Here is a 55243-nt window from a genome sequence, read left to right as displayed (position 1 = left end):
TTTTGACACCCAGGGAGGACACCATGAAACGATTCTTTGCCATGCTTTGTGTCTCGCTGTCGCTCGGCGCAGTGTTGCCGGCGGCCGCTGCTTCACCGGAGGAAAAGGTCGATCCGATCGACAAGGCTGCGACCGAATGTCTGAACAGCCCGGCAGGGCAGACGACGGCAGGAATGGTCGATTGCTCGCATAAGGCGTTCCTCGCCTATGACAAGCAGCTGAACGAGGTTTACAAAAAAGTCCTGGCATCCGTCGATCCGGAATCAGCCAAGCAGATTCGCGATGCGCAGCGCAAATGGGTGGCGTGGCGCGAGGCCCAGATCAAGGCCGACAACGGCCCATGGCGCGCCGACCGGGGTTCCATTGCCAGCATGGATATCGAGGCGCTGAATGTGGATGCGGTGCGGGCGCGCATCAAGGAACTTCAATATTATGCGCAGTAGAGCCGGTTTCCGTCCACCCCTAGCGGGAGATCGTGTATCGCTGATTGCGGAATAAATACGTTTCCACCTTTCCAAACCGACATATCCATGTTACCAGCCCGTGCCAATTCACCGGAACATTACTGACTCGGCGCACCGCCATCGTGGTGCGCTTGTCGCATTTTAAGGAATTGGTTATGGCAAAAATTGTTGAATCCGCGACGGGCGCGCTGGCACTGACATTTGACGATGTCCTGCTTCAGCCGGGTCATTCCGAAGTCATGCCCGGCCAGACTGACATTCGCACCCGCATTGCTCCCGATATCGAACTGAACCTGCCGCTGCTCTCCGCAGCCATGGACACCGTTACCGAGTCGCGCCTTGCCATTGCCATGGCTCAGGCTGGCGGCATGGGCGTCATCCACCGCAATCTTACGCCGGAACTGCAGGCCGAAGAGGTCCGGCAGGTCAAGAAGTTCGAATCCGGCATGGTCGTCAACCCGGTCACCATCGGTCCGGACGCAACGCTTGCCGATGCGCAGGCATTGATGCGCGCCCATGGCATTTCCGGCATCCCGGTGGTTGAGAACGCCGGTGAGGGCAGCCGCAAGCCGGGCCGTCTCGTTGGCATTCTGACCAACCGCGACGTGCGTTTTGCGTCCGATCCCAGTCAGAAGATTTACGAACTGATGACGCGTGAAAACCTCATCACCGTGCGCGAAAACAATGTCCAGCACGAAGAAGCCAAGCGCCTTCTGCACCAGCACCGCATCGAGAAGCTGCTGGTGGTCGACAGCAAGGGGCACTGCGTCGGTCTGATCACCGTCAAGGATATGGAAAAGTCGCAGCTGAACCCGAATGCCGCCAAGGATGCGCAGGGCCGCCTGCGGGTTGCCGCTGCATCGAGCGTCGGCGAAGACGGTTTCGAGCGCGCCGAGCGGCTGATTGCTGCCGGTGTCGACGTTCTCGTCATCGACACGGCCCACGGTCATTCGCAGCGTGTTCTGGATGCGGTCACCCGCGCCAAGAAGATGTCCAACGCCGTGCGCATCATTGCCGGTAACGTTGCAACGGCTGCGGGCACGCAGGCGCTGATCGATGCCGGTGCCGATGCGGTCAAGGTCGGTATCGGACCGGGCTCCATCTGCACCACGCGTATCGTTGCCGGTGTTGGCGTGCCGCAGCTTTCCGCTATCATGTCGGCAGTGGAAGCCGCGCACAAGGCCGGTGTTCCGGTCATCGCCGATGGCGGCATCAAATATTCCGGCGATTTCGCCAAGGCGCTGGCCGCCGGTGCCGCTGCCGCCATGGCGGGTTCCGCCCTTGCCGGGACCGAGGAAAGCCCCGGCGAGGTCTATCTCTACCAGGGCCGTTCCTTCAAGGCCTATCGCGGCATGGGTTCGGTCGGCGCCATGGCCCGCGGTTCGGCGGATCGCTACTTCCAGGCGGAAGTCCGCGACGAGTTGAAGCTCGTGCCGGAAGGCATTGAAGGCCAGGTGGCCTATAAGGGGCCTGTGTCGGGGGTCCTGCACCAGCTCGCCGGCGGTCTTCGTGCGTCGATGGGCTATGTCGGTGCCAAGAACCTGGAAGAGTTCCGCGACAAGGCGACCTTTGTCCGCATCACCAATGCCGGCCTGCGGGAAAGTCACACCCACGATGTGACGATCACGCGCGAAAGCCCGAACTACCCAGGCGGCAACTGATCGGGACGCGGAGGCCATGTCTGACAACGCCCTCCGCGACCATTTTTCGGCCATGGCGCGCAACAGCGCCTGGTCGAAACGTCCATCATTGTTTTGTGTCCTTTGACAAGCTCAGGATGAGGGACGTAAAGGATAAACAAATGGGGTGGCGTTTCACGGAATGATCTTCCGCGCCCGCAGATCCCGGAAGACGTTCAGGAACATTTCTTCCGTATCGACATATTCATGGAAGCCGGCGCGGCGCAGTTTGCTGCCATCGGCGAAGAAATCATAATTCCAGCCGAATACCGCGTCGCCAAATCCCCATGATGAGACATCGCTGTAGGGGATAGCCGCTAGGGTGTGCTTCGCAACCATTTTATCCCAGAGCAGTTCCTTGTCGGCCATCACCACATTCAGTGACATGGGCAGGGGCGGGGCAACCTCCAGATCGAAAAACCGGGCAATTTTCGGCCACGTCTCGCTCCAGCGGAAGAGGTCGCCATTGTTGATGTTGTAGGCCTGATTTCCCGCCGCCGGGTGGGTGGCGATAAACACCGTCGCCCGTGCCAGCAGACCGGCATCGGTCATTTCAAGCAGGCTGTCATAGGCGCCGGGCTTTCCCGGAAAGCGCAGGGGAATGCCGAGTTCCCTGGACATCGAGGCATAGACGGCAATCACCGAGGCGAGGTTCATCGGGTTGCCGAGCGCATATCCGATAACCACGGACGGACGCAGCGCGGACCATGTCCAGCTCTTTCCCCTTTGGGCTGCTTCGAGAAAATCCTGCTGGTCGATGTTGAATTCCGGCGGCATGTGATTGGCATCGCTCTCGCGCGCCGGAGTCTTGAACGGGCCGAGATGCGCGCCGTAGACCTTGTATCCCTGCATGAGGCTGATGTGCCGGAGGCCGCGTGCGACGGGTTCGATGGCATTGACGACATTGACCAGCATGGCAAGGTTCGGCGGTACCAGCTCCGCCCACGTCGGACGGTCCTGATAGGCCGCGTAAAAAACATGAGTGACATCGGTGAGGTGTGCGAGTTTTGCCTTGGCATCGGCCGCATCGAGCAGATCAACGGCGATGTGGCTGACCCTGCCATCCGCAATCCCGCCGCGCCGCGACAGGCCGACAATTTCCCAGTCACCCAATTCCTTGAGATGTGCAATCAGATTTCCGCCGATGATGCCATTGGCACCCACAATCACGGCTTTTTTCATGTCCTCTATCATTTCAACAGCTCCATTTTGTTGGTGCTGCCAGCATCATCCATTTGTATGTGTTTGCGTAGGCGATTGATGATGATATCATTCATAAGAAAATATTTGAGGTGGCAGGTGGATCGTTTTGCGGCAATGAAGACCTTCATACGGGTGGCGGAGCTTGGCTCGCTGTCGGCGGCGGCACGGGAACTCGGGCTCACGCAACCGGCTGTCAGCCAGCAGATGGCCGCACTGGAGCGCCATCTCAACATGCGGCTGCTGCATCGTTCGACACGCCAGCTGGCCCTAACCGACAGCGGCGAGACCTACTACCAGCGGGCGCGGCATATCCTGCAGACCGTCGACGAGGCGGAAGAGGCCGTGACTGGCCTTGCCACGTCGGTTCAAGGCAACCTTCGCGTGCATGCGCCCGTCGGGTTCGGCCAGATGCATCTGACGCCGATGCTGATCGATTTTCAGTGCCGGCACCCGGATTTGACCGTTGAACTCATTCTGGATGACCGCTTTGCCGATCTGGTGGCCGAGGGCGTCGATGTTGCCATCCGTTTCGGTGCCTTGGCCTCGTCTGGCCTGGTGGCGCGGAAACTGGCGACGTTCGAGCGGATTCTTGTGGCCTCGCCTGAATACATCGCGCGCCATGGCAGCCCGCTGCTGCCGGAAGAACTGTCGGCGCACCGGCATGTCAGGTTTATCTGGTCGCCACTGGGTGAGGCGGTGCCGCTGATCGGGCCGGACGGGCCGATTGTCGTGCCGGTCAAATCGGGCTTTCTCGCCAACAACGCTTTTGTGCTCAATCAGGCATTGCGGGCGGGCGTGGGAATTGGCGGGGCGCAGGTGCCGCTGGTTCAGCCGTTTCTCGATGACGGCACGCTGGTCCGTGTGCTGCCCGCTTACCGCTACGCGTCCATGGATATCCACGTGGTCTATGCCTCGGCCAAGTTTCTGCCGCGCAAGGTAAGGGCATTTGTGGACCATCTGGCGGCTGCGCTGTCCGGAATTCCCGGGTTGAATTAACAGCTTGCGGAAAAAATGAACGTAGACGTAAGATGCGTCAACGTTGGAGGAACCCATGTCGCAGACCGCAATTTTCTGGCCGATGATCGCGCTGACCGCGCTGGTCTATATTGTCTACGGCCTTGTGTTCCTTCGCCGGATGGAAGCGGTCAAGAGCGGCCAGGCCTCGCCTCGCGATTTCAAGCTGCCGCTCAAGGAGCCGGAGACGAGCGCCACGGTGATCCGCAACCTGATCAATCTTTATGAGCTGCCGGTGCTGTTCTATGCGGTCTGCATCTCGCTCTATGTGGTCAACGGCGCATCGTTCCTCGCCGTCATCGTTGCCTGGTTGTTTGTGGCAGCGCGCGTCGCCCATACTGTCGTGCATGTGACGTCAAACCGTTTGAGGCTGCGCCAGCCGATTTTCACCATCGGGTTTGTTCTCAATGGCATTTTGTGGGTCATCCTCGCGTTGCATCTGGCGATACCCGCAACGGCTTAGGATCGGCGAAGGGATTGCCGGGAACGGTCAGGAACTAGGCCGCCAGATCGTCCAGCTCATCGGCTGAGATCAGCAATCGTCTGCCGCAATCGACAATCGTTGTGGCCAGGGCTTCGAAATCCTCGCGCCGTTCGCTTTGCCGGCGCCAGATCAGGCCGATCTCGCGCGAAGGTTCAGGATCGGCAAAGGCAAGGATGCGCACATTGTTGCGGCTGGCCTCCGTGCGCACGGCAATTTCCGGGATCAGTGTCAGGCCCATGCCGTGGCTGACCATCTGCAGCAGCGTCGCCATGCTGGTGGCGCCATAATTGACCAGCTGCCGCTGCTTGACGCTGGTGCACACCGCCAAAGCCTGATCGCGCAGACAGTGGCCTTCCTCAAGCAGCAGCAGCCGTTCCAGCGCCACGCTCTCCTGGGTCATCGGCGAGGTGAGAATGTCGATGTCATTGCTCGATGTGGCAATCAGGAACCGGTCGCGGAACAGCGGCTTGGCGGCAATGCCGTCGCTGTCGATCGGCAATGCCGCGATCAGCGCGTCGAGATCGCCAAGCCGCAAATCCTCGACCAGCTTCGACGTCACCGCCTCGCGCAACTCGATGGTCAGTTCCGGGTAGGCTGCGCGCAATTCCGGAATGAGAATGGGCAGGAGATAGGGCGCTATGGTTGGTATGATCCCCAGCCGCAGGCGGCCCTGCAAAATGCCACGCCGCTGCGATGCCAGTTCTTCCAGCGAGCGGATGCCGTTCAGAATGCCGCGAACCCGCGGCAGAAGCCGCTTGCCCATATCGGTCAGAACCACCGTGCGGCGTGTCCGCTCGAACAGGGGCGTTCCAAGCCGCTGCTCCATTTCCGCGATCTGCGCCGAAAGTGCCGGCTGCGAAATACGTGCGAGTTCTGCCGCCTTGCGGAAGTGCAGGGTGGTGGCAAGGATATCGAAATAGCGCATTTGGCGGACGGAAAACATGATAACCAAATCCTATCAATAATAATTCTAAATTCAATTGGAAACTATGATTGGAATAGTTCTATGGTTGCCCCGAGATCGCAGAGAGCCCGCGCGCCGTGCGATTCTGAAAATAGTGTCAGAAAACGAAATTCAAGGAGAAGCCAATGGCTGACCGTCCGACGTTGACAACTACTGCCGGTGCACCGGTATCAGACAATCAGAATTCGAGGACTGCGGGTGAACGTGGTCCGGTTCTCCTGGACGACTATCAGCTGCTCGAAAAGCTTGCCCACCAGAACCGTGAACGTATCCCTGAACGGGTTGTTCACGCCAAGGGCTGGGGCGCATTCGGCACGTTGAAGATCACCGGCGATATCTCCCGTTACACCAAGGCCAAGGCCTTGCAGCCGGGCACCGAAACACCGCTGCTGCTGCGGTTTTCCACGGTTGCCGGTGAACTTGGCGCCGCCGATGCCGAGCGCGACGTGCGCGGTTTTGCCCTTAAATTCTATACCAGCGAAGGCAACTGGGATCTGGTCGGCAACAATACGCCCGTGTTCTTCGTGCGCGATCCGCTGAAGTTCCCCGATTTCATTCACACGCAGAAGCGCCATCCGCGCACCAACCTGCGTTCAGCCACCGCCATGTGGGATTTCTGGTCGCTGTCGCCGGAAAGCCTGCACCAGGTCACCATCCTGATGTCGGATCGCGGCCTGCCGGTCGCGCCGATGTACATGAATGGCTACGGCTCGCACACCTATTCCTTCTGGAACGACAATGGCGAGCGCTTCTGGGTAAAATTCCACTTCAAGACCCAGCAGGGCCACAAGCATTATACCAATGCGGAAGCTGAATCGCTGATCGGCAAGTCGCGCGAAACCTACCAGGAAGAGCTGTTTGGCGGCATTGAACGCGGCGAATTCCCGAAATGGACCGTACAGGTTCAGATCATGAGCGAAAGCGACGCGGAAAAGACCTCCTACAATCCGTTCGATCTGACCAAGGTCTGGCCGCATGCTGAGTTCCCGCCGATCGAAATCGGTGTCATGGAACTCAACCGCAACGCCGACAACTATTTCGCCGAGATCGAACAGGCTGCCTTCTCGCCGTCGAACGTCGTTCCCGGCATCGGTCATTCGCCGGACAAGATGCTGCAGGCACGTGTGTTCTCCTATGCGGATGCGCATCGCTACCGCCTCGGCACCCATTATGAAGCACTGCCCGTCAACCAGCCGAAGTGCCCGGTCCATCACTACCACAAGGATGGCCAGATGAATTTCTTTGGCCAGAAGACCGGCAATGTCGATGCCTATTACGAGCCCAACAGCTTCTCGGGTGCCGTCGAGCAGCCATCGGCAAAAGAGCCGCCGCTGGCCCTTTCCGGCAATGCGGATCGCTACAACCACCGCATCGGCAACGATGACTACGTGCAGGTAACAGCACTGTTCAACCTGTTCGACGCTGGTCAGCGTGCGCGCCTGTTCTCCAACATCGCTGCGGCAATGGGCGGTGTTCCCGGTGCCATCATCGAGCGTCAGCTGTCGCACTTCAAGCTTGTTCATCCCGCGTATGAAGCCGGCGTGCGGGCTGCCCTCAAGGAAGCGCATGGCTATGAAGCCAACGCGATTTCCAACGAAGAAAAGCACGTCGCGGCCGAGTAATCGCTGCCTGAAACAACTTTGTTGTTCAATGTGAAAGCCGGAGCACGATGCTCCGGCTTTCTTTTATTGGCTTTGCCATGTATGCGAAGCCGGTAGACAAAAAGAAGGAATTCCCATGCGACTTGGCGGACGCCTGCAGGCGGCAATCGAAGTACTGGACGATATTGAGACCCGCAAACGCCCGGCTTCCGATGCGCTCAAGGATTGGGGACTGTCGCACCGCTTTGCCGGTGCCGGTGACCGCGCGGTCATCGGCAATATCGTCTATGACGCCTTGCGGCGCAAATTGTCGCTTGGCTGGCGGATGGACAGCAATGCGGCCCGTCATATTGCCTTCGGCGTGCTCCTGTCCGATGCCGAGCTGGTTATCGATGAAATCAATGCTGCGCTGGACGGTGACAAGTTTGCGCCTGCACCGCTCGAAGCCGATCGCATGGCCATCTGGCTGGAGCGTGACCTCGCTGCTGCACCCGATCATGTGCGCGCCGATACACCCGAATGGTGTGTACCGCATTTCCAGGCGATTTTTGGCGAGGCCTGGGTGGCTGAAGCTGCTGCCCTCAGCGACCGCCCTCCGGTCGACCTGCGCGTCAACACGCTGAAGGCTGATCGCGAAAAGGTACTGAAGGAACTGGTTCGCGCCGGAGCCAGCGCCGCCCCGCTGCTGGAAACCGCCGTCCGGGTGCCGCCGCTGCGCGCCATGGGCCGTCATCCGAACGTGCAGGCGGAACCGGCATTCCAGCGTGGGCTTTTCGAAGTGCAGGATCTCGGCTCGCAGATCGCCGCCAAACTCAGTGGCGCCAGGCCGGGCGAACAGGTGCTCGACTACTGCGCCGGAGCCGGCGGCAAGACGCTGGCGCTGGCGGCGCAGATGGGCAACAAGGGGCAGATTCACGCCTATGACGCGGAACGTGCCCGGCTTGCCCCCATTTTTGACCGGCTGAAACGGGCGGGGGTGCGCAATGCCCAGGCCCACGCCAATTCCAGCGAACTCACCCCGCTTGAAGGCCAGATGGATCTCGTGCTGGTTGATGCGCCTTGCACCGGTTCCGGCACCTGGCGGCGCAGGCCGGATGCGAAATGGCGCCTCAGCGAGCAGCAGCTGGAGCGGCGCGAGGTGGAACAGCGCGAGGTGCTTGACGCGGCCAAGGCCTATGTGAAGCCGGGCGGGCGGCTGGTCTATATCACCTGTTCGCTGTTTGCGCCGGAAAACGGTCAGCAGGTCGCCGCCTTCCTGCAGGCAAACCCTGATTATGCCGCGGCCGATACCCGCCCCATGTGGCAGGAAGCGGTCTCGGCAAGCGATGGTCTCGGACCCTTGTTCAAGGATGGCAATACGATCCTGTCGCCGTTGTCGACATCGACAGACGGCTTCTTCATTTCTGTTCTCAGACGCGAGAAATAGCGGTACAACCATCCGCGACATTGTCCGCAGGAAAGGTTCTACCATGTCCCGGTCCGTAGGGTTTCTCTTGTTTCTCGTGCTGACTGTCGGTGGCGGGCTTGCCATCGGCTATATCACGCTGCCGGGCGAGTGGTATGCCGGGCTGGTCAAGCCTTCGTTCAATCCGCCGAACTGGATTTTCCCGCCGGTCTGGACGATTCTGTATGTGCTGATCGCCGTCGCCGGCTGGCGGGTGTGGGATCGCGACTTGACCTCGGCCCAGCAGTTCTGGTGGGCGCAGCTCGTCCTGAATTTCCTCTGGTCGCCGGTGTTTTTCGGCTTTCAGCAGATGGGCGTGGGGCTGCTGGTGATCGTGCTGTTGCTGATCTCGATCATCGGCTTCATCCGTGTTACCTGGGAGCCCGAACGGCCAGCCGCGCTGATGTTCATTCCCTATCTCGTCTGGGTGGCGTTCGCCACGCTTCTCAACGTGTCGCTTTACCTGCTCAATCCGGTGTCCTGACATGAGCTTGCCCTATGATCTGGCCGCTATTGGCGGCAAACAGGTGCTGTTCGTCATGGCGGTGGATGCCGAATATGGTGCACATCTGCAGCGGCTGTTCCGGCCGCTGATGACCGGCGTCGGTCCGGTGGAGGCGGCGGTCAGCCTTGCCGCCAATCTCGCGGCGCTGGAACAGAGCGGCATTGTGCCGGACCTCATTGTATCGCTCGGATCAGCCGGCTCGCGCACGCTGGAGCAGACCGAAGTCTATCAGGCAACAAGCGTCTCCTATCGCGACATGGATGCCTCGCCGCTGGGCTTTCCCAGGGGGGCAACACCGTTTCTCGATCTGCCGGTCACCGTGCCTTTGCCGCTGCGCATCCCCGGCGTGAAGGAAGCGTCGCTTTCAACCGGTGCGAACATTGTCTCGGGCAGTGCTTATGACCGGATCGATGCGGAGATGGTGGAGATGGAAACCTTCGCCATATTGCGCGCCTGCCAGCGTTTTGGCCTGCCGTTGATCGGGCTGCGCGGCATTTCCGATGGTGCTGCCGAACTGCGCCACGTCGGTGACTGGACCGAATATCTGCATGTGATCGACGAAAAACTGGCGCAGGCCGTGGAGGCCATGGGCCGGGCGCTGGAGACCGGGGCGATCACGCTATAATTTTTTCGATTTTCTTATTGTATATTTTATTGATACTGAAAAGTGATATCATTATATGGGGCTCAACCGGAAGCACCAGGCGACGCTTGCCGCCATTTTTGCCGAACCCGTCCGGGCCGGTATTCATTGGCGGGATGTCGAGGCTCTCTTTCTTGCCTGCGGAGGCGAGATTTCGGAAGGGCAGGGCTCGCGCGTTCGTATCGCCCTGAATGGCATTCGTGCGGTGTTTCATCGACCGCATCCGCAAAAGGAAACGGACAAGGGCGCGGTGAAATCAGTGAGGCGCTTTTTGCTGGAAGCGGAGATAAGACCATGAGTACGATGCATTACAAGGGCTATGAAGCGGTTATCGAATACGATGAAGATGCTTCTCTTTTCCACGGCGAGGTTATCAATCTTCGCGACGTCCTTACCTTTCAGGGAACATCTGCGGCAGAGCTGAAGCAAGCGCTTGCCGGCTCCATCGAAGATTATCTGGCGTTTTGCGCCGAGCGTGGAGAGGAGCCGGAAAAGCCATTTTCCGGGCAGTTTGTCGTGCGTGCCGAACCCATTCTGCACAAGGCCATTTCCAGTGCCGCGCGCGGCGCCGGGGTGAGTCTCAACAAATGGGTTGTCATGACGTTGGAGCGGTCGTTGCGTTAGAGGTTCGGATGCGAACAAACACCACAACACAAGGATGATTCCTTCCAAATTGTGAACAAATGCAATTGGCATCCGCGTGTGGTGGAGTGACCCATTGCATCGACTCGGCAATTGCTTTAAAGGCCCGCCATGAACACACCCACTCATCCCGATACAGTCCTCATCGTCGATTTCGGCAGCCAGGTAACGCAGCTGATCGCACGCCGTGTGCGCGAAGCTGGTGCCTATTCCGAGATCGTTCCTTTCCAATCCGCTGACGAAGCATTCCGCCGCATCAAGCCGAAGGCGGTCATTCTGTCCGGCAGTCCGCATTCCACCGTGGATATCGGCAGTCCGCGCGCGCCGCAGGCCGTGTTTGAATCGGGCATCCCGGTTCTCGGCATCTGCTATGGCGAGCAGACGATGTGCGCGCAGCTTGGCGGCAAGGTCGAGAGCGGCCATCACCGCGAGTTCGGTCGCGCCTTCCTCGACATTCAGGAAGAATGCGCCCTGTTCGACGGCATCTGGGCCAAGGGGACACGGCATCAGGTCTGGATGAGCCATGGCGACCGCGTGGTCTCCATTCCCGACGGTTTCAAGGTTGTCGGCACATCGACCGGCGCGCCGTTCGCGGCCATCGCCAACGAAGCCAAGAAATTCTATGCTGTGCAGTTCCATCCGGAAGTGGTGCACACGCCCGACGGGGCCAAGCTCCTGCAGAATTTCGTGCACCGCATCGCCGGCATCAAGGGCGACTGGACCATGTCCGCCTATCGCGAACAGGCCGTCGCTGCGATCCGCAAGCAGGTTGGCGACAAGAAGGTGATTTGCGCCCTCTCGGGCGGCGTTGATTCCTCCGTCGCCGCCTTGCTGATCCATGAAGCCGTTGGCGATCAGCTCACCTGTATCCTCGTCGACCACGGCCTGATGCGCAAGAATGAGGCAGCCGATGTCGTCTCCATGTTCCGCGAGCATTACAACCTGCCGCTCATTCTTGTGAACGCACAGGATCGCTTCATCGATGCGCTGGAAGGCGAATCCGATCCGGAGAAGAAGCGCAAGACCATTGGCCGCCTGTTCATCGAAGTGTTCGAGGAAGAAGCCAAGAAGCTCGGCGGCGCGGATTTCCTCGCACAGGGAACACTCTATCCCGACGTGATCGAAAGCGTTTCCTTTACCGGCGGTCCGTCGGTGACGATCAAGTCGCACCACAACGTCGGCGGTCTCCCCGAACGCATGAACATGCAACTGGTCGAGCCGCTGCGTGAGCTGTTCAAGGACGAAGTGCGCGTGCTTGGCAAGGAACTTGGACTGCCCGATTCCTTCATCGGCCGCCATCCGTTCCCCGGTCCCGGTCTTGCCATCCGCTGCCCCGGCGGCATCACCCGCGAAAAGCTGGAAATCCTGCGCGAAGCCGATGCTGTTTATCTCGACGAAATCCGCAAGGCGGGTCTCTATGATGTGATCTGGCAGGCTTTTGCCGTGCTTCTGCCGGTGCAGACTGTCGGTGTCATGGGCGATGGCCGGACCTACGAGTTCGTCTGTGCCCTGCGCGCCGTGACCTCCGTCGACGGTATGACGGCCGACTTCTATCACTACGACATGAGCTTCCTCGGTCAGGCTGCCACGCGGATCATCAACGAGGTCAAGGGCATCAACCGCGTCGTCTATGACGTCACGTCAAAGCCGCCGGGGACGATCGAGTGGGAATGATTTAACCCACTTAGATACCCGTGCTTGACGAATTTTTCAAAGCACCGTCACGGCCATAGAGGCGCGTGGCGGTGCTTTTTGCTTTGACCCATTGAAAAAAGAAATTTGCCGCTGCGCCCGGCCCGTCGCGCTTGACGATATCTATTCAGTGATGCTATGTACTGGTAGTCAGTATAACTTAGTAGCATGAAAAGGTCTTCCATGGGTAAACAGATGACGGAGATGCTCAAGGGCACGCTGGAGGGGATCATTCTTGCGATCCTGTCCGCGCAACCTGCATACGGCTACGAGATCACGGCGCGGTTGCGGGAGCAGGGCTTTTCCGACATCGCCGAAGGCACGGTCTACGCCCTGCTCGTCAGGAACGAGCAAAAGGGTCTCGTCGACGTCGAAAAGGCCCCGTCCGAGAAGGGGCCGCCGCGCAAGGTGTATTCGCTCAATGCGCGAGGGCAGGACTATCTCGAAGAGTTCTGGAGGACGTGGAGTTTCCTCACGGAACGGCTCGAACAACTGCGCACAGAAAGGAAATAATCATGGCCAACGGATGGATTGAACAGATTACAGGCTCGATCGAGCAGAAGAAGCGCTACCGCCAGTACAAGGCGCGTGCGGAACAGCTTCCGGAGAACTATCGCACGGCGATCGCGGCGCTGGACCGGTATCTGATGTACTTCGGATCGATATCGAAGGGTGACACCCTGGTGACGATGCTGGAGGATCTTGCCGATCTTTTCGAGCAGAGCGCGGCGAACGGAACCCCGGTGCGTGCGATCGTCGGGGAGGACCCCGTCGAGTTCGCGGAGACGTTTCTGCAGAACTACGCTGAGGGCCAGTGGATCAACAAGGAGCGGAAACGGCTGGTCGACGCCATTGACCGCGTCGCAGGCAGCAAACCGGTGTGAAACCAGCACGGATTTCCGTAGGAGACACGAAGCGATGCGTAATATCGATGGTGTGGTCGAAAATGGCTGGGAACCGGTGGCGGACACTTTCCGTACCAATTTCCGGGAAGGAAAGGACCTGGGCGCTGCCTGCTGTGTCTATGTTGACGGGCGCGCCGTGGTCGATCTGTGGGGAGGATTGGCAGACCGCGCGAAGAAGCGCCCGTGGGAACGCGATACGGTTGTGGCCGTGGCGTCGACAACGAAGGGTGCGACCGCAATGTGCGCCCATCTTCTTGCCGAGCGCGGCCAGCTTGATCTCGACGCTCCCGTCATCCGCTATTGGCCGGAGTTCGGCGCGGCGGGTAAGGAGGAGATTCCTGTCAGGTATTTACTCTCCCATCAGGCCGGGCTGGCATATGTCGACACGCCGGTGACATTCGAGGAGGCGTGCGCCTGGGATCCGTTTATTCGTGTCCTGGAGGCACAGAAGCCGCTCTGGACGCCAGGGACGGAGCATCTCTATCACGCTGTCACCTATGGTTTTCTTGTCGGAGAGGTCGTCAGGCGCATCACGGGAAGGTCCTTGGGCACATTTTTCGCCGAGGAAATCGCCGGTCCTCTCGGGCTATCCGCCTGGATTGGCCTGCCCGAAGAGATCGAGACGCGGCTTGCCCTGATCGAGGCGGCACCTTTCCCGTACAATTCCATGGAAGACCTGGTGGCTGATTTTGCCAAGCTCATGCGGCTGGATCCCGCCGTGGCTGCGGCCCTGGTGAAGGACGTCTACGGACCAGGTTCGGCCTTCATGAAGGCGGGGGCAGCGGGCGGCCTCACCGAGGAGAATGTGCAGTTGCGGACTTATCGGGCTGCGGAATTCCCCGCCGCAAACATGTTCACCAATGCCCGCTCGCTGGCCCGCATGTATGCGGCAACGGTGAGTGCTGTCGATGGAGCCCGTCTGCTGCAGCCCGATACGGTGGCGGCGATGTCGGTCGTCCAGACCGACCACACGCGCATGCACGGCGTGCCGGCAGAACTGCTGCCTTACACGAAGAACCTGTTCAGAATGTCGCTGGGCTTCTGGCGCGCGACCCCGCCCATCCATGCACTGCTCGGCCCGGCGTCATTCGGCCATCCGGGCAGCGGAGGCTCGCTGGGCGCCGCCGACCCCGAGGCCAGCGTTGGCTTCGGCTATGTTACCAATCTCTGGGCAGCCGCGCTGGTCGATCCGCGTGCCATCGGGCTGACGGCGGCGGTGAGAAAGTGCCTCGGCTAGGCGGGACTCGCCGGCAGCCCGGATGTTACAGGTTGTATCGGCAATCGGTCAGGAGTAAGAGGAAATCGCTGGCCGTAAGGTCGCCCGTCGCGGGCATGACATGAAACCTGACCCTAGAGTTCGGCACCACACGAAAGAGCAAACATGAACGAGTCCGAACAGGATATTGCTGAAATAGCCAGGAATTTTGAGGCTATGGGCAATTTCATCGAGCATTTTGGCATCAACAGGGATCGGGGCGAGCGCTGCCGTTTCGATGCCGATGTCATCTTCCAGAGCACGCGGCTGGCGCATGAACACACCCGGGTATATCTCAGTTTTCGCGACGACGATGTTTCGTCGGTGCGGTTTGCCGAGAAGGGCGAGCTCAACCCGGTCTTTGTCCATACGGAATTCCGGGTCACCTCCTCGCATATGCAGTTTGAGAACAATGAGCTGCAGATCACCGGCGCCTCCCCGAAAGTTGGCGCATATAAGGTCCGTATCATACCCTCGTAGCTGATCAGGAAAGGCTCTGAGGCTTGTTCCGGTGCACGGCTTTGTCGATAGCGGCCTGGAGAGCGTCGCCATCGACGGGTTTGTTGAGCATGTGCAGGCCGCTCTCGGATATCTGTTTCAAGACGGACGGGGATGTGTCGCCTGTCAGCAGAAATGCCGGAACCGTATAGGTCAGGTAGGCGAACAGGTCGGCAATCGCCTCCAATCCGGTTGTACCGGCCGCCAGCCGGTAATCGGCGATGATCAGGTCCACCGGTGTCCGTTCCGGTGCCGAAGCATGGAGCCGCATCAGCGCCGCTGCCGACTTTCCCGCATAAACCGTGTGCCCCAGAACCGTCAGCAGTTGATTGATGGCGTCGAGAATATCCGGTTCATCATCGACCACCATGATGCAGAGCGCACCGGAAACCGAAGCCAGCCGTGCGGGGAGAGGGCTAGGCGGGCGTAACGTCAGCGGCACAAGGATCGAGAACATCGAGCCGTGGCCTTCCCGTGACACCAGCCGCAAGGGATGCCCGAGCAATTGCGCCGTGCGGCGGACGATTGCCAGACCAAGCCCCAAGCCCTTCTCGCGATCCCGCGCCGGATTGTTCAACTGGTAGAATTCATCGAACACCGTTTCCTGCTGGTCGGAAGGAATGCCGATGCCGGTATCGAGCACCTGTATCTCGACATTTGAACCACGCTTGCGGCAGCCCAGAAGGATTTTTCCCCGGTCGGTGTAGTTGAAGGCGTTGGTGAGCAGGTTGGCGAGGATGCGCCGCAGCATCATCGGGTCGGTATAGACCCAGAGATCCCGGTCAGCCAGACGCCATTCGAGATTGCGCTCCCGCGCGGTTCCGCTGAACTCGTCATGCAGATCATCGAACAAACGTGCAAGTGAAACGGGTTCTCTTGCGGTTGTGACGATGCCGGCGTCCAGGCGCGACATGTCGAGCAGGGCATTCAGCAAGCCGCTGAGATTCCCCGTGATCGATTTGACCCTCCTTGCCAGCGTGCGCGCGTCTTCGCCGCGAACGTCGCCGCGTTCGCCCAACGTGGCCAGCGTCGAGTTGAAGAGGCTGAGCGCGTGCAGCGGCTGGCGCAGGTCATGGCTTGCCGCAGCCAGAAAACGCGATTTGGCGCGATCGGCCGCCTGCGCCCTGTCCCGCTCTTCCTTCAACTGCGCAATCAGTGTCACATTCTCAAAACGCAGCAGAACGGTCTCGACCATCGATTTGTAGGACACGCGGCTGTAGTAGAGATTGACGCCGGCAAGGCAGACAACAAACACCAGATAGACGTCGTTGATGGCTGCTTCCGCTGTCAGGGCGCGGATGGCCATGGGCAGCAGCATGGCAATCAGCGACCCCGCATAGGCCGGCGGAAAAGCAGACAGCGATGGAATGGCGCCGCATACCAGGCCGGTGAGCACGATCGTGGTGAAGGCCTGCATTTGCGGTTCTGCCGATAAAAACCCGAACCAGCCGAGCAAACCCCACAATGCGCTCGATGCCCAGGACAGGATTGTGAAGCGCCAGGCCCAGGCCGATAAAGCCGCGCCGGATTGTTCCGCGCCGGACTTAGGGCGCCCGAAATAGCGTCTTGATGTCAGGACGCGGGCGATCGTCAGGCAGTAAATGGCTGCTATCCACGATAGAAGAAGCCAGCTCTCCACAAAACTCCAGAGAACATAGAGAACCGGGACCGGGATAATGAAGTTGGCAAATAAGACTGCGTAGGATTGCCGGTATAAAAGATCGATAAGATGGGGTTGTAAACGTTGATCAATTCTCATTGTTGTTTTAACTCTGGCCCGGAAATGCGAGCATCATGCACGCCGTCGGGTTTTTAACAAGAAGGTACACCTTATGCTGGAGCTTTCGCGGGTCATCCTTGCTGACGATCATGCTATCGTGCGTGAAGGGCTCAAGCTTCTTCTTTCGACGGTCGACGGCATGACGGTTGCGGGTGAGGCTGCGGATGGTGACACGGTCGAGCGCCTGCTTCGGGAAACGGCCGCCGATCTTCTCATTCTTGACCTCGGCATGCCGGGCGTGAACGGATTTCAGTTCATCAGGAACGTGCGTGCGGCCTGGCCGGGGCTGAGGATTCTGATTGTGACGGCAAATCTGGAACCGCGTTCCGTTCGTGCAGCCTTTGAAGCCGGGGCGAATGGTTACTTGACGAAAAGCGGCGATGCGGTGGAGTTTCTGGCAGCCATCGACGCCATGCGCTGCGGCGAGCCCTACGTTGCCGAAGAGGTGCGTTTTGCCGTGGACCACCATGGCAGGCAGGACGGCTTCCATGAGCCGAAACCCTCCATAGCATCTCCCGTCGAACTGACGCGGCGCGAGCAGCAAATCCTGACCCTCATCCCTCACGGCATCTCCACCCGTGATATTGCCGAGCGTCTCGGGATCAGCCCGCTCACAGCGCGCAAACATCGTGAAAACCTCATGCGCAAACTCAATCTGCATAGTGGAGCCGAACTGACGGCCTACGCGATCCGTCTTGGCCTGTCCGCGGGTTGAGCACTGGCATGGCCGACCCCATCAGATATTCCTGCTGGCCAATGTGACGCCCAGGCCAATCAGAATGGAACCGCAGACCTTTGGAACAATCCAGCCTGATCCGGCCTTTGCCATGCGGCCGAACGTGACGGAGGCAATGCCGACCGCCGCAACATCAGCCGCTGAAAAGGCCAGATTGACGATCATGCCGAGCAGCAGGAACTGCAGCCAGACCGGAGCACTCAGATTGGCGTCGATGAACTGCGGCAGGAATGTCAGGAAGAACAGGGCCGTCTTCGGGTTGAGGATCTCAACGACGACACTGTCGCGGAAAACGCCCGGACCCATGGCAATGCTGTCCTTGTGCCGCTCTTTCCCGCCCATGAACATGGTGATGCCCAGCCAGACGAGATAGGCGGCACCCGCGAACTTGATAATCGTGTAAAGCAGCGGCGCACTGTGGAGGAGCGCCGCAAGGCCGAGCGCGGTCGCGACAATATGCACGTAACAGCCAAGATGAATGCCGCAGGCCGCCTTCAGCCCGGCATTGGTTCCATGCGTCAGCGTCTGTGCCGTCATATAAAGAATCGCCGGTCCCGGCATGCAGGCAAAGAGCAGGGTTGCCAGGATAAAGGGCATCAATTGGTCGAGCGGCAGCATGGCAATTCCTCCAGCAGATGGGACCGCTCTCATGTCCGGAGCGATTTTGGACGATCAGGAGTGATCGAACCAAGCGATGACATCATGCGGAGGGACAATTACGCCCGGAAATGCGCAGGGAACATACGGCACTCGCCGTACTTCGACAGCACAGGCGCTGGAACAAATCGGCAGGGTTAACAGTCTGCACCGGAAGACGCGCGGGGCTTTCCCTTCCTATGCCGGGCACGAAATACGGCAAATGCCGTATGGCTGATTGAATCGCTGGACTATATCCCTCCAACAATCAGAAGTTGTGCTGTCGTTCCCAGGGGGGCACGGTGGAGTTGGGGGAAACGACCATGAAACTTGCCAGCAAGTGCCGGCAGCACGTCGCCGTGTTGTTTTTGAGCGTGTGCTTTTCCGGGACAGCGTTCGCGCAAACGGCAGGCGATCCCACCGATCCAGAGACATGGCGGACACCGGAGTACAAGGCTCAGTTTTGGCTCGATTACATTTTAGCCAATTATGCCTATGCCATGGGCGTGGACGGCAGCGGCGTCAAGGTTGGCGTTATCGATTCAGGCTTTGCCAGGGATCACCCCGAATTTGCCGGACGCTATGATGAGGGTATCACCGTCCAGCCCGACAAGCCCTGGTATGTCGATTCAAGCTCGGTGACACATGGTTCTGCGGTCGCAGGTGTGATTGCAGCAAACAGGGATGGCAAGGGAATGCATGGCGTTGCGCCAGGCGCGACGATCGTTGCCGTGAATGCTGAAGAGGAAGACGGGTATATCGATACAAAGGCTGCCATCGCGGGAATATATGGTTTGGTTTCCCGCAACGTGCATATCATCAACAACAGCTACGGCTTAGAAGCTGCAATCACGGATTATGCGCCGGATGTCATCTCGTCGAGGTACAAGGCCGAAATCGCCGCGTACAGGCACGCCGTAGCCAACGACACCCTGCTGATCTGGGGAACCGGCAACGACAGTCGTAGCCAGCCCTCCATGAACGCTGGGTTGCCCTATCTCATTCCGGAGCTGGAACGCGGCTGGCTGGCAGTCACCGGTTATGATTATGAATATGGCAATCAGTGTGGTGTTGCCAAAAACTGGTGTCTGGCCGCGCCCGCAGACGCCGTCATGACCGTAGACGGAAGAGGCGGGTATCAGGAGATCAGCGGAACGTCCTTTGCGGCGCCGCACGTTGCCGGTGCCGCAGCCCTGGTCAAACAGATGTTCCCCTACATGACGATGGATCAGGTCAGGCAGGTCCTGCTTGGAACCGCCTTCGACATTGGCGCTCCCGGCGTGGATGATGTCTACGGATACGGGCTTCTCGATGCCGGTCGCGCCGTGCTCGGGCCGGGGAAATTTGATTGGGGCGATTTCAACGTCAAATTTGACGGTGGTCAGAGCCGATGGTTCAACGACATTACCGGTGCAGGCGGCTTGGTCAAATCAGGCGATGGCGCGCTGTTGATGTTTGGCGACAGCACCTATGCCGGCAAAACCCGGATTGATGGCGGTACTCTGGCGCTGGCAGGCAGTATCGCATCCGATACGCTGGTAGGCCGTGGCGGGGCCCTTTCCGGAGATGGCATCATTTACGGGAATGTCGACAATCAGGGCATCGTCTATGGCGGCTGGGGCGGCGCCGGTGGCACGCTGACAATCGATGGCACCTATCACCAATCCGCGGATGCCAGCATGCGGGTCAAGATCGGCGCAGCGGAGGGTACCAGCCGTGTCGACGTGACCGGTGCGGCGCAGCTCGACGGCGGCACGGTTGATGCTTTTCTCAATCCGGGCACATTTCGCGGTGATGCCCGATACACGATCCTTGCTTCCGGCGGGCTCACCGGAACGTTCGGCCGTGTCCAGGCTGACTTCGCCTTTCTCGACCTGACACTCGGCTATGACGCCACCAATGTCTATCTGAGCGTTTTGCGGAACAAGACGGCTTTTGCCGATATTGGCACGACGAAAAACCAGAGATCAGTGGGCGCCGCTATGGAAAGTCTCGGCGGGCTGGTGCTGTCCGGTACTGCCGGGACAGACAATCCCGCCGCATCCATCTACGACCTGATCATCGGGTCGAATGCCCATGATGCGCGGACAATATTCGACTCGCTCTCCGGTGAAATCCATTCGAGCGTCAAATCGGCACTGCTTGACGAAAGCCGGTTTGCCCGGGATGTCATCTCCACGCGTCTGCGCGGGGCGTCGGGGGATGGCGCCCCCGCGTCAATGCCGCTTCTCGCCTATGGGCCGGGTGGCCAGATTCCCGCCGCACCCGATGCTTCCTCGGCTGTCTGGGGGCAGGCCTATGGTTCATGGGGGCATCTGTCGGGCGATGCAAATGCCGTCAAGCTCGAGCGCTCGTCGGGCGGCTTTTATATGGGGGCCGATGGCGAATTCGGACAGTCATGGCGCGCGGGCTTTGCCGGAGGATATGGCAGCAGTACGCTCGATGCTCCGGCGCGCGCGTCGTCGGCATCGGTCGATAGCTACACCATCGCTGCCTATGCCGGAACCAAGGCGGATGCTCTGGCCCTGCGTTTCGGCGCGGCCCATACGTGGCACAAGGTGGAAACAAGCCGCTCCACGGCCTTTGGTGCATCCGCAGCCGACTACGATGCGAGAACGGTGCAGGTTTTCGGTGAGGCTGGCTACGCCTTCCATTACAATCGTGTGGCGCTGGAGCCCTTCGCAAATCTCGCCTATGTGAACCTTCACACCGGCAACATTGGGGAAAGCGGCACGGCAGGGCTCAAATCCCGCAGCGATAATGACGACAACGTCTTCACGACGCTGGGCCTGCGCGCCCGAACGGATATTCCCGTCGGTGACGCGGCAAAGCTGACCGTCAGGGGAATGCTCGGCTGGCAGCATGCCTTTGGCGATGTGTCTCCAGGCACGATAGCCACCCTTGCCGGCGGGGCACCATTCCAGGTCGAAGGTTCCCCCCTGGCGCGGGATGCCCTTATCGCCGAAGCCGGACTGGATTTCTCGGTGACGAAGACTGTCACGCTGGGTGTTTCCTACACCGGTCAGATGTCATCGGCGGTGCAGGCGCATGGTGTGCGCGGGGATCTAAGCTGGCGCTTCTGAAAGGGCAGGCTGCATGAGGGGGAAGCCGAGGGGGCTTTCCGGCGATGAGGCGGTATTCCCGTAACGGCTATATTGGCGCGGCGAACAGCCCATGATCCGCTTGAAGGCCGTGCTGAAGGCGCTTTCAGAGTCGTAACCCAGCGAAAGCGCAATGGCGGAAACCGGGTCGCTTGAATTCTGCAGTCTGTCCCCAGCCAGCAGCATGCGCCAGCGTGTCAGGTAGTCCATGGGGGACTTTCCGACGGTCTGCTTGAATTTAAGGGCGAAGGTCGAGCGCGACATGCCGGCCCGTTCCGCCAGCGTCTGCAATGTCCAGTGGTGCGCCGGTTTCTCATGCATGGCAGCGATCGCCGCGCCCATCTGCCTGTCCGCCAGCGCGAACAGCCAGCCGACACCGCCTTGCAATCCTCCGGCCAGATGCAGCCGCAGGGCATCGATCAGCATCATATGAGCGAGGTGCTGCACCAGGAGAAAGCCGCCCGGCCGCCGTTCGCGCAGCTCCCGCATCATCAGTTCCACCGGCCAGCGCAGCCCGGACTGATCGGTGTCTTTGCGGATATGCACGATCGGCGGCAGCATCCCCAACAGCACACTTGCATGATTGCCGGTCAGGGCAAAACGGCTGCTGACAAGAAAGCAATCGCCGCCGCCTTTGTGCACGGCGATGCCGCCATTGCGCGCAGCGGAAAAAACCGTGACGGCCTCGACGGACGACAAAGTCAAATCGCTTGCCAGGCGAAACGGCCGCCCGTGCGGCAACAGGAAGCAGTCTCCCGTGTCCAGACGCACGGGATCGGCAACATCGTCCACGGACAGCCAGCATTGGCCGGAGACCACGGCGCCACATTTGATGCTGTCCCGGCTTTCGGGGAACTGGACCGACCATTCGCCTCCGGCATCGAAACCGGCGGACATATGATTGTGCGGTTTTAGCAGCGACAGCACATCGGAGAGCGGATCCATGGTCATTCCGGACGATTGCGAAGATAATGCGGACAATACAGCATAGATCGTATTTCTCCAAACGCCTATCTTCTCGACAACGGGCCGCGACTGCGGTCATTTCATTCTAAAATGGAGAAGTGGAATGCGTGTCTTCGTTACTGGCGCCACGGGCTTTGTCGGTTCTGCTGTCGTTGAGGAACTCGTCAAGGCCGGACATCAGGTGCTCGGTCTTGTCCGCACGGACGCAGCTGCCAAATCGCTTGCCGCCCTCGGCGCGCAGGCGCACCCTGGTAATCTCGATGATCTGCAAAGCCTGCGCGATGGCGCTGCTGCCGCAGATGGGGTGATCCACACCGCGTTCAATCATGATTTCTCGAAATTCGCGCAGAACTGCGAAATGGACCGCCGTGCCATCGAAACGCTGGGCGCGGTGCTCAAAGGTTCTGATCGCCCCTTGCTTGTCACCACGGGAATGGCGCATCTGGGACGGGATCGCCCGGCGACCGAAGAAGATCTGCCCGGCCCGGCCTCCGCGGCTGTGCCCCGCGTTTCGGAAGCGACCGCAGCGGCACTGGCAGCGGATGGCGTGCGGGCGTCGGTGGTCCGTCTTCCGGCATCGGTCCATGGCGATGGCGATCATGGCTTCGTACCGCACCTCATCAGCCTCGCGCGCGAAAAAGGCGTGTCGGCCTATGTCGGTGAAGGGCTCAATCGCTGGCCTGCGGTGCACCGGCTGGATGCTGCCTGCGTCTACCGGCTTGCTCTCGAACGGGGGACCAGCGGCGACCGTTATCACGCGGTTGCCGAGGAGGGCGTGCTGTTCAAGGACATCGCCACCCTGATCGGCCGCCGGCTGAATGTGCCTGTTGTGGCCAAGACCCCCGAGGCGGCGGCCGAACATTTCGGCTGGTTTGCCGCCTTTGCCGGTATGAATGCGCATGCCGTGAGCACGCGCACCCGCGAACTGTTGAACTGGCAGCCGAACCAGCCCGGGCTGATGTCCGATCTCGACCGGCTGCGCTATTTCGAAACGTGAGGGAGGAGCCCTGTTTGCTCAAACCGTCACGACGATCTTGCCGAACTGCTCGTTCGATTCCAGAAAGCGATGCGCATCGACGATCCGGTCGAACGGAAAGGTTCTGGCGATGAGCGGCTGCAGGGCGCCTGATGCCAGCCCATCCAGGATAAAAGCCTTGGCCGCTTCCAGCCGTGCGGGGTCACCGATGATCTCGTGCACGAGATAGCCGCGCAATGTCAGGGACTTGCTCAGGACGGTAAACAGCGGGAAGGGTGTCGGTTCCGGGCTCAAGCCACCATATTCCACAAGGATGCCACCCGGCGTCATGGCGCCCGTCAGCGGGCCGAATATAGGGCCGCCGATGGGATCGAGCACCACGCGCACGCCGTTCGGCCCGGTGATGTCCTTCAACCGCGTCTCCAGGTCTTCTTCGGCGGCAGCAATGACATGGGCAGCACCGAAGGCCAGCAGTTCCTCTCTCTTGCCGGAGCTGCGCGTCACCGCAATGGCCGTCGCGCCCACCCTGTTGGCAATCTGGATCGCCGCAAGTCCCACGCTGCTTGAGGCCGCGGTAATGACGACGAAATCTCCCCGGTGCAGTTTCGCGATGTCGATCAATGCGCCATAAGCGGTCAGGTAGGGCATCCACAGGGCCGCGGCCTTTTCCCAGCTGAGTGCTCGCGGGTGTTTGACGACAGATCCGGCGGGGAAGGTCACCAGCTCGCCATAGGCGGGCCAGCGAACCATCGATTTGGGCGGTATGATGCTGACCGTATCACCCGGTGCAAAGTTCTCCACGCCGTCGCCAACCGCTTCCACGATGCCCGCTGCCTCAAGGCCGAGACCGGATGGCAGAACTGGCGTCTCGATGTAGGTGCCGGTACGCAGAAGCGCTTCGGCGCGGTTCAGCCCCAGGGCCTTGACGCGGATTTGAACCTCGCCGGGGCCGGGCTGGGGAATCTCGACATTCTCAATGCGCAAAACCTCGGGGCCGCCGAATTCATGAAAGCGAATGACACGTGCCATAGCAATAACTCCAAACCATTTGAACTGAATAACCTATGCCAGCGGCAGAAATGCGGATAAATGGTGCATAACGAAGTTCTGTAGAAACCAGGAGTTTCGAATATGGATCGCCTCGCCAGTATGGCCGTGTTTGTCAGGGCCGTTGATCTCGGCTCCTTTGCCGCCGCTGCGGACGCGCTCGGCCTGTCCGGTCCCATGGTCGGCAAACATGTCCGGTTTCTGGAAGAGCGGCTGGGCGTACGCCTAATCAACCGCACGACACGCCGCCAGAACCTGACCGATTTCGGGCGTGCCTATTACGAGCGCTGCCGGGTGATACTGGCCGAAGCGGACGCGGCGGATGCGCTTGCCGATGATCAGTTTTCGCAGCCGCGCGGCCGGTTGCGGGTGACAATGCCCGCGCATTTCGGCCGCCACTGCGTCACCCCGGTCCTGCTCGGGCTGGCCCGGCAATATCCCATGCTGGAACTTGACCTGTCGCTCAGCGACCGCTTCGTCGATCTGGCCGAGGACGAGTATGACCTTGCCATCCGGACCGGCAATCCCGACGACAGGGGCGGTGTGATTGCGCGGCGCATCGCCCGCCAGCATATGGTTGTCTGCGCTGCGCCCGCTTATATCGCGAACCATAGCGAACCGCGGACGATCGGCGACCTTGCCGGGCACCAGGCCATCATGTATCGCCGGTCGGGCCGCATCCGCCCATGGCTGTTCCCGCAAGGCGACCAGCCGCCGGCCGAGGCGATGCCGGCCAATCGCGTGCGGCTGGATGATCTCGACGCGATTGCCGACGCTGCCATGGCGGGCATGGGGCTGGCCTGGCTGCCGTCCTGGCTCATCCGCGACCGGATTGCCGCGGGAACGCTTGTGCGACTGCTGCCGGATCAGCCGGATTATCTCTACGACGCCTATGCATTGTGGCTGCCGGTGCCGCATTTGCCGCTGCGGGTCCGCCTCGCCGTGGATGCACTGGCCGCTGCTTTGCCCCGGCTGATGGGGTGAACGGCGTCCTCAGGCTGCCCGTGCCCCGCATTGCGGCGATGCTTCAAACAGCCGGCTGCCGATGGTCCGCGCCCTGTCGAGGTGTATGGCCGGATCCTGCGTTTCCGAATCGAGCAACAGCTCTGACGTGACGACACAGGCACCGCAATAATTGAAGATGCCGTGATCGATCTGTGTCTTCATGGCGTCGAAGTAACCGCGCCGGGTATAGGTTCGCGCATCGGCACCGCCAACGCCGATGAGATGCACCTTGAGGTGGCGGAGCTTCTTTTCCAGCCCGCCATCCAGGCTGAAGTCGAAAGCCCAGCCATTGGAAAAGACGCGGTCGATCCATCCCTTGAGCAGTCCCGGCATCGACCACCAGTAGACCGGAAAGACCAACACCACGGCATCGGCACGGTCGATCCGCGCCTGTTCGGCTGCGACATCGGCGGGCGGTGCCGCCCGGGTGCGGTGAACGGCAAGATCGGCGGCGGAGAAGCGCGGATCGAACCCTTCGGCCGCGATGTCGGCGATTTCGTGGGTGTTGCCGGGAGCCGACAGCGACAACCCTTCCGCGATCTGTGCGGCAATGCCGTGGGTGAGGGATGCGGGTTCGGGATGTGCGACAACGATGAGGGCGTGCATGACAAAACTCCTGTCAACGGATTGCAGATGGCGGGTGAAAGTTATATACTTTTAGTAAGTTATGATTTGTAAGTTACTTTTGGTATATAGCGATGTCAAGCATGCAACCGAAGAATGAAACGGCGGCTGTCCGTCCGCGCCGGCGGTTGACGCGGGAGGACCGCTTCCGCCAGCTTCTCGACGCTGCCTGGCGGATTGTCCGGGACGAGGGGACAGAAGCCTTGACGCTCGGCTGGCTTGCCGAAAAGGCTGAGGTGACGAAGCCTGTGGTCTACGATCATTTCGGCACGCGTGCCGGCTTGCTGGCTGCACTCTACCGGGATTTCGATGCCCGCCAGACGGCACTGATGGACGCTGCGTTCGCCGCGAGCAAACCGGCGCTGGCGGACCGGGCTGCGGTCATCGCCTCGTCCTATGTGGACTGCGTGCTGGTGCAGGGGCGCGAAATCCCCGGTGTGATCGCGGCCCTTGCCGGAGCGCCTGAACTGGAGAAGATCAAGCGCGAATATAACGGTGTCTTCATCGAGAAGTGCCGGGTGATGCTCGCGCCGTTTGCCGGAGCCGGGACCATTGCTTCAGCCGGGTTGTGGGCGATGCTCGGTGCCGCCGAAGCGCTGTCCTATGCCGCTGCCACTGGCGATATCACCCCTGTGCAGGCGCAGCACGAACTCTTCGAGACCATCATTGCCATGGTCGCCAGGAACAGGTGACCAGACGTGCATTCGCAAAAATGCTTGCGGATTGTTCCCTTTTTGTTCTAATGTGTCCGATCGGAAATGCGGTTGCATTTCGGGAGGCTGGCCATGCAGGGCGAATTGAATCTGGGCGATAATTGGCAAAACCGGCCGAAACGGCCTGCTCTGCAGGCGCGGCTTTTCTTCGGCATCGTGCTCGATCCCGCTATGCAGGAGATTGTCGATGCCTGCAGGACCGGCGTAATCAACGATTATCGTTTGACGCGAAGGAGCCTCATCGGGTCTTGCCGTTTTCACATTTCGCTGCACCACCTGGGGGATTACCCGCGTCTGCCCAGTTCTATCCTTTTCGCGGCCGAGCGGGCTGGAGCTGCGGTATCCATGCCGCCATTTGAAGTAACGCTTCATTCGGTGCGGAGTTTCGAAGGCGGAAGACCGGATCGCAAGCCGTTGGTGCTGATCGGCGAGGGGGAGGGACTGACCCGGCTCCACACCATCCTCGGCGCCTGCCTAGCGCGCAATGGCCTGTCCGGACAACGCGGCGCATTCACCCCGCATCTCACGCTTCTCTACAATTCCCGAACGATCAGCGAACAGCCGATTGAGCCGATCCGCTTTGTCGTCAGGGATTTTGTGCTGATCCATAGCAAACGCGGGCTCTCTGAATACGAGATATTGCAGCGCTGGACGCTGCATTGAAGTGTTCCGTTGCGGTTCGCCCGCTTATTTCCTGCTCAGATATTTCATGCCCGTATCGCACATGACGGTGACGACCGTTGCACCAGGGACAAGCGTGTCCGCCACCCGCAGCGCCGCAACCACATTGGCTCCGGTCGAGGTTCCGGCGAACAGGCCTTCTTCGCCGGCCAGCCGCTTTGCCATGGCAATGGCTTCCTCCGTCGACACCTGTTCTATGCTATGGGCGATGTCGTCCTGCCAGAGCGGCACGATATAACCGGCGCCAATCCCGTCAATTTTATGGGCGCCGGTCTTGCCGCCGGACAGGACAGACGATTCCGCCGGTTCCACCGCAATGATACGAATCTTGTCATTATACCTGCGCAAGGCCTCGCCCGTTCCCCTCAGCGATGCGGCAGTGCCGACACTCTGCACGAAACCGTCGATGCGCCCGTTTGTCTGGTCCCAGATTTCCGCTGCCATGGTGTGATAGGCTGCGAGCTGATCCCTGTTGTTCATCTGATCGGTCCAGAAACTGCCCGGGATTTCGGCCGCAATGACACGCGCCGCTTCGATCATGTCGCGCGTCAGTTTCTCGGTCATGCGTCCGCTGTCGCTTGGCACGATGTGCAGTGTGGCGCCGAGAATTGCCATGTGGTCGAGTTTTTCCCGGGCAAAGGCATCCGAGGTGACGATGTGCAGGGGATAACCCTTGACCGCGCAAACGAGTGACAGGGAAACACCGGTGCTGCCGCCGGTATATTCCACCACAGAGCCCGTGGCAGTCAGCCGTCCGTCCATTTCCGCCGCCTCGATCATGGCAAGCGCCATGCGGTCCTTCATGCTGCCGGTAGGGTTTTCACTTTCAAGCTTCACGAGGATGCGGGCGCCGTTGGCGGGACGGATGCTCCGCAGGGCCAGCAGCGACGTGTGGCCGATGGTGTCAAGGATTGTTCGTTGCGAGGCGTGCATGGTCTCAATACTCCGCGTCAAACTGCACAATCCGGTTGGGGCGCCGGGTATGCAAAAATCATTTTCCATGTAGATACATATTATGTATATGCATATATCCATGAACCTGACGAAACAACCGAAAAAAACCTTGCGGACCGACGCCCGCGCGCTGGTCGAGAGTTGCGCGGGCTGGAACAGCCGTCTGGCGGCGCGCCGCATCACGGCTTTTCTGGACCGCGAACTGGCGGGTCTTGGCCTGACCGCGGCGCAGCTCGGCCTGATGGCGCAGATTGCGGCCCTTGCCGATGATACGCTGGGCGCGCTGGCCCAGCGCAGCGGCCTGGAGCAATCGACCCTGTCGCGCAATTTGCGCACGCTCGAGCGCGAGCGGCTGATCGAAATCACCCTGGTGGAAACCGATCTGCGCCGCCGCGCCGTGTGGTTGACCGAAACGGGTGCGCGCCGTCTCGAGGCGGCAATACCCGTGTGGCGCAAGGCGCAGGACAAGCTGGCGCACAGCCTGGCCCCCGAACTGGTTCGCGAGCTTGCGGTGCAGAGCGAAGCGCTCTGAGACGGAAAAAGCGGCCCGGCACGGGAGGCGCGGTTGCCCTGATGTTGCAGGGCGCAACCTTTGTGCAATGTGAGTGACCTAATTGTGTTACGGCGAATGAAGAGTGCGGGCAGGGCACAGCGATTGTGGCGTATGAAATGGGAATGGGTCTCGCCATGGCGGCCGGAACGGTACTATTTCGCCAAAGCAGCGGCCAGTGTCCCTATTCCTTGTGTCGCCATGTTTTAACCCTGTACATGACTGGTTCTGAATAGTGCGTATTTTGCTGGTGGAAGACGAGCCCGAAATGGCCGCTGCCCTTGGGGAAGCTCTCAAGAATTATGACATGATCGTTGATCATGTGGGAACACTTGCCCATGCCGAGGAGGCGGTGTCGGTCAATGCCTATGCCGCCATCCTGCTTGACCGGCAGTTGCCGGACGGCGATGGCCTGAGCATTGTGCCGCGCTTGCGGGCAAAGGGCGAGGGTGTTCCCGTCATCGTGCTCACGGCGCGCGGCGAGCTGGCGGACCGGATCACTGGTCTCGACAAGGGGGCTGACGATTATCTCGCCAAGCCGTTTGCTGTGGAAGAATTGCTGGCGCGGTTGCGCGCGGTGCTGCGCCGGCCCCTGAACATGCCATCGGAACTCCTGAATGTCGGCAATCTGTCCTTTGACCTGATCAATCGCGAAGCCAGCATCGGCGGCAACCGGCTTGACCTGCCGCGCCGCGAACTTCTGGTGCTGGAAACCCTGTTGCGGCGCATGGGGCGCACGGTGCTGCGTTCGTCACTTGAGGATGCGGTCTATAGCATTGACGATGAAATCCAGTCGAACGCCCTCGACACCCATGTTTCCCGGCTGCGCCGCAAGCTGACGGAATCCGATGCCGGTGTCGAAATTCACGCCATCCGCGGCGTCGGTTACCTGTTGAAGCGCCTTTCCTGATGGCGCACGCAAGGCCGCATTCATTGAAATGGCGGCTCGTCAGCCGCCTCGTGCTTTTGCAGGCGGTCATGCTGACGCTGTTTGTGGTGCTGGTGCTCTGTGCGCTCTGGTATACCGGATTTCTCGGATCGATCGATCCTGAAGACACGACCATCAATGCCGTGCGCGATTCCATTGCGCGCGGTACCAACGGCGCTCTTGTCCTGCGTGAGACACCGGCGCTGGCACGCGAACGGGCAACCAGCCCGAGCTTCTGGTTCGTGGCACGCGACGCGCAGGGCCAGACGCTGTCAGAAGGCGATGTGCCGCCGGAATATGCCCGCATCGGCGACGCCTTGAGCGCGGTCGGCCAGGCGCGATTCGGCTGGAATCTCGGTGATCCGCCCCGTTCCAACGCCCGGTTCAAACGCGTGACGACCACAGCCGGCGTGGTCCAGATCCTTGCCGGACCCGGAAGCGTGGTTCCCTTCGGCTTTTATCTCTCGGCGCTTGGCACGGTTCTGGCGACCATTATTATCCCGCTCATCCTCGTGATGGCGCTGGCAACGCTCATGGTAACGCCATTTGTCGTGCGCAGGGCCCACAGGGGCCTGGGGCACGTGGCGACCCAGGCCGAAAAGATCAATATTGACGAGCGGGGAACGCGTCTTCCGCTGGATGATGTGCCGCAGGAGGTCACGCCTCTGGTGACGGCTGTCAACAACGCGCTCGGCCGTCTTGATGACGGCTATGAGCGGCACAAGCGGTTCCTGCTGGATGCGGCGCATGAACTGCGCACACCCATCGCCATTCTGCAAACCCGTCTGGAATCGCTCCCGGCGAGCCCCGCCAATGGGCGTCTGCTGGAGGATGTCGCCCGCCTTGGCATTCTTGCCGAACAATTGCTGGATCTGCAGCGGCTGACCCAGAACACAACGCAATTTGCCGCTGTCGATCTTGTCGCCGTCGGGCGGCGTGTGGCGGCCGACCTTGCGCCGCTTGCCATCGCGGCGGGGTATGCCATGTCGTTCGAACCTGAAACCGCACGTGTTGCCGTGCGGGGCGATCAGGCCGCGCTGGAGCGGGCCATGATCAATCTCGTGCAAAATGCCATCCAGCATGGCGGGCGCAAGGGCACCATCACCATCCGGGTGAAGGCAGGGGCGGCCATCCTGGTGGAAGACGAAGGGGCGGGCGTGCCGCCCGATCAGCGCAGCGCCATCTTCGAGCCGTTCCGGCGTCTGCATGCCAGGGATCGCGGCGTTGGCCTGGGCCTCAATCTTGTTCAGGAAATCGTGCAATTGCATCAGGGGCAGGTTATGGTAACAGAGGCACCTGGCGGCGGCGCGTGCTTCACCATGAAGTTTGCTGCCGCATCCATAATGCCGTAATAGCCTGCCGATAGTTCAGTCGTGTTTAGGTCGTACACTCACAAATCTGATCGAAATGGCCTCATACCATTTCGATCAGATTTGTGAGTGTACGACCTGAGCCATTTTGCTGTGAGTATTGTTGCCGCAGACAATGCGCGCAATCTTCCCTCAATATTGGCGCGCCATACAGGTGCAGCCTTAAGAACGTTGGAGCTTGATTTTTATGACGACGGGACGTGTTTGGACTTTCGTGCGGGCACTGCTGACCGATCCGTTTCGCGTCAGCGCGATTGCCCCTTCAGGAGCCGCCCTTGCAAGATTGATCACCAGCGAAATCACCCCGGCCTCGGGTCCCGTGCTTGAATTGGGACCGGGCACCGGTGTCTTCACCGACGCGCTGCTTGCCCGCGGTATTCGCCCCAAGGACCTTACCCTGATCGAATACGGTGCCGAATTTGCGCGGCTTTTGCAGGCGCGCTTTCCAGGCATGCGCATCCTGCAGATGGATGCAGCCCAGCTCGACCTGCACGAATTCTTTGATATTCAGCCCGCCGGTGCCGTTGTCAGCGGTTTGCCGCTTCTCAGCATGACACAGGAGAAGGTGGCGGCAATTCTTGGCGGGGCCTTCAGCAATCTGCGGCCGGAAGGCGCCTACTACCAGTTCACCTACGGCTTCCGCTGTCCGGTGCCGAAGCCGGTGCTCGACCAATTGCAGCTGGAGGCCGTCTGCATCGGCCGGGCGTTCCGTAACCTGCCGCCTGCGGCAGTCTACAGGATCACCCGCAGGGGCGTCGCCACACCTGTCGCCATCTGATGCCATCCGGCGGACAGATGGCGGTTAGTCCGAACGATCAGCAATCGTAATTGGTTGATCAATTTTATTGTCTTGTCATGCTGCATTGCAGCGATAATGTCCGCGGCATGACGTCACCAGCCTCTTCTCCCGTTCGTTACGCCCTTGGCGGATTTGTCACGATGGCAGTCGCAATGGGGATCGGCCGTTTCATTTTCACGCCGATCCTGCCTGCCATGATGACCGATCTTGGCCTATCCCCGGGCGATGCCGGCATCATCGCTTCGGCCAATTACGTCGGCTATCTCCTCGGTGCGATCATTGCCGGCTATGGATGGGCGTCTGGCATAGAGCGGGCCGTGGTTCTGGTCTCCCTGGCAGCCAGTGCGGCACTGTGTCTCGCCATGAGTCTCAGCGGCACCATCGTCGTCTTCTCGATCCTGCGGTTTCTGGCCGGCATGGCGAGCGCATTCATGCTGGTGCTTGCCGCAACCATTGTCTTCAGTCATCTCGCTGCGGCCAACCGGCCGGGTCTGCAGGCGCTGCATTTCGGCGGTGTCGGCGCGGGCATTGCGCTCTCCTCCGTTCTGGTGGCGGCAAGCGCTGCCGAGGGGTATGGCTGGCGGCAGGACTGGATCGGCGCGGCCATCCTCTCCATCGTCGGGCTGTTTGCCGTGCTGTGGCTGTTGCGCGAAGGTCCGGTGCGCGCGGGCGCCGATATCAAGGAGCCGCCTGTCCGCTGGACACCGGCCTTCCTCAAGATCAACATCGCTTACGGGGTTTTCGGTTTCGGCTACATCATCACTGCCACGTTCATCATCGCCATCGTGCGCTCCAGCCATGGCGGCGCGTCTATGGAAGCGCTGGTCTGGTTCGTGACCGGCGTCAGCGCGGCGCTGTCCGTCTGGCTGTGGACGCCGCTATTACGCCGGGTTGGCCCGTTTGCCGTCGTGGCGCTCGGCATGCTGGTGCAGGCCGTAGGCGTGGCCGCCAGCGTGGTTCTGCCGCCGCCTGCGGGCCCACTTCTCGGCGGTGTGCTGTTGGGGCTCACCTTCATCGTTATCACCGCATCCGGTTTTCAGGCGGGACGGGCCATTCTGCCGCAGTCGCCGCGCCGGGTCATGGCCGTCATGACGGCGGCCTTCGGCATCGGCCAGATCATCGGGCCGCTTGTCGGCGGTTACCTCGCCAATATCACCGGCAATTTTACCATCGCGACCCTTGCCGCCGCCGCCAGCCTCGTCGTTGGGGCGGTTTTTGCGTTTCTTGCACGCGGTTGAACATTACAGCAATTTAATTGCTGGCGTTCACTCTTTGCCCTATTCGTGGTGGTAGGCTCACATCAAATCAACCCTGATTTGTGTGTTTATGCGAGGGTCCATCTACCGTGTTTGTCTCATTTTTTCCCAAGCCGAAGCTGTTTTTCATCTCGGCACTTCTGTGGGCCTTGGCCGCAGTCCTGCTCTGGTATGCCGGCGGTCAACAATTTGGTTCCTATGTGGGACTGGCTCCCGCTGACCCGGCGGTACCTGCCATCGTTGGCATCACAGTCTTTTTCACAAAACCCTATCTTTGGGTCTATGCTTATTTTGCTGCATTCATTGGTGTTTTTTATGCATTCTGGGCGTGGTATTCGCCTCATCCGTGGCAGAATTGGTCAATTCTAGGATCGGCTCTTATCCTGTTTTCGTCCTATTTTTCCGTCCAAGTCGATGTTGTTTTGAACAACTGGCGCGGCTCGTTCTTCGACATGGTTCAAAAGGCAATGGGCGGTAAAAATGCTGTCGCTGCCCCCGACCTTTATGCCGGCGTTCTCACATTCGCAGTAATCGCCTGCGTTGCAATTGCGGTAGCGGTCGCAACGCTTTTCTTTACCAGCCACTACGTCTTCAGATGGCGAACGGCTATGAACAGCTACTATATGGAACATTGGGAAAGGCTTCGGCATATTGAGGGTGCCGCACAGCGCGTTCAGGAAGACACGATGCGTTTTGCATCTATTGTTGAAGGTCTGGGTATCACCTTTATACAATCGGCAATGACACTGATAGCGTTCCTACCCTTGCTGGCACAGCTCTCCAGCCACATCGTCGCCTTGCCTGTTGTTGGCGCCATACCACATCCGCTGGTGTTTGCGGCCATTGCTTGGGCAGTCTTCGGAACCGGCTTGCTTGCCCTGGTCGGTGTAAAGCTTCCGGGGCTGCAGTTTCGTAATCAGAGAGTTGAAGCGGCCTACCGGAAAGAACTTGTTTATGGCGAAGATCACGACGACCGCGCCAAGCCGCTTGCCGTAAAGGAGCTCTTTGCAAACGTCCGGAAGAATTACTTCCGTTTGTATTTCCATTACGTCTACTTCAACGTCTTCCGTTACGTCTATCTGCAGGCTGACAATGTCTTTGGCCTTTTCCTGCTTGTTCCGACATTGGCAGCTGGCACCATCACCCTGGGTATCTTCCAGCAGATATTGTCAGCGTTCTCGAATGTGACGAACTCTTTCCAGTTTCTCGTCAATTCGTGGACAACAGTGATCGAACTGCTTTCGATCCAGAAGCGTTTGAAAGCCTTCGAGGCAACATTGGAGGGCGAGCCCCTGCCGTCCATCGATCAGCTTTATCTGGAAACAGGTACTGAACGCTAAGAAAGCTGTGACGGGCGGTGGTCAGATGCCGCTGCCCGTCACCTTCCGGCTGACCGCCGGAACAACGGCCACAGGCGCTTCGGCGCCGGTCTGTTTGAGATAATCGCTATAGGTCGTGCAGCGCACGTCGGGCTTCGTGCACACATCGGATGTGAAGCGTTCCAGTGCCCGCCAATAGGCATCGCCGTTCATCAGCGTAAAATGAATGCCGATCTGGAAAGGAATGCGCTCACCCTTGTACTGGCGCTCGAAAGCGCCCTTGAACGCGTCATAGGCACGGTTTTCAAATTCGTTGAGGTGATCCGCCCGTTCGAAGCCGCCGGAGTGGCGCACGAACATGTTATAGTCCATCGCCACGACCGGGCGGTGTTCCGGGCCTTCGCTGATGGTCGGCAGCGCGAACTGATAGAGCCCGGCCGCATGGACCGGCAGTGCCGGACCCTTGGAAACGCTGCTGGCGTCAAAGGCATACCCCAAGTCTTTCAATGCCGACAGCAGGGCGGGGCTGGCCGAGAGATATGGAGCACGGAAACCGCGCACCTCCGTATCGACAAAGGCTTTCCAGCCCTCCGGCTCCGGATCGCTGCCATATTTTGCCCAGGCCGTGCGCAGCACCTGCTTGTAGGTTGTGAATTCCCTGATCCAGTCCGCCTTGGTCCATGTGCGTCCGTCAAAATGGCCGCAGGCGTGGCTGGCAATTTCATTGCCTTCGTTGCGCGCCCGCCAGATATTGTCGAGCCGTTTGGCAATATCGGTCTTCGATGCCGCATAACCAATGTTGGAGCGGCCATTGGATTCGCCCGGAGCCTGATAGGATTTGCGGTCGGCCCGGTCGATCAGAAAGACGCAGGAGAGAAAATAGGTGAATTTGGCATTGGAGCGCTCGGCGAGCGCCCGGCTGCGTTCCCACAGGGCATTGCTGCCCGAATTGTCGAAGGAAATCAGCACGTACTGCGGCTTGCTGCCAATGGAACCGCGCAGCTCCGGGCTTTCGCTGGCAAAGGCTGGCATGCATGCCGTGAAGGCAAGGGACGCGGCAAGGGCACAAGAAATCAGACGCATAATGCAGGTACGACGCTGTCAATGGGATGAACGATTCTCGCTACAGGGGAATTGTGGCGATGATCGGACGCGTCGATCCACCGCAAGCCCCTGTCTTGGAACTGTTCTAAAGCCGCTGTACTCTCCCGGCAAAACGGGGGAACCGGTCATGCTGGTACTGATTCTGGGTATTGTCGTCTTTCTGGGGATTCATTCGGTTCGCATCGTGGCACCGCAATGGCGCCTGGACACAATCGCCGCTTGGGGGGAAACCAAGTGGAAGGGTTTTTACTCCCTCATTTCGTTCCTCGGTCTGGCGCTCATCATCTGGGGTTATGTGCTCGCACGGCCCTATTCGCTGTTCATTTATGAGCCGCCGGTCTGGCTCAAGCACATCACCCTGCTTCTGATGCTGTTTTCGTTCATCTCGTTGATGATCTCGAATTTCAAGCCGGGAAAACTGAAGCCCATTCTCAAGCACCCCACGCTGATCGCCATCAAAATCTGGGCGCTGGCGCACCTCATGGCCAATGGCGATCTGGCATCGCTCGTCCTGTTTCTGTCATTTCTGGCCTGGGCTGTGGTTGACCGCATTTCCATCAAGCGGCAGGAGCGGGCCGGTCTGATGCGCACGGTGATTGTGCCCGGACCGGTCTCCAACGATATCATGGCCATTGTCGCCGGGGTGGTGCTCTATGCCCTGTTTGTCTGGAAACTGCATGCCTGGCTGATCGGGGTATCGCCACTTTAAACAGCCGGCTGAGGGCTATTTTTCACTTGGCCCTTACATCCCGAGGATTTTCCGACTAAAAGCGCTCTAACTGTGTGCGCGGAGCGGCGAGGGCTGCTTCGCGCATCTGCAATTCATTTCATCGCAGGCCCTCAAGGGCACCAATGAGGCACTATGACTGACGACGGCTTTTTCCGTGAGGTAAATGAGGAACTCCGCTCCGACAAGATGCGGGCGTTTTGGAAGCGCTTTGGCGGCCTGCTGATCGGCGCTGCCGTGGCCCTGGTCGTCGGCACGGGTGTTTTCGCCTTCTATGAATATTGGACGGAAAAGCAGGCGTCGAAATCCGGTGACCAGTTTCTGGCCGCGCTCAATCTTGTCCGTGACGGCAAGAACGACGAAGCGCTGAAGACGCTGGATGCGCTGGAAAAGACCGGTTATGGCGCCTATCCCGTGCTGGCACGCATGCGCGCTGCCGGTGTGCAGGCGCAAAAGGGCGACCCGGCAGCCGCTGTCGCTGCGTTTGACGAGGTTGCGGCGGATGCTTCCGTTCCCCAATCGCTCCGGGATCTGGCAAAACTGCGCGCTGCCCTGCTGCTTCTCGACACGGGCTCCTATGATGACGTTGCCAAACGTGTCGAATCTCTTTCGTCCGACGGCAATCCGATGCGTCATTCCGCCCGCGAGGCACTTGGCCTTGCCGCGTGGAAAGCTGGACGTGGCGGCGATGCGGAAAAACTGTTCAAGCAGATCTCCGACGATCAGGCCGCTCCCGCCAATATCCGCCAGTTTGCCGACACCATGCTCGACATGCTTCGCAGCACTGGCGCAGCACCCGCTGCTGCAGCCGGTTAACACAGGAATTTGAGTCTTTGAGTTTCACCCTCGCCATTATCGGCCGTCCGAACGTCGGTAAGTCCACCCTCTTCAACCGGCTTGTCGGCCGCAAGATCGCCCTGGTGGACGACTTGCCGGGCGTTACGCGCGACCGTCGTGTCCACGCCGCCAAACTGTACGACCTGAAGTTCGATGTGATCGATACCGCAGGTCTTGAGGAAGTCCCCAGCGATTCCCTGGAGGGCCGCATGCGCGCCCAGACGGAACTCGCGATTGGCGAGGCCGATCTCATCCTGTTTCTTGTCGACGCCAAGGCCGGAATTACGCCCGCCGACGTAACATTTGCCGATCTCGTGCGCCGTTCCGGCAAGCCGGTCATTCTGGTTGCCAACAAGGCCGAGGCGCGTGGCGCCGAATCCGGCATGTATGATTCCTATCAGCTGGGACTCGGCGAGCCTTGCCCGATTTCCGCCGAGCACGGTCAGGGTTTTCCCGATCTGCGCGATGCGATCGTCGATATGTTGGGCGAAGAGCGCGTTTTCCCGGATGAGTACGAAACGAAAGCTCCCGAGAGCGACGCGGTTGCGGTGACCATTCCCGCCGTTGCCGGGCCGAAGGACGATCTGATCGGCGACGATATCGATGATCCGGATGCTGAAGACATTCCGGAATATGATTCGAACAAGCCGCTCCGCATCGCCATCGTCGGGCGCCCGAATGCCGGTAAATCGACACTGGTCAACACGATGCTCGGCGAGGATCGGCTGCTGACAGGGCCGGAAGCCGGTATCACGCGCGATTCCATTTCCGTCGACTGGGAGTGGAACGGCCGCAAGATCAAGCTGTTCGATACCGCCGGACTGCGCCGCAAATCCCGCGTCCAGGGCAAACTGGAAAAATTGTCGGTGGGCGATGCGCTGCGGGCCATTCGCTTTGCCGAAGTGGTCATCATCGTGCTTGATGCGACGATCCCCTTCGAAAAGCAGGATTTGCAGATCGCCGACCTGATCATCCGCGAGGGCCGCGCTCCGATCATCGCCTTCAACAAATGGGATCTGGTTGAAAACCGCCAGATGGTGCTGGCGGACCTGCGCGAAAAGACCGAACGCCTGCTGCCGCAGATTCGCGGTATCCGCGCCGTTCCGATCTCGGGCGAACGCAACCAGGGCATCGACAAGCTGATGGCTGCCGTTGCCACCACCGACGAGGTTTGGAACCGCCGTATTTCCACCGGCCGCCTGAACCGCTGGATGGAAGGTGTGACGACGCATCATCCGCCGCCCGCCGTCGCTGGCCGGCGCCTTAAAATCAAATACATCACGCAGGTCAAAACCCGCCCGCCGGGCTTTGTCATCTCCTGCTCGCGGCCGGAAGCGTTCCCGACCTCCTATGTGCGCTATCTGACAAACGGACTGCGCGAGACATTCGATATGCCGGGCGTTCCCCTGCGATTGGTTCTGCGCACCTCGGACAATCCGTTTGCCGGACGGGCAAAGAAGAAGCGCTAACCTGTTTTTCGATAACAAATCCTGCCGCCCCCGTGCCTTGCGCGGGGGCGGTTTGCTTTTGCGCAGGTTCGTGAAACACAACCGGCTAGGTACTTTTGCGAGGGTCGTTAACTCTCCATCAAGGTTAATGCTTCATTTTTGCAACCAGTATTGTGCGGTTGTGAGTGGGGTATCGGCGTGCGTTTCTCTGAGTTTTCTAGGGCATTGAAGCCCCGGCGAAAGAATCGGACAAACAGGAATTTTATCGGTCCGATGATTATCGGCACGGCCATCTATCTGTTCTCGCCCACGATTGTCGCTTATCAGGACATGGCCAGCATGCTGTCGGGTGCCGAATCCGGCAAGGGCCGCTGGACTGCCTATCTGGAAAAGTCACCCGCCGGCTCCATCCAGAAAGCCAATATGTCCCTTGTCGATGACAAGGCCATCACATCGAGCATTCCCGCCAGTGGTATCGACGCTCCCGGCATCGGTCCGATCGTGGTCAACGGCACCCGGAAATCCCCCGATGCGACACCCGATGAAGACCGCATCAACCGGGCGGAGAAGCAGGGGCGCATCGTTACCATCAGCAAGAAGGCGCCGCCCAAGGCCTTCAGCGCCGGTTCGATCCTGCAGCGTTCGAGCATGCTGATCCGCCCGACCCATGGTGTTGAAGTCGAAATGGCCTTTGCCAAGCCGAAGATCGCCGGCAAGGAAATCCAGATCGCTCTGGCGTTTCATAACCGCGCACCGGCCAAGGCCGATCCGCAAGTCTCGCCCATGCTCGCCAGCCTGATCACCAACAACACGCCTGACGTCCTGGCATTGGGTTACGCACCGGCTGAACCGGACTATGCGAAAACCTCGCCTTTCGACAACATCCTCAATGAACCAAAGCAGCCCGGGCGATTCGTTCCGCAGCTGGGGGCTGGCGATCATGCCTGGCTGGCATCGCCGTTGCCGCCGGTTGTTTTCACCAAGGAAGAACAGAAATGCCTGGCGACGGGCATTTATTTTGAGGCGAGAAGCGAAAGCCTGAAGGGCCAGGCCGCCGTTGCGCAGGTCATCCTCAACCGTGTCCGCAACCCGGCCTATCCGAAAACCATCTGCGGTGTCGTCTACCAGAACGACGACTGGATCAACCGCTGCCAGTTCTCCTTCGCCTGTGAAGGACGCAAGCTGGTCGTGACAGAGCCAAAATACTGGAAAATGGCACAGGAGATCGCCATGGCTGTCACATCAGGGCGCATCTTCCTGCCCGAGGTCGGTTCGGCCACCCACTATCACGCAGTCTACGTCCGGCCAAACTGGGCCCATACCATGAAACGCGTCGACAAGATCGGCCAGCACGTTTTCTACCGCACCTATGGCGGTGGTTGGATTTGATGCCACTTGGAAGTTGAGCGAAAACTGCTATATTGTTCTTGGAGTGAGGGACAGGCTCTCGCCCGCCCCTCTTTCCTGATTATTTGAATTGAACCCGGATTGTCAGCGAGCAACTGGTCCGGGTTCTTTTCAATATCAGGGTGATGCTAAGCGGCAGAAACCACATAGCTCACCTCCAAGTTTGAGAGCAAGGCCTTTGCCAAGGCCGGGAGGCCTATCGTCCCGGTACACCGGCTGGCTCGGTGTTTTCTGCTTCGCTCTCAAAACTTCATGTTTGTTCGCAGCATTATTTATCGTTTGGTTCGTTCTGCGCCGCAAGAAACGCAGGGTTGCGTCGCGGCGTAATTGGCCATGGAAAGCTGTGTTGCGATGATGCTGGAATGCGTCCGAACCTCGGCCTCATCCACAGGATTCGTGGAAGATTCTTGCCCTCAGAGGTGAGACATAAAGTCATATTTACCTAAGGTATTGAAATTTCCCGCGAAAATTACCCTTGAGACTCCTGCTTCTGCGCCTTGACTAGCGCGGATCGTAACAATATGTTGCGCGCGACTTCGAAGCGGGGGTGAAGCCTCGCATTCAGCGTGTAAAGGACATGCCATTGGCCACGGGGAACGAGCCCGATCAGTCAGGTTCTGTCGGTAATACGCCGGATGCCGGAAAGCCGCTGACTTCGGTTGAATTGGAAAATCGCCGCCGCGATCTGGAAGCAAAACTTGCTTCAAAGGGTGTTGGCCGGAAGACCGGTTCGAAAGACGAGGGGACGGGGACCGCCTCCGGTGTCGCGCAGGCCATGAAACTGTCGAGCGAGTTTATCGCCGGCGTTCTGGTTGGTGCGGGGTTGGGCTGGTTAGCTGACCGATTTTTAGGTACTTCACCCTGGGGGCTGATCATTCTGCTCCTCCTGGGGTTTTGTGCCGGAACGCTGAATATCCTGCGCTCTGCAGGACATGTGGCGGAGAACCGCGGATTTGAGCTCGACAAGAGCGATGACCGCGAGAAACCGGAATAAGCCTGCGGGCATGGAACGATATAGACGAGGTTAGCGTGGCCAACGATCCGATCCATCAATTCCAGATTGCACGATGGATTCCCATTGATGTCGGTGGAATTGACCTGTCCTTCACCAATTCGTCCTTCTTCATGGTGGCGACGGTTGCGGTTGCTTCAGCGTTTCTCTACCTCACTTCTTCCAATCGCGGCCTGATCCCGACCCGTCTGCAGTCGGTTTCCGAGATGGCTTATGAGTTCGTGGCTTCGACGCTGCGCGATTCGGCTGGAACCGCTGGGATGAGGTTCTTCCCGTTCGTTTTCTCGCTCTTCATGTTCGTGCTGACAGCCAATGTGCTCGGTCTGTTTCCCTATTTCTACACGGTCACCAGTCAGATCATCGTGACGTTCGCGCTCGCGATCCTCGTTATCGGCACGGTCCTCGTCTATGGTTTCGCCAAGCACGGCTTCAAGTTCCTTGGTGTTTTCGTGCCGTCAGGCGTGCCGGCTGCGTTGCTTCTGCTCGTGGTGCCGATCGAAATCATCTCCTTCCTTTCACGCCCGATCAGCCTTTCAGTTCGTCTTTTCGCCAACATGCTTGCTGGCCACATCACGCTGAAAGTGTTTGCGGGCTTCGTGGTGTCGCTGGGTAGCCTGGGTGCACTCGGCATTGGCGGCGCAATCCTGCCGCTGATCATGACTGTCGCGATTACCGGTCTCGAATTTCTGGTGGCTTTCCTGCAGGCCTACGTCTTCACCGTGCTGGCATGCATGTACCTGAATGACGCAGTGCATCCTGGCGGTCACTAAGAAAAAACTTCGCCGGCGGGCCTCCGCCAAACGCAATCTATCAATAACCTATTCTATCCAAAGGAGTTTAACATGGATCCCGTAGCAGCAAAGTACATCGGTGCAGGTCTCGCTTGTTTTGGTATGGCCGGAACGGCCCTCGGCCTCGGCAACATTTTCGGCAGCTACCTCTCCGGTGCATTGCGCAACCCATCCGCAGCTGATGGCCAGTTCGGCCGTCTGGTATTCGGCTTCGCCGTTACTGAAGCTCTGGGCATCTTCTCGCTGCTCGTTGCTCTTCTGCTTCTGTTCGCTGTTTAATCAGCAGACCATCGATACTGGCTGCGCGGCGCGTGGCCAGTATAAGATTTATAGTCAGTAGATCGGGAAATGCCCGAACCAAGGGGACAGCATATGTTTGTGTCTTCGGCTCAAGCCGCATCCACAACCGCTCAGACCGAGACACCTGCGCATGCCGAAACGGCTGCACCCGGTGCCGCGCCTGATGCTCACGGTACCGCGACCCACTCCGAAACGGGTGTGGCGCACAAAGGTGTTTTCCCGCCCTTTGACTCCAGCCATTTTGCTTCGCAGCTGCTCTGGCTGGCGCTGACATTTGCATTTTTCTACCTGTTCCTGTCGCGCGTGGTTCTGCCCCGCATCGGCGGCATCATCGAGACCCGCCGCGATCGCATCGCGACCGATCTTGATCAGGCTGCCCGCATGAAGCAGGAATCGGACGAGGCGCTTGCTGCCTATGAGCAGGAGCTTGCCGAAGCCAAGCAAAAGGCCGGCGGCATTGCCCAGAAGGCCCGTGACGAATCCAAAGCCAAGGCTGATGCGGAAACCGCTGAAATCTCGGCGGCTCTGGAGAAGAAGCTGGCTGATGCCGAGGCAAGCATTGCCTCCATCAAGGACAAGGCAATGGCTGGCGTCGGTGCCATCGCCGAGGAAACGGCGACTGAAATCGTCAAGAAGATCATCGGTGGAACTGTCGACAAGGCAAGCGTTACCGCCGCGGTCAAAGCTGTTCGCGGCTAAGGAGAACCATGATGGACGCAACATTTTGGGCCCTGGTTGGTCTGGTCATTTTCCTGGCACTGCTGGTTTATCTGAAGGTTCCGGGCGTTGTGGGCAAGTCGCTCGACGGCCGTGCTGATCGCATCCGCGATGAGCTGGAGGAAGCCCGTCGCCTGCGTGAAGAAGCGCAGTCGCTGCTGGCCGAATATCAGCGCAAGCGCAAGGAAGCCGAAAAGGAAGCTGGCGAGATCGTTGCCGCAGCGCAGCGTGAAGCCCATGCTATCATTGAGGAAACCAAGCAGAAGACGGAAGAATATGTTGCGCGCCGCAACAAGCTTGCCGAGCAGAAGATCGCTCAGGCCGAGACAGAGGCGGTCAACGACGTTCGCGCTTCCGCAGTCGACATCGCTGTTGCGGCTGCTGGCCGTATCCTCAAGGACAAGGTCGACGCCAAGACATCGGCTGACCTGTTCAAGTCTTCCTTGAGCGAAGTGAAGACCCGTCTGAACTGATTGAAGGCAAAATGAAATTTGAAAAAGCCGCCGCAAGGCGGCTTTTTCTTTGGGGTGCGTGGCCCGCGCTAAACGTCCCGGTTCTTCAGCGGTGCGAAACTGAAGCGGTGCAGGCCAACCACCGGTCCGTGGGTTTGCATCGCGCTGCGATGAAACGCTGTTCCATAGCCTGCATGGGTCTCAAGCCCATAGACCGGGTAGTGACGGCCGGCCTGTGCCATCATCCGGTCGCGGCTGACCTTGGCGAGAATGGAGGCTGCGGCGATGGAGACCGAGCGCTGGTCGCCCTTGATCACAGCCGTACCGGGGCAGGGAAGGCCGCGTGGCACATCCCGCCCGTCAATGAGTGCATGGCCGGGCAGAATGGACAGGCCGCATGTGGCACGGCGCATGGCCTCCAGCGCGGCTTTCAGAATGTCTGTGGCATCGATCGACGGTGCGGCGACACTGGCAATACCCGACGCCAGCGCGGTCTTCAAAATGATATCGAACAATTCCGCGCGCTTCCTGGCGGTCAGGCGTTTTGAATCGTCAAGACCATCGGGAATCCGCTCGGGATCAAGGATAACCGCCGCAGCGACAACAGGGCCTGCCAGAGGACCCCGGCCCGCTTCGTCGATCCCCACGATATGGGGTATGCCATCGCGCATGAGGCGGCGCTCCGCCGCAAAATCAGGTTTGCCGGTATCGAGAGGAAGAAGCAGAGAATCAGAACGCGATCGAGTCATGTTGCGGCGAGACTCGCATTCGTTCTGATTCTCTGCAAGGCCCCGATGCGGATGGGGTAGGGCATCGGGGCGTCCGTCAGCGGGATGGGGGGCGCCCGACGGATTTTCAGAAACGGGTTATGGCCCGTTAAAACAGCGACAACTGTTCGCTGCCCGCGGTTGGTACGAACAGGTCGGTGCGCAAGCGGCGCCTGGCGAGGTTGATACCGAGCCGCTTGGCGGCGATTTCAAACCGGCGTCCGATCTGCCAGGCATAGGGGCCTTCACCGCGCATGCGCTTGCCCCATTCCGCGTCGTAATCCTTGCCGCCGCGCATGGAGCGCACGAGAGAAAGAACATGGCGGTAGCGATCCGGGTAGTTGCGCAGCAGCCATTCCTTGAAGATGGGGCTGACCTCAAGCGGCAGGCGCAGGAGTACGTAGCCAGCCTCGCGCGCGCCCATGGCATAGACGCTGTCGAGTACGCGCTCGATCTCGTGATCATTGAGACCGGGAATGATGGGGGCCACCAGGGTTCCCGTCGGAATGCCCGCGTCGGAAAGTGCACGCAGTGCTTGCAGCCGCCGTGTCGGGGTTGAGGCCCTTGGTTCCATCGTCCGGGCGAGCTTGCCGTCCAGCGTCGTGACGGAAAGGCAGACCTTGGCAAGACCTTTCTCGGCCATGCGGGCGAGTATATCGATGTCACGCATGATCAGCGCCGACTTGGTGACGATGCCGACCGGATGCTGGTGCTCTTCAAGCACCTGCAGGATATCGCGCATGATGCGCCATTTCCTCTCGATTGGCTGATAGGGGTCCGTATTGGTGCCGATGGCGATGGTCTTGGCGGTATAACCCGGTTTGGACAGTTCGCGGTCGAGCATCCTGGCCGCATCGGGTTTGGCAAACAGTTTCGATTCAAAATCGAGACCGGCGGACAGCCCCATATAGCTGTGGGTGGGGCGGGCGAAGCAATAGATGCAGCCATGCTCGCAACCGCGATAGGGGTTGATGGAGCGGTCGAATCCGACATCCGGCGAGTCATTGCGTGTAATGATCGTGCGCGGCTTCTCGATCTGCACCTCGGTTTTGAAGGCAGGCAAGTCCTCGATTGTCTCCCAGCCATCGTCAAAGACATGGCGCGTTTCCGGCTCGAAGCGCCCGGATGGGTTCATGCCCGCGCCGCGTCCGCGGCGGCGCTCATGATCGATCCGCAGCCCGGCTTCCTCAACGAGCGCATTGGCATGCTGCGCCCGGCCTTGCCCGAAGGCGGCCCTGTCCGCCTGCACCATGATGTTCATTGGCATTCTCCTTGAGACCGGAGCGAGACTGAGTCGCTCATCACCGTCGCAACATGAATGTATTCCTAACAAATTATGAGAACAAAGCAAGAACAATCTGATGAAAAAGGATGATGGAAATTTCAATAATAATACTATAACTGAAATGGATGATTTCCGTCCTGATCGAAACCCGCAATGCCGATGAACCCTTGGCCAGAACGCTCGGCGGACTGGTGGGCGGAGCTGTCGAAGGTGTGTTGAGCGATGTCATCGTCATTGATCAGGGTTCAACCGACCAGACTCACCGTGTGGCCGATGCGGCCGGGTGCATTTTCCTGCAGGACCAGACATTGATCGATGGCCTGCGCCGTGCGCGCAGCGACTGGATTTTGTTTATCGAACCCGGTGCGCGGCTGATTGACGGCTGGATCGAGGCCGTGTCCATCCACGTGGAACGCATGCAGGGGCCAGCCTGCTTCACCCGCTCACATGCCCACCGGCGGCCGTTTTTCACCCGGGTTTTCTCGCCGGGCAATCCGCTGGCCGACGGGCTGCTGATTTCAAAGCGTCAGGCGATGGCTTTGTCGGCTCCGGGCAAGAGCGCCGTGGACCTGGCGCGCGGTCTCGCCATGAAACGCCTGCGGGCAGAGATTATTCCCGGCGCGGTGAAGTAGCTGTCAGCCCCGTTTCAGATGTTCGTCCAGCCGCGGCATGATCTCGACGAAATTGCAGGGCATATGGCGGTAGTCGAGCTGAAACTGGAGAATATTATCCCAGGCATCCCTGCAGGCGCCCGGTGAGCCCGGCAGCACGAAAACAAACGTGGCATTGACTACACCGCCGGTTGCCCTGGACTGAATGGTCGACGTGCCGATCTTGTCATAGGAAATGCGGTGGAACACCTCGGAAAAGCCGTCCATGCGCTTTTCAAAGATCGGCTCGAGGGCTTCCGGCGTTACGTCACGGCCGGTAAAGCCCGTACCGCCTGTGGTGATGACCACATCCACATCGGGGCTGCTTGACCAGGCAAGCACCTTGTCGCGTATCGCTTGGCGGTCATCGGTCACGATGGCGCGGTCCGCCAGCCGGTGCCCCGCCGCCACGATGCGGTCAGCCAGCGTTGTGCCGGATTTATCGTCATCGAGCGTGCGCGTATCGGAAACGGTCAGCACGGCGATCCCGACGGGTACAAAGGGGCGTGTCTCGTCAATGCGGGCCAAGATCAGTTCCCTTCCATAGTGCTACTGGTGGCGACGACAAACCATGCAGGCTGGCTTTGGCGTAACCGTCTTGCCGCTGCGTCAGCCGCCGCGTCGTCGCTGTAGAGTGCAAAGCAGGTGCCGCCCGAGCCGGACATGCGCGCGAGCAGCGGATTGGTGTCGATCAACGCCTGCATGCTGCCATTGATCGACGGCGCAAGCTTTTGCGTGGCTGCGAAAAGATGGTTGTCCGTCTGCCGGAGATAGGCGCAGACCTCCGTAAGGCTTGTCAGGGTAGGCAGGGCAGGCAGCGGAGGATTATCGCGGCGGGTCAGCGCGGAAAAGACCTGGGGCGTCGACACCGTGACGCCATTGTTGACGAGAACCATGGGCAAGCGCGGAAAGGCTGCGATGCGCTCGATCTTTTCGCCGATGCCGCGCGCGATCAGCGCCTCGCCATGCAGGCACATCGGCACATCGGCGCCCAGCGGCAGGCCAAGCGCGGCCAATTCCGTCAGGCTGGCATCGATATCCCACAGCGCACCCAGCGCACGCAGGGCCGCAGCGGCATCACTGGAACCGCCGCCGATGCCGGACGCGACGGGGAGATGTTTTTCCAGATGGATGGCGACGGGCGTTGCCCGTCCGCCATGCTGGCGGCGCAGGGCGTCCCGTGCCCGCAGCACCAGGTTTGTATCGTCGGCGGGAAGACCGGCACCATAGGGGCCGGACAGGGTAAAGGAATCGGCCGCCGCTTTCGTCACGCTCAGCCGGTCGCCGAAACGGGCAAACACGACGAGACTGTCAAGCAGATGGTAGCCGTCGTCACGCCTGCCCGTCACGTGCAATGCAAGATTGATCTTGGCCGGGGCGGTCAGGCTGACTGTGTGGTCGGGACTGGCAAGCATGGACACTCAGTCTTTGCGCAGGCGGTATTCACCGGTTTCGGGGTCCTGAACCAGTGTTCCCTGCGCCCGATTCTGTGCCTCTTTTTCGGCTTCGCGGACGCGCTGCGAGACGCGCTGTGCTTCCTTCTTGAATGAACGATAGCCATAATAGGCGGCGGCGCCGACAAGAGCAAAAAAGATCAATTGTGGCATCGTCTGTAACCCTCAACTACCGATATCATTCCTGTCCGCATTCATAGCATGGAGTTCCGGCCTTGCCAAAAAATCCTGCGCCGGTTTACAGGCCGAACCGCGACCAGAGCGTCCGTTCCTCGGCGGCGTCCACGAGCCCATTGGCCAGACCGCTGCCAAGGCCTTCGATCCGCACGCTGGCGGACGGAATCCTGCGCCCGAACAGTCCGCGCGGCTGCGAGATCAATTTTAGCTTGGTTTTGGGGCCATATTGCGACTGCAGATAGGAGCGCATGTCGCCAAGACCGTCGACCAGACCGAGTTCGACACCGCGCGTTCCCGTCCAGAACTGGCCCGTGAAAAGATCGGTGCTGGCGCTCAACTTGTCGCCGCGCCGTTCCTTGACCAGATCGATGAAAATCTCGTGGATTTCGAGCTGCAGGGTCTTCAGGTGTTCGACATCAGCCTTGTTTTCCGGCTTGAAGGGATCGAGCGTCGCCTTGTTCTTTCCCGCCGTATAGACACGCCGTTCCACGCCAATCTTCTTGATCAGTTCCGTAAAGCCGAAACTTGCGGAGACAACACCGATCGAGCCGACGATCGATGAAGGGTCGGCAATGATTTCATCACCGGCGACGGCGATCATGTAGCCGCCGGAGGCCGCGACGTCCTCGACGAAGACATAGACCTTCTTGTTCTTTTCCGCTGCCAGGTCGCGGATGCGCCGGTAGATCAGGCGCGACTGCACCGGAGAGCCGCCCGGCGAATTGACCGAGATTGCCACCGCGGGCGAATCCTTGTCATCAAAAGCCTTCTCCAGAACCGATGCAGTGGAGGCAAGCGAAAGATTTTGCCGGAATTGACCGCCGCCAGACATGATGGCGCCATGCAGGCGAACCACCGGTATCTCCACAAAATCAGGGCGCCAACGGCGCGGCAGCAATTTTCGGATCAATCGGGCCAATGCTTTCTCCTTTGATGCTTTCAAGTCATGCGCATGTAGGCGGTACGCATGAAATCACAATGGCGCCGTGCGGAAAATGCTACAAAAGTGATGTAAGGCCATTGTTTATGGCTGTTGCGCGCTCGGTGAACCCGTTGCCGGTCTCGTGGTGCATGATCAGGGCAGGGGCAAGCGTAAGGCCCGCACGGCTGCCGCGAATTCCCCGGATGATGATGCGGATAGCGGCATCCTGCGGTCTTGGCTGCACGGGCACGATGACCAGCCCGCCGAAGCGGCGCTGCAAGGCATCGAGCAGTTCGGCAATCGAAGCCGGGCGGGCAATGATGGCAAGCGCTCCACCGGGCTTGACGATGGCAGCGGCGGTGCGGATCCACTGCTCCATCATGCCGTCGGTCATGATATGGGCTTCCGCCTTCACCGGATCGGGCGTCGCGCGGTCGGTGGGCCGGTTGAAGGGCGGGTTCATGATCACGAAGTCAAAACTGTTGTCGGCAAGCCCCGCCGCACCCCGCGCCTTGCCGGTCAGGGTGACATCGGCCTGCAGGAGTTCGGTGCGGGCGGCGATGGCGGCATTCTCCGGCAGCGCAAGCGATCTGCGGGCGAAGTCGGCCATGAAATCAGAACGTTCGATCAAGACCGCCTTGGCCTTGCTGCAGCGCGCAAGCACGGCAAGGCCCGCCGCGCCGGCACCGGCGCCAAGGTCTGCGACACGGCCGGAGAAATCATCGGGTACGGCGCTGGCAAGCACCATCGCATCCACCCCGGAACGGTGTCCCTTCAGCGCGGGCTGGAGCAGGTGAAACCGGCCGCGATGGAATGCATCCAGCGTATAGGGCGTATCGGTCGATGGCATGGATCAGCCGCGCAGTTCGCGCTCGAGGCAGGCGTCTTTGAGCAGGCGCCGGACTTCATCCTCCCGGCTGGCATCGACCAGCACCCGGCGTGCGAGAATACCGACGGAACCTTCGAGCACACTCATGTTGGAATCGGCGATAAAGTGCCGGATGCCGGCATCCTTGAGCAGTGATTCGACAAAGGAGATGAGAACAGGATCGTTCGTGCGCATGATTTCGATCATTGCCATTACCCATATGACTGGCCCGGAAGTGCCATAAGTCCTGTAGCACATGTGTGGGCTTTATCACGAATTTGTAACCCCTGCCATTTTTGCGCGCCAATTCGCCGCTTGCGGGTTATAGCCTGTCAAAATAAGGTGTCGCCGCATTATGCGAGAAGTTTAGGAGTTTCGTTTTGGGCGTTGTTGTCAGTCTGGACGATAAGAAAAGCAGCACGGGATCGGTGCAGCCGCTGATTGATCTTACCAAGGCCGACATGGCCCGTGTCAACGAACTGATCCTGTCCAAGGCAGGTTCGGACGTCGAGATGATTCCCGAAGTGGCGAACCATTTGATCTCGTCCGGCGGCAAACGCCTGCGCCCGATGATCACGCTCGCGGCTGCCCGCATGTTCGGGTATCAGGGCGATGGCCACGTCAAGCTGGCCACCAGCGTCGAGTTCATGCACACGGCAACCCTTTTGCACGACGATGTGGTTGACGAGAGCGACCTGCGCCGGGGCAAGAGCACGGCGCGCATGATCTGGGGTAATCAGGCCAGCGTTCTCGTTGGCGATTTCCTGCTCGGTCAGGCGTTCAAAATGATGGTGGACGTCGGCTCGCTCGAAGCGCTCGATGTGCTGGCAACCTCCGCTTCGGTCATTGCCGAAGGCGAAGTCATGCAGCTTGCGGCGGCAAAAAATCTTGAGACAACCGAAGATGAATATCTGGCGGTGATCAAGGCCAAGACGGCCGCGCTGTTTTCCGCAGCGGCCGAAGTGGGGCCGATCATTGCATCGTCCTCGCGCACGGATCGCCAGGCGCTGCGCTCCTATGGCCTCAATCTCGGCCTCGCATTCCAGCTCGTTGACGATGCGCTGGATTACGGCGGCAATGCCAAGGATCTCGGCAAGAACACCGGTGATGATTTCCGCGAAGGCAAAATTACCCTTCCGGTGGTTCTGACCTATCGACGCGGCACGGCGGAAGAGCGGCTGTTCTGGAAGGACGCGCTGGAGAATGGCGCCAACGACGACAAGGCGCTTGAGAAGGCCAAGGGCTTGATGACCCGCTACGGCGCCCTCAGCGATACGATCCAGCGCGCCCGGCATTTTGGCGGGATTGCCCGCGATGCATTGGCCCCGCTCGATCAGTCGCCGCAGAAGGACGCCCTTCTGGAAGTCATCGACTTTTGCATCAGCCGCGTGAACTGATCCGTTGTGGATCGAACGCCTGCCATGGCCTCTGGCAGGCCGTTGCCTTTATTCTTTCGATGAAACTTGAGAGTGGACCGTAAAAAGGCCATGCTTTTCCTGAGGATTCGGGCGATCATTTCACAATGACGACAATGAAGAGGGATTTTGTATATGCAGCGCAGTAAATTGCTTGGCTCCGTGATGGGCGCAACACTCGCTGCCTTGACCATCAGTGTCATTTCCGCACCGGCGGCGACCGGCAAGGATCTGGCAACTGCTGCCGGTTCACTGTCCGGTGCCTTTCTCTCTGCCCGCACCGCCGAACGCAGCAATGATTTCGACAGCGCCATTTCCTTCTACCGGCAGGCTCTTGCCTATGATCCGAAAAACAAGGAATTGCGCCAGAGTCTCCTGCTGGTTCTTCTGACCGATGGCCAGTTCAAGGAGGCATTGCCGATTGCGCAGGAACTGAAATCGGTTCCGGAGATCGAACGTTTTTCGCGTCTGGCGCTCGGCATCGATGCGATGAACAAGAAGCAGTACCAGAAGGTGGACAACCTGATGCTGCTGTCGCTCCAGTCAGACCTCGACAGAATGATCACCGGTCTGATTTCCGCCTGGGCCAGGGCGGGGGCAGGCAAGCCCAATGAAGCGCTGGCCATGATCAGCAAGCTGAAGGGCCCGGACGGTTTTGCCCTGTTCAAGATTTACAATTCGGCGCTCATCGCCGACATGGCGGGACAGAAGGACAAGGCGGCAGCGTTCTATCAAAGCGCTCTCGACGACCGCCCAAGCCTGGCTGCCGCCCCCGATACCTATGAGCGGCTGATCGAGGCCTATGCGTCATTCAAGATGCGCAACGGTGACAAGGACGGCGCGGAAGCGCTGATCAAGGACGCATCGGAAGTGCTGTCGGGCCGCATGGTGCTGGTCGAATTCGGCAAGCAGCTTTCGGCCGCCAAGACGGTCAAGCCGCTGGTGCAGACACCGCAGCAGGGCGCGGCGGAAGTGCTGTACACATTGGCAACCGCCATCAACCGCAGCGGTGCCGAGGCCTTTTCCAAACTCTATCTGCAGATGTCGCTGCCGCTGCGCCCCGACCACGATGCAACCCTTTTCCAGATCGGCGACATCAGCGCCAAGCTGGAGCAGCCGGAGAAGGCCGTCGAGTATTTTACCCGCATTCCCTCCGACTCCGCCTATAACCGCGATGCGGAAATGCAGATTGCCATCAACCTGGCCATCTTGAAGCGTCATGACGAAGCGATCACGCATTTGAACGGTCTTTTGGCGGCCGACCCGAAGGATATCCGCACCTACCTTGCCATTGGCAGCATCTATGCGCAGGACAAGAACTACGCCAAGGCAGCTGAAACCTATGACAAGGCTGTTGCCGCCATCGAAAAGCCTGAACGCAACGACTGGATGATTTTCTACCAGCGCGGCATCGCCTATGAGCGGCTGAAGCAGTGGGATAAGGCAGAACCGAATTTCACCAAGGCGCTGGAACTCTATCCGGATCAGCCGCAGGTGCAGAATTATCTTGGTTATTCCTGGATCGATATGAATATCAAGCTGGAGCAGGGACTGGACCTGATCAAGAAGGCCGTCGCCTCCCGCCCGCAGGATGGCTATATCGTCGACTCGCTCGGCTGGGCCTATTACCGGATGGGCAATTATGCCGATGCGGTTATCCAGCTGGAGCAGGCGGTGAAGCTGCGTCCCGAAGACGCAACCATCAACGACCATCTTGGTGATGCCTATTGGCGCGCCGGGCGCAAGCTGGAGGCGACTTTCCAGTGGGCCCATGCCCGCGATTCCAAGCCAGAGCCCGAAGATCTGGTCAAGATCGAGGAAAAGCTGAAGAACGGTCTTCCCGATGCGAAGGAGCCGGGCGTCGCCAAGAATGGCGGCGATACACCCAAAGCACCGGAACCTCCGGCGCCGCAACCGGCGGCTCCCGTTCCGGCTCCGGACAACAAGGGCTGATCATCATGTGAAGCAAGGGTGCTTTCCCGGCACCCTTGCCATGATTTCCGCTGCGGGTGCCTGGGAAAGCCATTGCCGTGGCGTCCTTTCTCTTGACCGGCCAGACGGCACGCCTTAGGACGGGCACTCCATTTCCCGTCAAAAAGGCCTGACCGGTGACCGTCCCATTGCCCGATCATATGCACCCGACCCGTTCGTTCCAGGGTCTCATCCTGACGCTTCATAATTACTGGGCCCAGCATGGCTGCGTCATCCTGCAGCCCTATGACATGGAAGTCGGCGCGGGTACGTTCCACCCGGCGACGACGCTGCGTTCGCTCGGTCCCAAGCCCTGGAAGGCAGCCTATGTCCAGCCATCCCGCCGCCCCAAGGATGGCCGGTACGGTGAGAACCCCAACCGCTTGCAGCATTATTACCAGTATCAGGTGATCATGAAGCCTTCGCCTGCCAATTTGCAGGAGCTTTACCTCGGCTCGCTGGCCGCCATCGGCCTTGATCCGCTGCTGCATGATGTGCGTTTCGTCGAGGATGACTGGGAAAGCCCGACGCTCGGCGCCTGGGGTCTGGGCTGGGAATGCTGGTGCGACGGCATGGAAGTGTCGCAGTTCACCTATTTCCAGCAGGTCTGCGGCATTGAATGTGCGCCCGTTTCCGGTGAGCTGACCTATGGTCTGGAGCGGCTCGCCATGTATATCCAGGGCGTCGACAGCATCTACGACCTGAATTTCAATGGCCTTGAGGGTGACGACAAGGTCACCTATGGCGACGTGTTCCTGCAGGCGGAGCAGGAATATTCGCGGCACAATTTCGAACATGCCAACACGTCGGTCCTGCTGCGGCATTTCGAGGATGCGGAAGCCGAGTGCGCAGCCCTTCTGCGCGCGGGCGCACCCAAGGACGGCGACAACAGCCCGATGCATCGCATGGTCCTGCCGGCCTATGATCAGTGCATCAAGGCTTCGCATGCGTTCAACCTTCTCGATGCGCGCGGTGTGATCTCGGTGACGGAGCGGCAGAGCTATATCCTGCGGGTCCGCAATCTCGCCCGGCAGTGCGGCGAGGCGTTCCTTTTGACCGAAGCCGGCGGCGTCAATTTCAAGAGTGAGTCCGTATAATGCCCGATCTTCTGCTCGAACTTCGCTCTGAAGAAATTCCCGCCCGCATGCAGCGCAAGGCGGCGGGTGACCTGAAGAAGCTCGTCACCGATGGCCTGGTCGAGGCTGGCCTGACCTATGAAGCGGCTGGCGACTACTGGACGCCGCGCCGCCTCACGCTCGACATCCGTGGCCTGACTGCACGGTCCAAGGACGTGCACGAGGACCGCAAAGGCCCAAGTGTCAGCGCGCCGGAGGCAGCCATTGCGGGCTTTCTGCGTTCCGCCGGTCTGACGGATATTGCGCAGGCCCACGTGCACACCGACCCGAAGAAGGGTGACTTCTATGTCGCCCATCTGACGAAGCCGGGCCGTCCGGCTGAAGAAATCATCGCCGAACTCCTGCCAAAAATCATTCGCGAGTTTCCATGGCCGAAATCCATGCGCTGGGGCGCTGCCTCGGCAAAGGCCGGCAGCCTGCGCTGGGTGCGTCCGCTCCAGTCGATCGTCTGCATGTTCGGCGGTGAGACCGAAGAGCCGGTTGTCGTCGATTTCGAGGTGAGTGGCCTGCGTTCCGGCAATATCACCTATGGGCACCGGTTCCTCAGCGATGGCCAGCCGATCACCGTGCGCCGCTTCGACGATTATGTCGCCAAGCTGGAAAAGGCCAAGGTCGTGCTCGATGCCGATCGCCGCAAGGAGATCATTCTGGCGGATGCGCAGAATATAGCCTTTGCCTCAGGCCTTGAGCTGGTCGAGGACGAAGGCCTGCTGGAAGAGGTGTCGGGGCTTGTCGAATGGCCCGTCGTGCTGATGGGCGAGTTCGAGGAAAGTTTCCTTGCCATTCCGCCGGAGGTCATTCGCCTGACCATCAAGACGAACCAGAAGTGCTTCGTCACGCGCAAATCCGGCGAGACCGACAAGCTCTCCAACAAGTTCATCCTGGTTTCCAACATCGTGGCCAGCGATGGCGGCAAGGAGATCTCCTACGGCAATGGCAAGGTTGTCCGCGCCCGTCTTTCCGATGCGCTTTATTTCTGGAAGACCGACCAGCATGATCTGCCCGATATGGAAAAGCTCGCGGCTGCTGCCATCCGCTTCGATCTCGATCTGAAGAAGCCGCTTGATCAGCGCATGGCGCGGCTTGATGCCCTCAATGTTACCTTCCATGCCAAGCTCGGCACCCAGGGCGAGCGCGTCACGCGGATCAAGGCACTTGCCCGTGACATCGCGCCGCTTGTCGGTGCGGACCCGGTTCTGGCCGCCCGTGCGGCCGTACTGGCCAAGGCTGACCTTACGACGGAAATCGTTGGCGAGTTCCCGGAACTGCAGGGCGGGATGGGCCGCAAATATGCACTGCTGCAGAACGAGCATCCGTCGGTCGCAGCCGCGATTGAAGAACATTACAAGCCGCAGGGTCCATCCGATAC

General features: G+C 59.8%; 59 protein-coding genes (1 of these 59 running past the window's edge). 41 read left to right on the top strand and 18 right to left on the bottom strand.

The annotated features are described in order from the left end of the window. Nucleotides 1-23: 23 nt before the first annotated feature. Entirely contained in the window at nucleotides 24-443 is a 420-nt protein-coding gene (locus tag ACTJJ7_RS05345; RefSeq protein WP_165401772.1) for a lysozyme inhibitor LprI family protein, read from the top strand. Nucleotides 444-619: 176 nt separating this feature from the next. After that, nucleotides 620-2125 carry an IMP dehydrogenase gene (gene guaB, locus ACTJJ7_RS05340; RefSeq protein WP_105736837.1) on the top strand — a complete coding sequence of 502 codons (1506 nt, stop codon included), beginning with the start codon at nucleotides 620-622 and terminating at the stop codon, nucleotides 2123-2125. A 153-nt stretch (nucleotides 2126-2278) separates the two neighbouring features. Here the strand turns inward: guaB and ACTJJ7_RS05335 are convergent, their stop codons facing one another. Further along, nucleotides 2279-3325, bottom strand: a complete 1047-nt coding sequence (locus ACTJJ7_RS05335; RefSeq protein WP_440965818.1) for an SDR family oxidoreductase — start codon at nucleotides 3323-3325, stop codon at nucleotides 2279-2281. A gap of 135 nt (nucleotides 3326-3460) precedes the next feature. Between ACTJJ7_RS05335 and ACTJJ7_RS05330 the strand changes: the two genes are divergently transcribed. Continuing rightward, nucleotides 3461-4342 carry a LysR family transcriptional regulator gene (locus tag ACTJJ7_RS05330; RefSeq protein WP_440965816.1) on the top strand — a complete coding sequence of 294 codons (882 nt, stop codon included), beginning with the start codon at nucleotides 3461-3463 and terminating at the stop codon, nucleotides 4340-4342. 55 nt (nucleotides 4343-4397) lie between these two features. Then, nucleotides 4398-4823 (top strand): MAPEG family protein, encoded by a 426-nt coding sequence (locus ACTJJ7_RS05325; protein ID WP_130268790.1) that lies wholly within the window; start codon nucleotides 4398-4400, stop codon nucleotides 4821-4823. A 34-nt stretch (nucleotides 4824-4857) separates the two neighbouring features. Here ACTJJ7_RS05325 and ACTJJ7_RS05320 read toward each other — a convergent pair whose 3' ends face one another. After that, nucleotides 4858-5787, bottom strand: a complete 930-nt coding sequence (locus tag ACTJJ7_RS05320) for a hydrogen peroxide-inducible genes activator (protein WP_105736847.1) — start codon at nucleotides 5785-5787, stop codon at nucleotides 4858-4860. Between the two features lie 146 nt (nucleotides 5788-5933). On the opposite strand from ACTJJ7_RS05320, the gene katA reads away from it, so the two are divergent. The 4 genes from katA (at nucleotide 5934) to ACTJJ7_RS05300 (ending at nucleotide 9983) form a co-directional block, all read left to right on the top strand. Next, complete coding sequence (katA, locus tag ACTJJ7_RS05315) at nucleotides 5934-7430, top strand: catalase KatA (RefSeq protein WP_440965814.1); 1497 nt, start codon at nucleotides 5934-5936, stop codon at nucleotides 7428-7430. A 115-nt stretch (nucleotides 7431-7545) separates the two neighbouring features. Then, nucleotides 7546-8835 (top strand): RsmB/NOP family class I SAM-dependent RNA methyltransferase, encoded by a 1290-nt coding sequence (locus ACTJJ7_RS05310; RefSeq protein WP_440965813.1) that lies wholly within the window; start codon nucleotides 7546-7548, stop codon nucleotides 8833-8835. Between the two features lie 43 nt (nucleotides 8836-8878). After that, nucleotides 8879-9337 (top strand): TspO/MBR family protein, encoded by a 459-nt coding sequence (locus ACTJJ7_RS05305; protein WP_440965811.1) that lies wholly within the window; start codon nucleotides 8879-8881, stop codon nucleotides 9335-9337. A gap of 1 nt (nucleotide 9338) precedes the next feature. After that, nucleotides 9339-9983: a 5'-methylthioadenosine/S-adenosylhomocysteine nucleosidase gene (locus tag ACTJJ7_RS05300; protein WP_440965810.1), complete on the top strand. Its 645-nt coding sequence runs from the start codon at nucleotides 9339-9341 to the stop codon at nucleotides 9981-9983. Here the strand turns inward: ACTJJ7_RS05300 and ACTJJ7_RS05295 are convergent. Beyond that, the gene (locus tag ACTJJ7_RS05295; RefSeq protein ID WP_440965889.1) at nucleotides 9973-10215 is read right to left on the bottom strand and encodes a hypothetical protein; all 243 of its coding nucleotides are present in this window, start codon (nucleotides 10213-10215) and stop codon (nucleotides 9973-9975) included. The two genes, ACTJJ7_RS05300 and ACTJJ7_RS05295, sit on opposite strands and share 11 nt — an antisense overlap. On the opposite strand from ACTJJ7_RS05295, the gene ACTJJ7_RS05290 reads away from it, so the two are divergent. The 7 genes from ACTJJ7_RS05290 to ACTJJ7_RS05260 all read left to right on the top strand — a co-directional run bounded on the left by ACTJJ7_RS05290 (nucleotide 10153) and on the right by ACTJJ7_RS05260 (nucleotide 14975). Continuing rightward, nucleotides 10153-10299: a type II toxin-antitoxin system HicA family toxin gene (locus ACTJJ7_RS05290; RefSeq protein WP_245457740.1), complete on the top strand. Its 147-nt coding sequence runs from the start codon at nucleotides 10153-10155 to the stop codon at nucleotides 10297-10299. The genes ACTJJ7_RS05295 and ACTJJ7_RS05290 overlap by 63 nt on opposite strands. Then, on the top strand, nucleotides 10296-10625 hold the full coding sequence (locus tag ACTJJ7_RS05285; RefSeq protein ID WP_440965808.1) for a type II toxin-antitoxin system HicB family antitoxin: 330 nt from the start codon (nucleotides 10296-10298) through the stop codon (nucleotides 10623-10625). Before ACTJJ7_RS05290 ends, ACTJJ7_RS05285 begins: the two co-directional genes overlap by 4 nt. Nucleotides 10626-10754: 129 nt before the next feature. Beyond that, entirely contained in the window at nucleotides 10755-12317 is a 1563-nt protein-coding gene (gene guaA / locus ACTJJ7_RS05280; RefSeq protein ID WP_440965806.1) for a glutamine-hydrolyzing GMP synthase, read from the top strand. 201 nt (nucleotides 12318-12518) lie between these two features. Then, nucleotides 12519-12848 carry a PadR family transcriptional regulator gene (locus tag ACTJJ7_RS05275; RefSeq protein WP_440965804.1) on the top strand — a complete coding sequence of 110 codons (330 nt, stop codon included), beginning with the start codon at nucleotides 12519-12521 and terminating at the stop codon, nucleotides 12846-12848. 2 nt (nucleotides 12849-12850) lie between these two features. Further along, nucleotides 12851-13219: a DUF1048 domain-containing protein gene (locus ACTJJ7_RS05270; protein ID WP_130268796.1), complete on the top strand. Its 369-nt coding sequence runs from the start codon at nucleotides 12851-12853 to the stop codon at nucleotides 13217-13219. A 34-nt stretch (nucleotides 13220-13253) separates the two neighbouring features. Then, entirely contained in the window at nucleotides 13254-14477 is a 1224-nt protein-coding gene (locus tag ACTJJ7_RS05265) for a serine hydrolase domain-containing protein (RefSeq protein ID WP_440965802.1), read from the top strand. 144 nt (nucleotides 14478-14621) lie between these two features. Further along, entirely contained in the window at nucleotides 14622-14975 is a 354-nt protein-coding gene (locus tag ACTJJ7_RS05260; protein WP_105736863.1) for a hypothetical protein, read from the top strand. Nucleotides 14976-14979: 4 nt separating this feature from the next. On the opposite strand, the gene ACTJJ7_RS05255 is transcribed toward ACTJJ7_RS05260, so the two are convergent. Next, nucleotides 14980-16632 carry a hybrid sensor histidine kinase/response regulator gene (locus ACTJJ7_RS05255; RefSeq protein WP_440965799.1) on the bottom strand — a complete coding sequence of 551 codons (1653 nt, stop codon included), beginning with the start codon at nucleotides 16630-16632 and terminating at the stop codon, nucleotides 14980-14982. 193 nt (nucleotides 16633-16825) lie between these two features. On the opposite strand from ACTJJ7_RS05255, the gene ACTJJ7_RS05250 reads away from it, so the two are divergent. Beyond that, nucleotides 16826-17488: a response regulator gene (locus ACTJJ7_RS05250; RefSeq protein WP_105736867.1), complete on the top strand. Its 663-nt coding sequence runs from the start codon at nucleotides 16826-16828 to the stop codon at nucleotides 17486-17488. A 21-nt stretch (nucleotides 17489-17509) separates the two neighbouring features. On the opposite strand, the gene ACTJJ7_RS05245 is transcribed toward ACTJJ7_RS05250, so the two are convergent. After that, nucleotides 17510-18127, bottom strand: a complete 618-nt coding sequence (locus ACTJJ7_RS05245) for a LysE family translocator (RefSeq protein ID WP_105736869.1) — start codon at nucleotides 18125-18127, stop codon at nucleotides 17510-17512. A 341-nt stretch (nucleotides 18128-18468) separates the two neighbouring features. On the opposite strand from ACTJJ7_RS05245, the gene ACTJJ7_RS05240 reads away from it, so the two are divergent. Then, nucleotides 18469-21228 (top strand): autotransporter domain-containing protein, encoded by a 2760-nt coding sequence (locus ACTJJ7_RS05240; protein ID WP_440965797.1) that lies wholly within the window; start codon nucleotides 18469-18471, stop codon nucleotides 21226-21228. Here ACTJJ7_RS05240 and ACTJJ7_RS05235 read toward each other — a convergent pair. Beyond that, nucleotides 21211-22191: an AraC family transcriptional regulator gene (locus ACTJJ7_RS05235; RefSeq protein WP_440965796.1), complete on the bottom strand. Its 981-nt coding sequence runs from the start codon at nucleotides 22189-22191 to the stop codon at nucleotides 21211-21213. The two genes, ACTJJ7_RS05240 and ACTJJ7_RS05235, sit on opposite strands and share 18 nt — an antisense overlap. A gap of 124 nt (nucleotides 22192-22315) precedes the next feature. Here ACTJJ7_RS05235 and ACTJJ7_RS05230 point away from each other — a divergent pair, with 124 nt between their 5' ends. Continuing rightward, nucleotides 22316-23209: an SDR family oxidoreductase gene (locus ACTJJ7_RS05230; protein WP_440965794.1), complete on the top strand. Its 894-nt coding sequence runs from the start codon at nucleotides 22316-22318 to the stop codon at nucleotides 23207-23209. Nucleotides 23210-23227: 18 nt separating this feature from the next. Here the strand turns inward: ACTJJ7_RS05230 and ACTJJ7_RS05225 are convergent, their stop codons facing one another. Beyond that, entirely contained in the window at nucleotides 23228-24217 is a 990-nt protein-coding gene (locus ACTJJ7_RS05225; RefSeq protein ID WP_440965793.1) for a zinc-dependent alcohol dehydrogenase family protein, read from the bottom strand. Nucleotides 24218-24319: 102 nt separating this feature from the next. On the opposite strand from ACTJJ7_RS05225, the gene ACTJJ7_RS05220 reads away from it, so the two are divergent. Next, nucleotides 24320-25219 (top strand): LysR family transcriptional regulator, encoded by a 900-nt coding sequence (locus tag ACTJJ7_RS05220; RefSeq protein ID WP_440965791.1) that lies wholly within the window; start codon nucleotides 24320-24322, stop codon nucleotides 25217-25219. Nucleotides 25220-25228: 9 nt separating this feature from the next. On the opposite strand, the gene ACTJJ7_RS05215 is transcribed toward ACTJJ7_RS05220, so the two are convergent. Continuing rightward, nucleotides 25229-25846: an NAD(P)H-dependent oxidoreductase gene (locus ACTJJ7_RS05215; RefSeq protein WP_440965789.1), complete on the bottom strand. Its 618-nt coding sequence runs from the start codon at nucleotides 25844-25846 to the stop codon at nucleotides 25229-25231. Nucleotides 25847-25938: 92 nt separating this feature from the next. On the opposite strand from ACTJJ7_RS05215, the gene ACTJJ7_RS05210 reads away from it, so the two are divergent. Together ACTJJ7_RS05210 and ACTJJ7_RS05205 are read left to right on the top strand one after the other, a co-directional pair. After that, nucleotides 25939-26556, top strand: a complete 618-nt coding sequence (locus tag ACTJJ7_RS05210; protein ID WP_440965787.1) for a TetR/AcrR family transcriptional regulator — start codon at nucleotides 25939-25941, stop codon at nucleotides 26554-26556. 93 nt (nucleotides 26557-26649) lie between these two features. Then, nucleotides 26650-27240 (top strand): 2'-5' RNA ligase family protein, encoded by a 591-nt coding sequence (locus ACTJJ7_RS05205; RefSeq protein ID WP_440965785.1) that lies wholly within the window; start codon nucleotides 26650-26652, stop codon nucleotides 27238-27240. A gap of 24 nt (nucleotides 27241-27264) precedes the next feature. Here the strand turns inward: ACTJJ7_RS05205 and ACTJJ7_RS05200 are convergent, their stop codons facing one another. Beyond that, nucleotides 27265-28191: a PLP-dependent cysteine synthase family protein gene (locus ACTJJ7_RS05200; RefSeq protein ID WP_440965783.1), complete on the bottom strand. Its 927-nt coding sequence runs from the start codon at nucleotides 28189-28191 to the stop codon at nucleotides 27265-27267. 100 nt (nucleotides 28192-28291) lie between these two features. On the opposite strand from ACTJJ7_RS05200, the gene ACTJJ7_RS05195 reads away from it, so the two are divergent. The 6 genes from ACTJJ7_RS05195 to sbmA all read left to right on the top strand — a co-directional run bounded on the left by ACTJJ7_RS05195 (nucleotide 28292) and on the right by sbmA (nucleotide 34455). Next, on the top strand, nucleotides 28292-28744 hold the full coding sequence (locus ACTJJ7_RS05195) for a MarR family winged helix-turn-helix transcriptional regulator (RefSeq protein WP_440965781.1): 453 nt from the start codon (nucleotides 28292-28294) through the stop codon (nucleotides 28742-28744). Between the two features lie 253 nt (nucleotides 28745-28997). Then, on the top strand, nucleotides 28998-29672 hold the full coding sequence (locus ACTJJ7_RS05190) for a response regulator transcription factor (RefSeq protein ID WP_105736888.1): 675 nt from the start codon (nucleotides 28998-29000) through the stop codon (nucleotides 29670-29672). Next, nucleotides 29672-31042, top strand: a complete 1371-nt coding sequence (locus tag ACTJJ7_RS05185; RefSeq protein ID WP_440965778.1) for a sensor histidine kinase — start codon at nucleotides 29672-29674, stop codon at nucleotides 31040-31042. The genes ACTJJ7_RS05190 and ACTJJ7_RS05185 overlap by 1 nt, the downstream gene beginning before the upstream one ends. A gap of 205 nt (nucleotides 31043-31247) precedes the next feature. Further along, nucleotides 31248-31838 carry a class I SAM-dependent methyltransferase gene (locus ACTJJ7_RS05180; RefSeq protein WP_105736892.1) on the top strand — a complete coding sequence of 197 codons (591 nt, stop codon included), beginning with the start codon at nucleotides 31248-31250 and terminating at the stop codon, nucleotides 31836-31838. 107 nt (nucleotides 31839-31945) lie between these two features. Beyond that, nucleotides 31946-33097 (top strand): YbfB/YjiJ family MFS transporter, encoded by a 1152-nt coding sequence (locus ACTJJ7_RS05175; protein ID WP_440965776.1) that lies wholly within the window; start codon nucleotides 31946-31948, stop codon nucleotides 33095-33097. Between the two features lie 107 nt (nucleotides 33098-33204). After that, nucleotides 33205-34455: a peptide antibiotic transporter SbmA gene (sbmA, locus tag ACTJJ7_RS05170; RefSeq protein WP_440965774.1), complete on the top strand. Its 1251-nt coding sequence runs from the start codon at nucleotides 33205-33207 to the stop codon at nucleotides 34453-34455. A gap of 21 nt (nucleotides 34456-34476) precedes the next feature. Here the strand turns inward: sbmA and ACTJJ7_RS05165 are convergent, their stop codons facing one another. Then, nucleotides 34477-35517, bottom strand: a complete 1041-nt coding sequence (locus ACTJJ7_RS05165) for a polysaccharide deacetylase family protein (protein ID WP_440965772.1) — start codon at nucleotides 35515-35517, stop codon at nucleotides 34477-34479. Between the two features lie 148 nt (nucleotides 35518-35665). Between ACTJJ7_RS05165 and ACTJJ7_RS05160 the strand changes: the two genes are divergently transcribed. From ACTJJ7_RS05160 to ACTJJ7_RS05120, 9 genes are all read left to right on the top strand, one after another. After that, nucleotides 35666-36247, top strand: coding sequence for an NnrU family protein (locus ACTJJ7_RS05160; protein ID WP_440965770.1), 582 nt, complete (start codon nucleotides 35666-35668; stop codon nucleotides 36245-36247). Nucleotides 36248-36400: 153 nt separating this feature from the next. Continuing rightward, the gene (locus ACTJJ7_RS05155) at nucleotides 36401-37081 is read left to right on the top strand and encodes a tetratricopeptide repeat protein (protein ID WP_105736900.1); all 681 of its coding nucleotides are present in this window, start codon (nucleotides 36401-36403) and stop codon (nucleotides 37079-37081) included. A gap of 17 nt (nucleotides 37082-37098) precedes the next feature. Then, nucleotides 37099-38571: a ribosome biogenesis GTPase Der gene (der, locus tag ACTJJ7_RS05150; RefSeq protein WP_105736902.1), complete on the top strand. Its 1473-nt coding sequence runs from the start codon at nucleotides 37099-37101 to the stop codon at nucleotides 38569-38571. Nucleotides 38572-38823: 252 nt separating this feature from the next. Then, nucleotides 38824-39939: a cell wall hydrolase gene (locus ACTJJ7_RS05145; protein ID WP_130268814.1), complete on the top strand. Its 1116-nt coding sequence runs from the start codon at nucleotides 38824-38826 to the stop codon at nucleotides 39937-39939. 601 nt (nucleotides 39940-40540) lie between these two features. Continuing rightward, nucleotides 40541-40951: an AtpZ/AtpI family protein gene (locus ACTJJ7_RS05140; protein WP_245457701.1), complete on the top strand. Its 411-nt coding sequence runs from the start codon at nucleotides 40541-40543 to the stop codon at nucleotides 40949-40951. 35 nt (nucleotides 40952-40986) lie between these two features. Further along, a complete protein-coding gene (locus tag ACTJJ7_RS05135; RefSeq protein WP_105736906.1) occupies nucleotides 40987-41739 on the top strand; it encodes a F0F1 ATP synthase subunit A in 753 nt (250 codons plus the stop codon). A 72-nt stretch (nucleotides 41740-41811) separates the two neighbouring features. Further along, nucleotides 41812-42039 carry a F0F1 ATP synthase subunit C gene (locus tag ACTJJ7_RS05130; RefSeq protein ID WP_105736909.1) on the top strand — a complete coding sequence of 76 codons (228 nt, stop codon included), beginning with the start codon at nucleotides 41812-41814 and terminating at the stop codon, nucleotides 42037-42039. 93 nt (nucleotides 42040-42132) lie between these two features. Continuing rightward, nucleotides 42133-42759, top strand: a complete 627-nt coding sequence (locus ACTJJ7_RS05125) for a F0F1 ATP synthase subunit B (protein ID WP_105736911.1) — start codon at nucleotides 42133-42135, stop codon at nucleotides 42757-42759. 11 nt (nucleotides 42760-42770) lie between these two features. Then, nucleotides 42771-43250, top strand: a complete 480-nt coding sequence (locus tag ACTJJ7_RS05120) for a F0F1 ATP synthase subunit B (RefSeq protein WP_105736913.1) — start codon at nucleotides 42771-42773, stop codon at nucleotides 43248-43250. Between the two features lie 68 nt (nucleotides 43251-43318). Here the strand turns inward: ACTJJ7_RS05120 and ACTJJ7_RS05115 are convergent, their stop codons facing one another. Next, the gene (locus tag ACTJJ7_RS05115; RefSeq protein WP_440965766.1) at nucleotides 43319-43978 is read right to left on the bottom strand and encodes a ribonuclease HII; all 660 of its coding nucleotides are present in this window, start codon (nucleotides 43976-43978) and stop codon (nucleotides 43319-43321) included. A 127-nt stretch (nucleotides 43979-44105) separates the two neighbouring features. Next, nucleotides 44106-45257, bottom strand: coding sequence for a PA0069 family radical SAM protein (locus ACTJJ7_RS05110; protein WP_105736917.1), 1152 nt, complete (start codon nucleotides 45255-45257; stop codon nucleotides 44106-44108). 149 nt (nucleotides 45258-45406) lie between these two features. Between ACTJJ7_RS05110 and ACTJJ7_RS05105 the strand changes: the two genes are divergently transcribed. Then, nucleotides 45407-45913 (top strand): glycosyl transferase family 2, encoded by a 507-nt coding sequence (locus tag ACTJJ7_RS05105; RefSeq protein WP_130268817.1) that lies wholly within the window; start codon nucleotides 45407-45409, stop codon nucleotides 45911-45913. A 3-nt stretch (nucleotides 45914-45916) separates the two neighbouring features. On the opposite strand, the gene moaB is transcribed toward ACTJJ7_RS05105, so the two are convergent. The 6 genes from moaB to ACTJJ7_RS05075 form a co-directional block, all read right to left on the bottom strand. Then, on the bottom strand, nucleotides 45917-46459 hold the full coding sequence (gene moaB / locus ACTJJ7_RS05100; RefSeq protein WP_440965763.1) for a molybdenum cofactor biosynthesis protein B: 543 nt from the start codon (nucleotides 46457-46459) through the stop codon (nucleotides 45917-45919). 2 nt (nucleotides 46460-46461) lie between these two features. Next, entirely contained in the window at nucleotides 46462-47352 is an 891-nt protein-coding gene (locus ACTJJ7_RS05095) for a 4-(cytidine 5'-diphospho)-2-C-methyl-D-erythritol kinase (protein ID WP_440965762.1), read from the bottom strand. Beyond that, a complete protein-coding gene (locus tag ACTJJ7_RS05090) occupies nucleotides 47353-47538 on the bottom strand; it encodes a hypothetical protein (protein ID WP_091880998.1) in 186 nt (61 codons plus the stop codon). Between the two features lie 85 nt (nucleotides 47539-47623). Then, nucleotides 47624-48481, bottom strand: a complete 858-nt coding sequence (locus tag ACTJJ7_RS05085) for a S49 family peptidase (RefSeq protein ID WP_440965761.1) — start codon at nucleotides 48479-48481, stop codon at nucleotides 47624-47626. A 79-nt stretch (nucleotides 48482-48560) separates the two neighbouring features. Further along, nucleotides 48561-49334 (bottom strand): methyltransferase, encoded by a 774-nt coding sequence (locus ACTJJ7_RS05080; RefSeq protein ID WP_440965759.1) that lies wholly within the window; start codon nucleotides 49332-49334, stop codon nucleotides 48561-48563. A gap of 3 nt (nucleotides 49335-49337) precedes the next feature. Continuing rightward, the gene (locus tag ACTJJ7_RS05075; RefSeq protein ID WP_105737327.1) at nucleotides 49338-49559 is read right to left on the bottom strand and encodes a putative signal transducing protein; all 222 of its coding nucleotides are present in this window, start codon (nucleotides 49557-49559) and stop codon (nucleotides 49338-49340) included. A gap of 173 nt (nucleotides 49560-49732) precedes the next feature. On the opposite strand from ACTJJ7_RS05075, the gene ACTJJ7_RS05070 reads away from it, so the two are divergent. The 4 genes from ACTJJ7_RS05070 to glyS form a co-directional block, all read left to right on the top strand. After that, a complete protein-coding gene (locus tag ACTJJ7_RS05070; RefSeq protein ID WP_105736929.1) occupies nucleotides 49733-50749 on the top strand; it encodes a polyprenyl synthetase family protein in 1017 nt (338 codons plus the stop codon). 153 nt (nucleotides 50750-50902) lie between these two features. Continuing rightward, entirely contained in the window at nucleotides 50903-52720 is a 1818-nt protein-coding gene (locus ACTJJ7_RS05065; protein WP_440965757.1) for a tetratricopeptide repeat protein, read from the top strand. A 179-nt stretch (nucleotides 52721-52899) separates the two neighbouring features. Next, nucleotides 52900-53835 (top strand): glycine--tRNA ligase subunit alpha, encoded by a 936-nt coding sequence (locus ACTJJ7_RS05060; protein ID WP_199538023.1) that lies wholly within the window; start codon nucleotides 52900-52902, stop codon nucleotides 53833-53835. Next, nucleotides 53835-55243, top strand: the 5' portion of a protein-coding gene (gene glyS, locus ACTJJ7_RS05055) for a glycine--tRNA ligase subunit beta (protein WP_440965755.1). Its footprint extends 886 nt past the window's final position; the window shows 1409 of its 2295 coding nt (coding positions 1-1409); it begins with the start codon at nucleotides 53835-53837; its stop codon lies off the right edge, out of view. Before ACTJJ7_RS05060 ends, glyS begins: the two co-directional genes overlap by 1 nt.

The organism is Phyllobacterium sp. 22229 (assembly GCF_052056495.1).
In the GTDB taxonomy this organism is placed as follows: domain Bacteria; phylum Pseudomonadota; class Alphaproteobacteria; order Rhizobiales; family Rhizobiaceae; genus Phyllobacterium; species Phyllobacterium myrsinacearum.
The sequence above is the reverse complement of the archived record's forward strand: the minus strand, read 5'-3'. Positions and strand labels throughout refer to the sequence as shown.

Bases quoted from the DNA above. Each gene is read 5' to 3' on its own strand.
- ACTJJ7_RS05215 (WP_440965789.1), bottom strand. From the start codon at position 25,846: ATGCACGCCCTCATCGTTGTCGCACATCCCGAACCCGCATCCCTCACC.
- ACTJJ7_RS05320 (WP_105736847.1), bottom strand. From the start codon at position 5,787: ATGTTTTCCGTCCGCCAAATGCGCTATTTCGATATCCTTGCCACCACC.
- ACTJJ7_RS05220 (WP_440965791.1), top strand. From the start codon at position 24,320: ATGGATCGCCTCGCCAGTATGGCCGTGTTTGTCAGGGCCGTTGATCTC.
- ACTJJ7_RS05250 (WP_105736867.1), top strand. From the start codon at position 16,826: ATGCTGGAGCTTTCGCGGGTCATCCTTGCTGACGATCATGCTATCGTG.
- ACTJJ7_RS05240 (WP_440965797.1), top strand. From the start codon at position 18,469: ATGAAACTTGCCAGCAAGTGCCGGCAGCACGTCGCCGTGTTGTTTTTG.
- ACTJJ7_RS05210 (WP_440965787.1), top strand. From the start codon at position 25,939: ATGTCAAGCATGCAACCGAAGAATGAAACGGCGGCTGTCCGTCCGCGC.
- guaB (WP_105736837.1), top strand. From the start codon at position 620: ATGGCAAAAATTGTTGAATCCGCGACGGGCGCGCTGGCACTGACATTT.
- ACTJJ7_RS05285 (WP_440965808.1), top strand. From the start codon at position 10,296: ATGAGTACGATGCATTACAAGGGCTATGAAGCGGTTATCGAATACGAT.
- ACTJJ7_RS05175 (WP_440965776.1), top strand. From the start codon at position 31,946: ATGACGTCACCAGCCTCTTCTCCCGTTCGTTACGCCCTTGGCGGATTT.
- ACTJJ7_RS05260 (WP_105736863.1), top strand. From the start codon at position 14,622: ATGAACGAGTCCGAACAGGATATTGCTGAAATAGCCAGGAATTTTGAG.
- ACTJJ7_RS05120 (WP_105736913.1), top strand. From the start codon at position 42,771: ATGGACGCAACATTTTGGGCCCTGGTTGGTCTGGTCATTTTCCTGGCA.
- ACTJJ7_RS05235 (WP_440965796.1), bottom strand. From the start codon at position 22,191: ATGGATCCGCTCTCCGATGTGCTGTCGCTGCTAAAACCGCACAATCAT.
- ACTJJ7_RS05075 (WP_105737327.1), bottom strand. From the start codon at position 49,559: ATGATCGAAATCATGCGCACGAACGATCCTGTTCTCATCTCCTTTGTC.
- ACTJJ7_RS05295 (WP_440965889.1), bottom strand. From the start codon at position 10,215: ATGAAACACCGCACGAATGCCATTCAGGGCGATACGAACGCGCGAGCC.
- ACTJJ7_RS05185 (WP_440965778.1), top strand. From the start codon at position 29,672: ATGGCGCACGCAAGGCCGCATTCATTGAAATGGCGGCTCGTCAGCCGC.
- ACTJJ7_RS05245 (WP_105736869.1), bottom strand. From the start codon at position 18,127: ATGCTGCCGCTCGACCAATTGATGCCCTTTATCCTGGCAACCCTGCTC.
- ACTJJ7_RS05160 (WP_440965770.1), top strand. From the start codon at position 35,666: ATGCTGGTACTGATTCTGGGTATTGTCGTCTTTCTGGGGATTCATTCG.
- ACTJJ7_RS05345 (WP_165401772.1), top strand. From the start codon at position 24: ATGAAACGATTCTTTGCCATGCTTTGTGTCTCGCTGTCGCTCGGCGCA.
- ACTJJ7_RS05165 (WP_440965772.1), bottom strand. From the start codon at position 35,517: ATGCGTCTGATTTCTTGTGCCCTTGCCGCGTCCCTTGCCTTCACGGCA.
- ACTJJ7_RS05310 (WP_440965813.1), top strand. From the start codon at position 7,546: ATGCGACTTGGCGGACGCCTGCAGGCGGCAATCGAAGTACTGGACGAT.
- ACTJJ7_RS05335 (WP_440965818.1), bottom strand. From the start codon at position 3,325: ATGAAAAAAGCCGTGATTGTGGGTGCCAATGGCATCATCGGCGGAAAT.
- katA (WP_440965814.1), top strand. From the start codon at position 5,934: ATGGCTGACCGTCCGACGTTGACAACTACTGCCGGTGCACCGGTATCA.
- ACTJJ7_RS05205 (WP_440965785.1), top strand. From the start codon at position 26,650: ATGCAGGGCGAATTGAATCTGGGCGATAATTGGCAAAACCGGCCGAAA.
- ACTJJ7_RS05325 (WP_130268790.1), top strand. From the start codon at position 4,398: ATGTCGCAGACCGCAATTTTCTGGCCGATGATCGCGCTGACCGCGCTG.
- ACTJJ7_RS05180 (WP_105736892.1), top strand. From the start codon at position 31,248: ATGACGACGGGACGTGTTTGGACTTTCGTGCGGGCACTGCTGACCGAT.
- ACTJJ7_RS05300 (WP_440965810.1), top strand. From the start codon at position 9,339: ATGAGCTTGCCCTATGATCTGGCCGCTATTGGCGGCAAACAGGTGCTG.
- ACTJJ7_RS05145 (WP_130268814.1), top strand. From the start codon at position 38,824: ATGATTATCGGCACGGCCATCTATCTGTTCTCGCCCACGATTGTCGCT.
- ACTJJ7_RS05230 (WP_440965794.1), top strand. From the start codon at position 22,316: ATGCGTGTCTTCGTTACTGGCGCCACGGGCTTTGTCGGTTCTGCTGTC.
- ACTJJ7_RS05270 (WP_130268796.1), top strand. From the start codon at position 12,851: ATGGCCAACGGATGGATTGAACAGATTACAGGCTCGATCGAGCAGAAG.
- ACTJJ7_RS05065 (WP_440965757.1), top strand. From the start codon at position 50,903: ATGCAGCGCAGTAAATTGCTTGGCTCCGTGATGGGCGCAACACTCGCT.
- ACTJJ7_RS05155 (WP_105736900.1), top strand. From the start codon at position 36,401: ATGACTGACGACGGCTTTTTCCGTGAGGTAAATGAGGAACTCCGCTCC.
- ACTJJ7_RS05275 (WP_440965804.1), top strand. From the start codon at position 12,519: ATGGGTAAACAGATGACGGAGATGCTCAAGGGCACGCTGGAGGGGATC.
- ACTJJ7_RS05265 (WP_440965802.1), top strand. From the start codon at position 13,254: ATGCGTAATATCGATGGTGTGGTCGAAAATGGCTGGGAACCGGTGGCG.
- ACTJJ7_RS05060 (WP_199538023.1), top strand. From the start codon at position 52,900: ATGCACCCGACCCGTTCGTTCCAGGGTCTCATCCTGACGCTTCATAAT.
- ACTJJ7_RS05110 (WP_105736917.1), bottom strand. From the start codon at position 45,257: ATGAACATCATGGTGCAGGCGGACAGGGCCGCCTTCGGGCAAGGCCGG.
- ACTJJ7_RS05115 (WP_440965766.1), bottom strand. From the start codon at position 43,978: ATGACTCGATCGCGTTCTGATTCTCTGCTTCTTCCTCTCGATACCGGC.
- ACTJJ7_RS05105 (WP_130268817.1), top strand. From the start codon at position 45,407: ATGATTTCCGTCCTGATCGAAACCCGCAATGCCGATGAACCCTTGGCC.
- ACTJJ7_RS05125 (WP_105736911.1), top strand. From the start codon at position 42,133: ATGTTTGTGTCTTCGGCTCAAGCCGCATCCACAACCGCTCAGACCGAG.
- guaA (WP_440965806.1), top strand. From the start codon at position 10,755: ATGAACACACCCACTCATCCCGATACAGTCCTCATCGTCGATTTCGGC.
- ACTJJ7_RS05200 (WP_440965783.1), bottom strand. From the start codon at position 28,191: ATGCACGCCTCGCAACGAACAATCCTTGACACCATCGGCCACACGTCG.
- ACTJJ7_RS05090 (WP_091880998.1), bottom strand. From the start codon at position 47,538: ATGCCACAATTGATCTTTTTTGCTCTTGTCGGCGCCGCCGCCTATTAT.
- ACTJJ7_RS05330 (WP_440965816.1), top strand. From the start codon at position 3,461: ATGAAGACCTTCATACGGGTGGCGGAGCTTGGCTCGCTGTCGGCGGCG.
- ACTJJ7_RS05225 (WP_440965793.1), bottom strand. From the start codon at position 24,217: ATGGCACGTGTCATTCGCTTTCATGAATTCGGCGGCCCCGAGGTTTTG.
- ACTJJ7_RS05080 (WP_440965759.1), bottom strand. From the start codon at position 49,334: ATGCCATCGACCGATACGCCCTATACGCTGGATGCATTCCATCGCGGC.
- ACTJJ7_RS05305 (WP_440965811.1), top strand. From the start codon at position 8,879: ATGTCCCGGTCCGTAGGGTTTCTCTTGTTTCTCGTGCTGACTGTCGGT.
- ACTJJ7_RS05195 (WP_440965781.1), top strand. From the start codon at position 28,292: ATGAACCTGACGAAACAACCGAAAAAAACCTTGCGGACCGACGCCCGC.
- ACTJJ7_RS05130 (WP_105736909.1), top strand. From the start codon at position 41,812: ATGGATCCCGTAGCAGCAAAGTACATCGGTGCAGGTCTCGCTTGTTTT.